Here is a 56608-nt window from a genome sequence, read left to right on the forward strand (position 1 = left end):
CGGATCGCGTTCCCGGGCGGCCCGGCTGATGAGCAGTTCGCGGGCGGCGTGCCCGAGCGGCGGTCGACCGGTGAGCAGGTCGACGGCGGCGAGCCGGACACCGGCGGTGGGATCCTGGCGGGCACGTTCGAGCAGCAGTTCCCCGGTGCGGTGGTCCGGGTACGCCTCGGCGAGCGCCCGGACCGCGGCGAGCCGCACCGTCGCGTCGTCGTCCGTGCGCGCCGCCTGGGCAGCCACCACCCAGCCGCTGTCGTCCACCCGGTAGCGGTCGGTCAGCGCCGTCACCGCCGCCGCTCGCACCGAGGCGTCCTCGTCCTGCTCGATCCGGTCCACCAGCCGGTCCCGGCACCTGCCGTCCGGGTCGTTGACCAGCACCAGTCGTTGCACCGCGACCGCGCGCACCCGCGCCGAGGCATCCGAACCGGCCAGTTTCAGCAACAGCTCGGTGCCGTCCGTGCCACCCTGGCCGGGGAGCAGTTCGCACACCAGGCAGCGCCGCACCTCGTCCTGGGAGTCACCGGCGATCCGCGACAGGGCCCGCCCACGAGCCGCCTCACTGTGTCCGGGAAGGGTGAGCAGGCACCGCAACGCGGCCTGCACGACACCGGGATCGGTGTCGGTGGCCAGCCGGCGGTGCAGCGTCTCGGTGACGTCGGGCAGGTTCGGGCAGCGGGTGGCGAGCACCGTCACCGCGGCCCGCCGCACGCCGGTGTCGCGGTCCTCCGTGGCGCGCGTCAGCAGCGCTCGGACGTCATCGGTCAACTCGGGCCGCCCGTTGAGGGACTGCATCGCCAGGGCGCGGACCGCCGCGTCGGGGGATTCGGCCAGGTCGCGCAGCACCTCGACCAGGTCGCCGCCGGTGCCGAAGTTGGCGACCAGGGCGCGCACCGCGGCCTGCCGCACCGCTGTCGATCCTTCCGCCCGCGCCTGGGCGAGCAGCAGTTCCTGGCAGTGTCGTCGGCTGCGGCCGGTGGTGTCCAACCGCCTGGCGGCCTCGGCCAGGCCGGCGACCAGCGCGATCCGCGCCTGCCGCTCGTGGCCCTGCCCGAGTTCCCGGACCAGCACCTCCTCCAGCTGCTCGTCGGCGGTGGACAGCGCGGCAGCCGCGCGGGTGGCGAAGGTCGAACCGGAGCGCCAACTGGTGCGCACCCCCCGGCGGCGGTACCAGTGCAGGAAGACGGCCCGGCCGGGCCACTGCGGTCCGAGTGCCCGGATCGAGGAGAGCAGCTCCTGCTCGGTGACCTCGACGAGGTTCGGGTCGTCGGCGGACATGCCGTGCTCGACCAGCAGCACCACCTGGCGCAGCACCGCCTCACCGGCACCGGCCAGCCCCGCCGGCTGCGGCGCGTCCGCCACACACTGTGCGGCCAGCACCAGGTTCCACGGTGGGCTGGGCAGGTTCAGCGGTGGCCAGGGCCGGTTGACCTCGGTGGCCAGCAGGGTGACCAGATCGTTGGCGACCTCGGCGGGTAGGGCGCTGGCGACCAGCCGCAGCACCTCCCGCCAGGACGGATCCGCCCAGTGCTCGCGGAACAGCGCACGCAGTTGGTCGATCCCCCAGCTGTCCGAGTCGGGATCAAACCTGTCCACGATCTCCTCGGCACAGAAGTACTCCAGAAACGTACGATGCACGAACCCGAACAGCCGCAGCCCGTACCGTTCCAGGATGAAGCTGCGCTGGCGTAGTTTGTCGATCATCGAGTACGCCATGGCGTGCGCGCGTTCGTTCTCGAAACCGTAGAACTCCACCAGGTGGTCACGGAAGATGCGCGACAGTTCATCTGCCTCGATGTAATTGCCGGCCGGCCCCGACTCCCGGCACTGCATCCAGAACGCCAGGTGACGCAGCAGTCGCAGCTTCGCCTGCGGATCCAGCGGCGGCACGTCGCCGTGGCTCTCCCGCAGTTGCTTGGTCACGTCCCATTCCGAGATCAGCACGTCCGTGACGTGCGCGTAGAGCCACCGACGGTTTCTGGGCAGCGGGCGGTCCCGGCCGACGATCGCCATGAGCATCAGCAGCAACGGGTTACCGGCGATCTCGTGCATCGCCCGCGACTGCCGCACCACGTCGAGGATCTGCCGCCGCTGCCGGTCCGCCTCGACCGACGGGGTCGGCATCACGTACTCGTACCAGTTGCCGAGGAACCGGGCGATCCGCTCGTCGTCGAGATCCTCCAGCGTGAAGTGGTCGAAACCGGCGTTGGCGAAGGTGTGTCGCAGATAGCCGGCCGCCCGCGAGGTGACCACCGTACGCACCCCGGGGTACTCGTTGGCGAAGGTGGCGATCTGGGCGGCCGTCTCCTCGCGTTGCGCCGAGTCGAAGACCTCGTCCAGGCCGTCGAAGAGGAACAGCGCCTGGCCGCCCTGCCGCAGGTACGCCTCCAGCACCTCCCGATCGAGCCCGGCCAGGCCCTGCTGGTGCCGGTGACCGACGTAGTCCAGCAGACCGTCGCACCGGCCGTCACCACTATGCGCCGCGTAGGACCGCAACTCGATCAGGACCGGCAGGTGACCGTCCAGCGCCGCCAGGCGCGGCTCCTCGCAGACCCCGGCCAACGCGAGGGCGAGGTACCGAGCGGCCGCCGACTTGCCGGAGCCGGGATCGCCGAGCAGCACGATGGCCCGCCGGGCCGGGTCGCAGACCACGTCGAACAGTGCCGACGCCTGCTTGGCGGCGTACTCCTCCCAGAGCCGTTCCACGTCCCTCGGGTCCACCACACCGGGCAGCGCGCCGCCGTCACCGTCCGGCCCTGATCCCGCCCAGCGCCACCAGGCCAGCGGCATCTCCGGGCGGGCGTCCTCGTGCACCCTCGGCTCTACGAACACGTTGGACAGACCGACGGTGAGGTAGCCGATGGTGGGTCGTGGCGCCACCGCGTCCAGCGGCACCGCCTGGTAGCGCAGCCGGAGCTGCTTGTGGTACTGGCTGCGGACCGCTTCCGGCAGGTGCGTGTCGGGGTCGCCGGGCTCACGCGCCGGTGACCGACCGCTGCGCATGTCGGCCAACGCCACGGTGACCTTCGCGGACAGGTCGTCCACGCTGGAGAAAAAGGCGCAGAGGTGGCGCTCCTTCAGCTCGTTGCGCAGGGCCACGACCTGTTGCCAGTCGTCGTCACGGTCGATCATGTCCACCGGCCAGGGCGTGTCCTCGGCGAGCAGGAAGATCAGACACGGCTTGCCGGCCGCGAGCGCGGCACGATACTCCAGCTCCGTGATGGACGATTCCTGGCCGGGCGGCCGGTAGCCGTAGCGCCAGGCGAAAAGACCCACATACAGATCACACCGGCGCACATCGGCCAAACAGCGTTCCAGCGGCGGGCGGACGTCGGCCCCGTACGCCTCCATGGCGACGTCTTCGATCTCCAGGCGACGTGCCACCGCGTGCACGGCCGCACGATATTCCAGCAGGTCCTTTTGGGTGGCTGAAATGTAGACCTTCATCGACGGCAAACTCCAGGGGTGGCTGGCGACCGCATTCCTAAAAATAACAGCCGTTGTCACATCCATACGCCCCGTGATCCCCGCACCCCGCGCGCATATCGGCTTTCCCACACCGGATGGGCCTATGATGACCGCGGGACGGATTCGGTCCGGTCACCGGCCGAAGGCCCATGCCTGCCGGTGTCCCCCGTGGTGCCGATGCGGAGGAACCATGCTCACGGTGGGCGAGGTGCACACCAGCCTGCTGCAGCACAGCACGGCGCTGGCACAGGACCAGAGCGCCGAGGTGCTCAGCCTGGTCGAGGGCGAAGCCGTGTTGACCTCGCGACGCCCGTCGCTGTACGCGGTGTCGCCCGACGTGCGTACCGGTGTCGACTGCTGGTTACCGAGCGCGAAGAACCGCCAACTGCGCGCGGTGGGCGCGGTGGTGACCCGGGCGGTCATCACCGGCGGCCGGATCGTGCAGGCATCCTCCATCATCCAGGTCGTCGCCGGGGAGCGCCGCCGGCCGTGGTCGCACTACCTGGCCAACCCGGGAGTGCTGGAGACGGTCGGCAAACTGGACGTCGACGATCTGACGAACGGTTTCCTGCACGGCAACGCCGCCGACGTGCTGAACCTGGACGCGATCACCGGCCGGGTGCTCGACAGTGTGCAGATGTCCGACCTGCTGGACCGCCGCCCTCCACTGCGGGCGGCCCGTACCCGGCTGCGGTGGACCGCACGGGTGCACGAGCAGCCGGGCGAGAACGCCACCGCCGACGTCGCGGTGGACTCCCCGACGCTGCGCACCGTACGCCTCACGGTCAGCCCGCAGGACGTGCCGGCGGCGGTCGCCGGCCTCTGCGAGGACCTAGCCCTGCACGACTGGCTGCTCACCATGCTGTCGGCGCTGGTCGAGGCCGCGGTGACCCGCGCCGGCTCCACCCAGGAGCACATCGAACGGCTGCGGCCGGTGTTGGAGCACCTGCTGCACCTGTGGCTTCCGGGGGCCCGGGTCGACCCGCGGCTGCGCCCGATCTGGGACCAGTTGGAGCAGGTGCCCGGGTTCAGCCGGCAGTGGCAGTCGTCGGTCAACTGGATCCGTGACCAGATCACCGTCGGCAACATGGCCATCCTGCGTGACCTGGCCGGTCGGGCGGCGGTCAGCCAGCCGTGCGGGCACACCACGATGGGCGAGCCGCTCTCCACCGCCGGCAGCCGCCGGGGCGGCCGTGGGGCACAGACGCCACACGGGTGACCGGCGACCGCCTCACTCCCCGATGAACACGTAGCTCAACCGGTCGACCAGTTCGTCGGGGAGTTCCAGGCCCTCACTGCTGGCCCGTTTGGCGACCTGGCGCGCAACCGCCGGTGGCACCGCCACCTGCCCGAGGATGGTCCGCACGGCCAACTCGACCGGAAGGTAGCGGGTGTCCATCAGCGTCACGGTGCGGTACCCGCAGAACGGCGTGGCGTCCGGGTTCAACTGGACGATCGCCGGCAGGCGGTCCCAGTCGGTCGGCAGCGGCTCGTCGGGCGGCAGCCGGTACGGCTGGGTGATCGTCTGCCCCCGGTGCCGCAGCACGCCCAGCCGGGTCATCTGCCACACCGAGGCGAGCAGCGCACAGGCCCACACCCGGCGACCCGGCTCATCGGACCACAGTTCGATGTCGACGAAGATGGAGTGCTGCGCGTCGCCCGACTGCAACGGCGGCGACCAGGGCACGGGCATTGTCATCGCGGGCGCGTCCGCGTGCCCCGGCGTACGCTTGCCGTTGGACAGCCAGCCCGACTCACTCAGCGGCGGGCGACTCCCCGTGGTGTGCCGGGGCGGCTCGACGACCAGGGTGTCCACCACCAGCCGGGCCAGTTCGACGTCGTCGTAGCGGGCGAAGCTCGACTCGCGGGCCACGTAGTCGAGCACCAGCCCGTGCTCCGCGGCGGCCTGCTGCACCTGCGGGATCACCTCACGCGGGGTGGCGAACCGGTGGAAGTAGTCGTCGACCAGGAAACACGTGCTGATCCTGGGCTGTCGGTGCGGGCGCAGCCCACGGCGTGCCAGCGCCGGGATCGCCTGCGCCCAGTCGGCGATCCGGGCGAACTTGCGCCGAAGGTCGCGGCACCCGTCGCCGAAGTCCTCGGCGTAGACGTGCCCCAACTCCACCGACAGATGCGAGTACGGCACGCTCTCCGTACGACGCACCGCGGCTGCCTCCTGGAACCTGACATCCACGCTCATCACACGGTCTCCCATGCGGTCTCGTCGAAGAGCCGCTCGGTCAGCTCCACGAAGGCATCCACGGTCCTGGCATTTGCGATCTTGGCCTGCACGTCGTTGTCCGAGATCAGCTGCTCGCGCCACTGCAGCAGCGGGTCCAACGGCACCGCACCGAGCAGCGTGGTCCGGCCGGTCCCCCGCCTACGGGCGAGTTCCGCCAGTTCCGCGTCACACCTACGCAGGAACGCCTGCTGCGCCAGATCGAGATGGCCCACCTCAGGGCCGCGTGAATCGATCACCGCGGTCCGTACGAACCGCAGTGACTCCCGTAGCCGGTCCGGCTCGTGGCCGTACTCCTTGCCCATGGCCAGGATCCCGCCGGACTCGAAGGCGAGGTCCGCCGCCGCCATCACGTGCTGCGGCGTCCAGCGGTGGAACACCAGCCACCGCACGGTCACCTTGCGCAGCGTCCGGTTGGCGGTGGCCGCCAACGCGATCTGGCTGGCGTACGACCGGCCGGCGCTCAGATCCACCAGGGTCAGGTCGAACTCCTCCTCCAGTCGGAGGAACAGCTCGGCGCAGCGGCGGCCGATGTCGTCGGTGAAGCCGAACTCGCTGCCGTTGCGCTGGCCGGGCAGCAGCACCAGCGAGCCCGAGCCGGTCGGCCGCTGGCGCAGGCTGACCCGTTCCGAGGTGCCCCACACGTCCAGCTGTTCCGGTGACGGGATCTCACCCCGCAGGTAGCGGTGGAGGCCGCCGCCGTTCGGGCCGGCGCCCTCGATGCCGTTGGTCGCCTGGGGGATCTGGAACGTGATCCCGGCCGTCGGCGAGCCGAAGTCGTAGTCCAGGTAGCAGGTGGAGCGGCCGGAGAGCGCACTGCGGTAGGCGATGTTCGCCGCGGTCACCGAGCGCCCGGTGCCACCCTTGTGCGACGTGACGAAGACCAGCATTCAGATCCCCTCGCTGGCCTTCTGTTGGCCGGTGGTGATGTCGTTGAGCTGGAGCAGCAGGGTGCTCGCCAGCGCCGCGGCCGTGCCCGGCTGGTTGTCCACCAGTGACTGGGCGCGGCGCAGCGTCGCCCGGATGCTGCGCATACTGCGCTGCATCGCCTCACCGGCGAAGGTGCCGCTCATCAACTCACGGTCGAACACGTACTCGGCCTCGTCGATGAGGTCCTGGGCGAACGCGGAGAGGTTCAGGGCGCGGGGGAACGGACGTTCCCAGAGCAGTTGACCGGCGTTGACCAGGGCCTGCACGACCCGCTCACTCAGGTACCAGGAGGGCGCCTCGGGCAGTGGCGCCAGCCCGGGGAACGCGCCTCCGGCGTGATCCCACAGCCCCTGGTGCCGGCCTTCCGGAATGCGCCGCCGCAGGAGGTGTTCCCACACCTCGTCCGCGAGCTCGAGCATCTCGCTGCGCCGCCGGGCATTGTTCAGCAGACCGGCGAGGGTGGTGGCCCGCTGGAGCAACACGGTGGAGAACTCGTTGACGTTCCACGTCATGATCGGCTTCGACGAGGCGTCGTTGAGGGTCACCTGTTTTCCCGGGGCGTGCACGACCAACGCGGCTTCGTTGGGCGTGGCGCGTCGGGTGATCCGGCCGCGCTGGGCCAACTCCACCAGCACGTTGCCGATCCGTCCGAACTCCTCGTCGCCGCCGCGCCCGCTGGCGACCAGACCCTTCACCGCCAGCGAGGTGGCCTGCAAGGTGTAGTAGTCGGTCCGGTCGCCGTCGGTGGTACGCCAGGGAATGTCCTCGATCGGCCACCGGCGTCGGTTGCCGAACGTCGCCACCGTCGCCCAGTAGCGCCGGGTCAGCTCCCAGCGCAGTTGCAGGATCCGGAACAGTCGTTGCTGTTCCTCGTTGAGCAGGCCGAGCAGACGGGTCCGTTCGGAGTTAAGGTCGTCGATGGCGTCCACCGCGATGACGGTGAAGTAGAGGTAGGGGGCGTTCTCCGCCGAGCCCTCGCGTTGCGGGCCGATCGGCTCGGTCGTCGCGACCTCCTCGGCGCCGGCGATGGTCCCCCACGACCAGCCGCACTCGAAAAGCATCTCGCTGTTGTCCAGGTCCTCGGTGACCTGACCGGATCCGACCACGACGTTACGCAGGCTCGCCATGGTGTCCCGCAGCTCGGAGCGCAGTGCGGCCACCACCTCCCGGCGCGGTAACTCGTCCTGGTTGACCATGTCGCACAGCCGGATGCCGAACTCGTCGGTGGCCGCGAAGACCGAGGTACTGAAGCTGCGGAGCAGACCGACCATGGCCGCGGTCAGCCGAAGACTGGCCATCTGTTCCAGCTTGTCCAGCTGGGCGCGCAGGTCGGCCCGCTTGGTGGAGGGGCGGTAGATCTTGACGAAACCGATGGTGGCCAGGGTCAGCGTGACCGACACCGCGAAGGAGTCGACCACGTCCATGTTGCGCTGTTCCTCGGTGAGGTCCGGACCGCCCGCGACCGGGCTGAGATAGGTGCCGCCACCGAAGGTCGGCGAGCCGTTCTCGTCGGTGTAGCGGACGAAGTAATCGGTCATGATCCTGACCAGCCGCCGGGGAATCTCTATCGCCCCGCCGATCGCGCCGAGGGCGTCGATGACCTCCTCGTCGATGCGGTCCGGATCGTCGAGTGCGAGCACCGGGATCTTGGTCGCCGGCAGCAGCAACGTCAGCAGTTGCTCGGCGTCGCTGATGGAATTGGACCCGCTGCGGCCACCCCACTCCCAATCGCCGTTGCGTATGCAGCTACGGACCGTGGCCCGCCAGATATCGAGAATCTCCTGGCGCGGCTGCATCCGCATGATCCACCACCGTCTGCTGTAGTCGTCGAAACGGAGCTGCTGATGTTGCCTGGCTCATGGCGATCCATGATGACCCGCACCCGTCATCGTATCCCTGTCGGAGCGTGACCTGAACGCCCGTGCGTACCGATCTTCCGGAGAAACCGGACGACCCAACCGTCCTGCTGAGAGCGCTGTGGGGATACGGCGGGGACAATGTGGGAGGTCAGCCGCGACTACGTCCGGTCACCAGCAACATGCCCAGGTATCCGTCCCGTAGCGCCGGCGTCGGCCGAACCTCGTGCATGTTCACGTCGTACGCTCCGGCGGCGATGCTCGCCACCACCTCCGCGCGCTGTAGTCGCACGGCCGGGAACCAGGACTGCCCCACGCGGTAGCCGTTCGAGCCGAGCATGAACGCCGCGGCGAACGGCGAACCGGGCTGTAGCGCGCCCAGGAACCGGCCGATGGCGTGCTCCGCCTCGGCCCGGTCGGCCGAGATCGAACAGGCCACGAAGAACATGGTGCCCGCGCCCCAGGCCCTCCTGGGCAGGTCGAAGACGCTCAGTTGCAGCACCCGACCCACCCTGGCCAGGTGACCACGGGGATCGGCCAGCGCGGCGTACGCGGCGTGTTCGGCACACACCTGCCAGTACGCGTCCCAGCACTCGTCATAGCCGCTGATCTGGTGCCGCAACCAGTGCACATTAGCCGTGGAATATTCGCAGAGTTCCACGCTGCGGGCGAATGGCAGAAGGGACAGCGCCGGGTAGAGGTTCGCCCCCGATCCCACATCGACACAGTGCACGTCGGCAATCGCAGCCTCCGCGAAAAAGTCTCTTATCCGACAGAGAATCTCGCGATCATCGTCCCGCAGGACGGAGTAGTTGTGCTGGAGGTAGGCACGCGGGTCGAAGCCGTCCCACTCCACCTCGGAATTGACAGTTCGCGGGGCCTCAACTCGTGACGGCGGGGTCGACGGCCCGCTACAACCTGCACCAGCCGCCGGAATCAATGCCATGGAGGTGCCTCCATTGGAGTTGGCAGATCACTTTGGTCGTTGCCCCGACGCGCTCAGCCCGTTGCCCATTATGCATCGGATGCGATACCGATTCGCAAGTGTCGAGGTCGAGGTAAGCGCGATCCCCGGACCGCGACGGCTGCCATCGAGTTGCCTGATCGGCATTGACCGCCGTCGCCATGCGGCGGCGGTCATCCCCGGCGGCGAGTACCGCGAGCCCGGGTGCGGACGGGCGGTCGGAACCGGTGAGGAGGGTCAGCCGCCGGTGCCCTCGGCCGAGCCGTCCGGCCCGAGCGCGCCCTCCACGTCGCCCACGTCGAGGTGCACGTGCTGGTGGCCGTGTCCGGCGTCGACGTTGATCTGGTCGAGCTGGGTCGCGGCGACCGACCACGTGCTGGCGGCGAGAGTCGCCTGCCGCGCCGCCAGCGTCATCAGTTCGGTACGCCCGGCGGGCGGACCGGCCAGCGCGAGAGCGACCGAGTCGACCGCGACGGCCGCCTGGTCGACGGCACCGCGCAGGCCGCCACGGGCCACGTTGGTGGCGGTCATACCCGACGGCGGGTCGGCGAACTGAGCGGCCAGTTGCCGCATGGTCTGCTGCCAGGCGTCGACCTGCGCCCGGTCGGGCACCCGCCCCGCCTCGGCGTCCTGCCGGAGGCCTCGGACGATCGGCGCGAGCTGCTCGCCCGTCCGGTGGGCCAACTCGGTCAGCTCGACGATCTGCTGGGCGTCCCGCTCGGCGTCGGCTTGACGCAGTTGCGCCACGCTCGCCTCGATCGGGTCGGGCCGACCGAGGGCGTACCCGACCACGCCGCCGAGCAGCGCCGCCACCAGGACCGCCGCCACGGCAGCCACCATCGGTGCCCTCGCCCGGTTCCGTTGGGCTGGCGGGGCGAGCAGATAGGAGGGCTTTCCGGTTCGGCGGGACATGGCACCCCTCGCATCGACGGCTGTTGCCAGGGAGCGTAGCCCTTACCATCAGCGACGTCGATGGTTTCAGAGCTTCGTACCGAACTTTCGTCGGAGGCAGCGAAAGCGGTCGTCACGCGTCGACCGGCGCGCCCTGCCCGGTCAACGCCCGCCCCAGTCCGTTGAGGACACACGGCTGGCCGTAGCGCTCGCCGATGCCGCGGAAGATGGCCAGGACCCCGCTGTTGTGCACGACCGCCGTGTCGGGACGGCCCAGCCGCTCCTGGACCACGCCCAGGTTCGTCAGGGTGTTGGCCTCGCCGACGCGAAAAGGGTCAGGCGAACCGGGACGGGTCACCGGCGCCCACCCGGACGATCTCCGGCCCACCGTCGGAGAAGTCGACCACGGTGGTCGGTTCGGTGCCGCAGTCGCCCGCGTCGACCACCGCGTCGACGGCGTGGTCGAGGCGCTCCTTGATCTCCCAGCCCTGGGTCATCGGCTCCTCGTCGTCGGGCAGCAGCAGGGTGCTCGACAGCAGCGGCTCGCCGAGCGCGTCGAGCAACGCGCGGGTGACCGGATGGGCGGGTATGCGTACCCCGACGGTCTTCTTGCGGGGGTGCCACAGCCGTCGGGGCACCTCCTTGGTGGCGGGCAGGATGAAGGTGTAGCGGCCCGGGGTGGCCGCCTTCACCGCCCGGAACACCGCGTTGTCCAGGTGCACGAACTGCCCGAGCTGGGCGAAGTCGCGGCACATCAGCGTGAAGTGGTGGCCGCTGTCGAGGTCGCGGATCGCCCGGATCCGGTCCATCCCGTCCTTGTCGCCCAACTGGCTGCCCAGGGCGAAGCAGGAATCCGTGGGGTACGCGATCAACCCGCCCGCACGGACGATGTCGACCACCTGGCCGATGATGCGCGGCTGCGGGTTGTCCGGGTGCACGTCGAAGTACCTCGCCATGGGCGAAGCTTAGAGTGCTGTCGCGTTGCCGACAGTGGCACACCCCGCGAGATGTCGACGCTCATCGTTGTCTCTATGGTCGTACGCGCATCCGGCGGCGGCTACGGGGACATGCTCCGACCCCCGACGACGCCGACCCCGGTACGGGCCACCGTGCTCGCCTTCGCCCTACTGTCACTGCTGTTCGCCCTCGCGACGGTGCACCGGCTGCTGAGCTCGACCGGTTCGCTGGGCGCCGTCGCCTTCTTCGCCGTGATGACCGCCGCGTGCACGCTGGTCGCGATCAGTCTGGCCGCCCGCCGCCGCTGGGCGCCCTATCCGGCGTACGCCCTGGCGGGTCTGCTGGCCGCCGCCTCGCTGGGCCTCTTCGGCGCGATCACGATCGTCGGTCTGGGCCTGCTGGCCGGGGTGGTCCTGGCCCTCAACAGCCGGGTCTCCCGGGACTGGTTCCGTGGGCACGGCCGGTTGCGCTGACCCGGATCAGCCTCGACATCCGGGTAGCGGGCCCGACCCGATGCGGGCCCGCGTGCCTCGTCAATCGCCGGTCGAGCCAGCCGTCTCGTCTGCCCCGTCGGCCCCGGCCGCCGCGGCCGTGACCGGCTCGGCCTTGACCGGCTCGGCCTTCGGGTTCACCCAGGAGAACTCGATCTCGATCGAGAACTCGTCGGCGCCCTCCTGCTCGATCTCCAGTTCGCAGCGCACCTCATCGGCGACGGTGATCGCCCCGGCGGCGCCGTAGAAGACCTGCCCGCTCTCCAGCTGGCTCGCCACCTGACGCAGCCACGCGGCCAGGTCCGTCCGGGACACCGTCCGCTCGTCCTCGTAGATATCCATGCGGCCATGCTGGCATCCCCCGCCCGGCCCGGTCCGCACGGGGCCTGCTCGACGCCGCCGGTCGATGTCGGCAGAATCTGGCGTGCGTACGCCCACGAGGGCGAGCGGAATCTGCCGCCGCGCACCCGCCCGCACGGCGAGGTGGTGGTGTGGGTGCGGCGAGGCGAGGAGGGTCAGCATCTGGTGGACACCGTCACCTCCGCCCTGACCACCGGCCGTGCGGACGGGCTCCGGATGGCCTGCGCGGCGGCCATCGTCGGGCAGCTGGACCGGGCGCACCGGTGCGCCCCGTGACCGCCGCCTCGTGATGCTGTACCTGACCGCCCTCAACCCGACCGACTCCGTGCGGGACGGCCTGCTGCCCGCCGCCGCTGCCCTCGGCCTGCCGGTGACCGTGCTGACCGACCGCCCCGACGACTGGCCCGAGACGGCGCCGGTGCGGGGCTGCGCGGTGCGGGATCCACACGCTGTCGCCGAGGCGGTGCGGGACGGGCCCGCACCGGCGGGTCTGTTGTCCAACAGCGACCACCTCCAGGCCGCGACCGCGCTCGCCGCCCGCCACCTCGGTCTGCCCGGTAAGGACCCCGAGGCGGCACGGCGCTGCAAGGACAAGGCCGCCACCCGCCGGGCCGTCGCCGACGCCGGTCTCGACGCGGTACGCGCTCGGCTGCTCGCCCCGGACCGGCCAGCGGCGTTCGACGTCTTCCCCGCCGTGGTCAAGCCCCGGGACGGGGTCGCCAGCGAGGACGCCTACCTGGTGGCCGACGAGGCGGACCTGGCCCGGCGGGTGACCGAGATCCGCGGTCGCCGACCGGACGCGTCACTGGTGGTGGAGGAGTACCTGCCCGGGGACGTCCGCACCCACGACACCCTCGGCGACGCCGAGACGATGACCGTGCTCGGCGGCTGGCGTACCACCCTCGGGCCGCCGCCCACCTTCACCGAGCTGTGTCTGGAGTGGGCACCGACACCACCGGCGACGGCCGACGCGCTCCGGGCCCAACTGGACGCGCTGGGCGTACGCTTCGGCGCCTGTCACACCGAGTTCGTCGTACACCGGGACCGGCCCCGCCTCATCGAGGTCAACGACCGGCTGATCGGTGACCGGATGGACCTCATCCTCGCCGAGCTGCTCGGGGTGCCGCTGTTCGAGTACGTCATCCGGCTGCACCTCGGTGAGCCGGTGGCCGACCTCCACCTGCCCGACCCGGCGACGATCGGACAGACCGCCCGGGTCGAGTACGTTTGCGCCGACCGGGGCGGCACGCTCGTCGCCGCTCCCGGGCCCGTCGACACCGTACGCGACGGGGTGCGGCTCGGCTGCCGTCCGTTGCGGACGGTCGGGACCACCGCCGAGCGGACCGGCACCAACCGCGACTACCTGGCCGTCCTGCACGCCATCGGACCGGACCCGGTCGCCGTCGGCCGCGCGCTGGTCGAGTTCCGCGCGGAACTCGACTGGGTGATCGCCGCGTGAGCGACCCGGTCGAGCAGGAGCTGTTCCGCCGGGTGGTGGACGCGTTGCTGCGCGAGGACCACCTGGGCCTCAGCAGCGGCGGCGGCCCCGACGGTCCCGGCTGGTGGCAGGCCCCGCACCGGGGCGGCCGGTTACGCCTCCCGGTGCGTCCGGACGGCTTCCAGCACGCCGTACGGCTCGCCCGCGCCGAGCTGTACGTGCATCCGCCCGCACCGGCGGCGGCCCGCCGGGTCGGCACGCTGGCGCAGCTGTTGGAGCTGCTCGCGCCGCACGGCGACGCCGACGCCGAGCAGGGCTGGCGCGCCTTCACCGACGAGTGCCGGCAGGATCTGCTCGCCCGGCGGCTGGCCACGACCACCCGGTCCGGCGTCTACGCGCGGGTCGCCGCCGCCCGGGTCGGCACGCCGACCGGCTTCGCCGGCGCGCTGCTCGACGACGTGCTGGCCGCCCACGTCGGCCACGCCGTCTACCCCACCGACCGGTGCCGGCACGGCCTGGACGACGCCGACCTGCTCCGGTACGCGCCGGAACACGCCACCAGGTTCGCCCTGCGCTGGCTGCCCGTACCGGCTCGGACGCTGCGGCTGACCGGGCGGCTGCCCGCCTGGTGGCCGCCGCCACGCCGGGCCGGGGAGGTGCTGCTGCCGGTGCATCCGCTCACCGCCGACCGGCTGGACCTGCCGGTGCTGGACCGACCGGGCAGCCTCGTGCGGCCCACCCTGTCGATGCGGACCGTCGCCCTGGACAGCGATCCGACGACCCACCTGAAGCTGCCGCTGGCCACCGCGAGCCTGGGGGCCCGCAACCGCCGCACCCTCGCGCCCGACTCGCTGTGCGACGGCGCGGCCGTGGCCGGGCTGCTCGGCGGTATCGCCGCGGAACAGCCCCGCTTCGCCGACCGGATCATCCACGCCGACGAGAGCACCTTCGGTCACTGCGACGACGAGCTGCGCTCCTTCCTGCTGCGCCGACTGCCCACCGGGCTGGACCGGGCCACCGTGGTGCCGGTGGCCGCGCTCGCCGCGCCGGATCCCACCACCGGCACGGTCGCCCAACGGATCGGCGGCACGAACCCGACCCCGCTGCTCGAGTCCTACCTGGACCTCCTGCTCGACTGGCACGTGTGCCTGTGGTTACGGTACGGAGTGGCGTTGGAAGCACACCCGCAGAACATCCACCTGGTACTGCCGGTCGACGGCCCGGTCCGGCTGCTGTACAAGGACAACGACGGTGCCCGGCTCGACCGTCGGCACGCGGACACGCTCCGGCTGCGCGACCAGCGGATGTGGATCCGCCACCCCGGGGAGCTGGCCGACATGTTCGTCACGATCACCCTTCACCTGGCGGCGGCGGCACCCCTGCTCGCCCTGGCGGAGCAGGGTGTCGCCGTGCCCTCACCCGCCGAGGCGCTCGCCTCCCGGCTACGCGACGCCCGCGACCGGTGGGGCGACACACCGGCCGCACGGGATCTCGTCGACCGCGTGCTGACCGCCGACCGGCTGCCGGTCAAGGCGATGCTCACCGCCGGCACGCTGCTGCCCAAGCACCGGCTCGGCTGCACCGACGTGAACAAGTACTACCGCCGCACCGGACCCAACTACCTGCGGAGCGCCGCGTGAGCCCGCGTACGGCCGAACCGGCCACCCGGCCCGCGGAACGGGTCGCCGACCTGGCCGCCGCGCACGCCCTGCTCTCCTGCTACCTGCGGGAGGTGGCCGCGCCCGACGGCGTCGCCGAGATCGCCGGCACGGTCCTGCGGATCCGGTTGCCGCACCTCGGGTTGACGCTGGCCTGCCGACTCGCCCGGGTCTCCCCGGTGCTGGCGCACCGCTACGCCGGACCGGTCCGCTGCCGACCGACAGAGGACAGCTCGCTTCGTCCGGGTCCCCCGCCCCCGTCGGGCAGCGACACACCTGTCGACGGTGCGCAGCTGGCCCGGCTGCTCGCCGCCGAGTTGACCGCCCGCACCGGGCAGGCCAACGACGAGTTCGTCGAGCAGGTGCTCGGCAGCCGGGACGCGCTGGCCACCCTGCTGCGGCGACGCCCGACCGACGACCCCACCCCGACCGGCGACCCGGTGGTGGACGGCTACGTCGACTCCGAACAGTCCCTGGTGCACGGGCACCCACACCACCCCAGTCCGAAGTGGCGCAGTGGCGATCCGGCGAGTTGGCATCGCTACGCCCCGGAGCTGCGCAGCTCCTTCCGGCTCTGCTGGCTCGCCGTGCCCGACGAGCTGGTGGCCGACGACGGCCCCTTCGACGCGTTGATCGCGCGGCTCGATCCGCCGGACGCGCCATCCGGGCACCAGCTGCTGCCGGTGCACCCGTGGCAGTTGTCGCTGATGCCGCCGACCGACCCGAGGCTGCGCCGGCTGGGTCCGGCCGGGGTGCCGATCCGGCCCACCGCCAGCGTCCGGACGCTCTACGCCCCGTCGGTGGACCTGTTCCTCAAGACCAGCCTGCACGTACGCATCACCAACTGCCTGCGCAAGAACGCCCGTTACGAGCTGACCGGCGCGGTGGCGCTGACCCGCTTCCTGTCCACCGTGCCGCTTCCCGCCCGGGTCGGGCTGCTCCGCGAGCCCGGCTACCGCACCGTCGATCTGCCGGGCGCGGACGAGGCGTACGGCACGATCCTGCGCACCGGCATCCGCGAACACCTGCGGCCGGGTGAACGGGTGGTGATGGCCGCCGCGCTTGCCGCCGCGCCGTTGACCGTGCCGGACCCGCTCGACTGGTGGCACGCCTACCTCGACCTGCTCGTCCCCACCGTCCTGCGGCTGTGGCTCGGTCACGGCGTGGTACACGAGGCGCACCCGCAGAACGTGCTGGTCGTCCTGGACCCCGACGGCCGTCCGGTGCGTCTGGTACTGCGTGACCTGGAGGGCCTGAAGCTGGATCCCGCCCGGTTGGCGGCCTGGCCCGACCGGGTTCCCCGGCAGGCCGCCTACACTCCCGCGCAGGCGGCCCAACGCGTCGTCTACTGCCTGTTCGTCAACCATCTCGCCGGTCTCGCCGGTGCGCTCGCCGACGGTCATCCCGGCATCGAGTCCCGGCTGTGGCGGGCGGTACGGCGAGCCGTCGAGGCGACGTACGCGGACCTGGGCGAGCCGGCCGAGCTGACCCCGCTGCTCGACGGCACCCCGCTCGCCGCCAAGGCGAACCTGCTGGTCCGCTGGCACCGGGCGGCCGACCAGCAGGCACCCTACGTCGCGGTGCCCAACCCGCTGGGGGGTACCCGGTGACCGGACCGACCTACGTCTACGACCTCGCCGCCCTGGCCACCCACGCCGCCGCCGTCCGGGCGGCCCTGCCGGAACGGGTCGAGCTGCTCTACGCGGTCAAGGCCAATCCCGACCCGGAGCTGCTGCGTACCCTCGCGCCCACCGTCGACGGGTTCGAGGCCGCCAGCCGAGGCGAACTGCGGCACCTGGCGTCCGTGCTGCCCGATCGTCGGGTGGCCGCCTTCGCCGGGCCGGGCAAGACCGACGCGGATCTGGCGGCGGCGTTGGCCGCCGACGTGGCCCGGATCCACGTCGAGTCCGCCGCCGAACTGCACCGGCTGGCCGCCCTGGCGCGGGCCGCCGGGCGTACCGTCGACGTGCTGTTACGGGTGAACCTGCCGGTCGCGACGCCGGGAGCGGTGCTGGTGATGGGCGGGCAGCCGAGCCCGTTCGGGATGGACCCGCAGGAGGCGGTCCGGCTCGCCGCCGATCCGCCGGAAGGCGTCCGGGTCCGGGGCGTGCACGCCCACCTGGCCAGCGGGCTCGACGCGGTGACCGCCGCCTCGGTGGCGCGCGAGGTGACCGACTGGGCGGTACGGCAGGTCGGGGCCGAGGAGGTCAACGTCGGCGGTGGCATGGCCGTCGACTACCGCCGTCCGGAGCACCGCTTCGACTGGGCGGGCTATGGTCGGCTGCTCCGCGAGGTGACCGACGCCCACCCGACGGTCCGGCTCCGGATCGAGCCCGGCCGCGCGGTGGCGGTGTACTGCGGGTCGTACCTCACCGAGGTGATCGACGTGAAGCGGTCCCAGGGGCGGTGGTTCGTCGTCGTCGCCGGTGGCACCCACCAGCTGCGCACCCCGGCGGCGAAGGGGCACTCGCAGCCGTACGTGGTGGTGCCTCAAGGTGGTGCCGGGCCGCGTACCGACGGCGGCCCGGTCACCGTCGTCGGTCAGCTCTGCACACCGAAGGACGTCCTCGCGTACACCAGCGACGGCCCGACCATCGCGGTCGGCGACGTGCTGGTGTTCGCGATGGCCGGCGCCTACGCGTGGAACATCAGCCACCGCGACTTCCTCATGCACGATCCACCCGAGTTCCGGGTCGGAGATCCACTCGCCGTCGCCCACGACTGGGGTCGCTAGCGCGCAGGGGTACTGATGCCGCTTGACCGGCGTCGCCGTGAAGAACGCCTCATCCGCTTTCCGCTGCCCTGATCTTGCTGCTAGCTTCTTGCCATAGTTTTGCAAGAGCTAGGGGAGTGCAAATGGGTGCGGCGACTTCCACCGCCCTGCCCACGGGCCGGCCGGATCTGCTCGGCGTGGCGGCACAGCGCCGCCGCACCGGCAGCTGGCTGGTCACCCTGACCGTCGCGCTGGTCCTCACCGTGGTGGTCGCCGTCGGCTCCGGCTCGATCGGCATCCCGCCCACCACGGTAGCCAAGATCATTGGGCACCATCTGGTCGGCCTGCCCGCCGAGGTGACCTGGACACCGCCGCAGGAGGCCATCGTCTGGCAGGTACGCCTGCCCCGGGTGCTGCTCGGCGTGCTCGTCGGCGCCGGGCTGGCCGCGTGCGGGGTGGCGTTGCAGGCCATGGTCCGCAACGTGCTGGCCGACCCGTACCTGCTGGGTATCAACTCCGGGGCCTCCAGCGGGGCCGCCGCCGCCATCCTGTTCGGCGCGGGCGCCGGCTTCGGCCAGTACGCCCTGTCCAGCAGCGCCTTCCTCGGCGCGCTCGGCGCGTCGCTGCTGGTGTTCCTGATCGCCCGCAGTGGTGGACGGGTGACCTCGATCCGGCTGCTGCTCTCCGGCGTCGCCGTCGGATACGCCCTCTACGCCACCACCAGCTTCCTGATCTTCGCCTCGGGGTCCGCCGAGGGGGCCCGTTCGGTGATGTTCTGGCTCCTCGGCTCCCTCGGGCTGGCCCGGTGGAACGTCCTGCTGCTGATCGCCGCGGTCGTGCTGTGCGGCATGATCGGCTACCTGACCGTCGTCGGGCGACGGCTCGACGTGCTGGCCATCGGTGACGAGACGGCACAGACCCTCGGTGTCTCACCCGACCGGTTCCGGCTCCGGCTGCTCGTGCTGGTCTCGCTCAGCGTCGGCGTGCTGGTCTCCGCCGCCGGCAGCATCGGCTTCGTCGGTCTCGTCGTACCGCACCTGGCCCGCCGGATCGTCGGCGCCCCACACGTCCGCGTGGTGCCGGTGGCCGCGTTGCTCGGCGCCATCCTGCTGGTCTGGGCCGACGTGCTCGCCCGGGTGCTGCTGGCCCCCCAGGAGATCCCGATCGGCATCATCACCGCCCTGCTCGGGGCCCCGTTCCTGCTGATCCTGATCCGTCGTCTGCACGCCACCGGCAGCTGAACGCCATGAGCCGAGGAGCATCGATGAAGGCAACCCGACTCGCCGTCACCGCGACCGTGTCCGCCCTGGCGCTGCTGGTCGCCGCCTGTGGTGGTGCCGCCGAGGAGCCGACCGCGACCGGCCCGGGATATCCGGTCACCGTCACCAACTGCGGCGCGGAGGTGACCTTCCGCTCCGCGCCGGAACGGGTCGTCCTGCTCAAGAGCGCGGCCGTGCCCTACCTGCACGCGCTCGGCGTGTTGGACCGGGTCACCGCCCGCGCCGGGCAGTACCCGAAGGAGTACTACGACGCCGAGACCCTCGCCGCGCTGGACCGGATCCCACTGCTGACCGACAAGATCGACACCAGTGGCCACCTCCAGATCTCCAAGGAGGTGGTGATCAGCCAGGAGCCCGACCTGGTGCTCGGCGAGGTGGACAGCCTCTCCCGCGACTCCCTCTCGGCGGTGGGCATCCCGCTGCTCGAAGAGCCCGCCATGTGCCCGAACAGCACCGGCACCCCCAGCTTCGACGACATCTACCGGCAGCTGGAGACCTACGGTCGGGTGTTCGGCCGCGAGGCCGAGGCGGCCACGGCCGTCGACGCGCTGCGGGACCGGATGACCACGATCCAGGCAGCGGCGGGTACGGCGTCCGGCCGTACCGCGGCGGTGCTCTACCCGACGGTCGGCGGCGGCACCACGTACGCGTACGGCTCCACCAGCATGGCCCACCCGCAGCTGGCGGCGGCCGGTTTCCGCAACGTCTTCGGCGACACCTCGGAACGCGTCTTCGAGGTCACCGTCGAGGAACTGCTCGGCCGTAACCCGGACGTGCTGATCCTGCTCCACAGCGACGGCGATCCCGCGGCGGTCGAGCAGGCCCTGACCGGTCTTCCGGGGGCCGAGAAGCTCAACGCGGTCCGCGACGGGGCGGTGATGACCCAGCTGTTCAACTTCACCGAGCCGCCGACCCCGTTGTCGATCGACGGCCTGGAGCGGATCGTGCAGCGGTTCGGGACCGACTCATGATCGAGGCGACCCAGGTTTCCTGGCGCTACGGCGCCAACCCGGTCATCGACGGGGTCAGTGTGACCGCGCGCCCCGGCCGCGTCCTCGGACTGATCGGCCCCAACGGCAGCGGCAAGACCACGCTGCTGCGGCTGCTCTACGGCGCGCTGCGCGGCGGCACCGGGCGGGTCGTCGTGGACGGCGACGACCTGGCCGCACTGCCGTCCCGCCAGGCGGCGCGCCGCCTGGCGGTGGTCGTGCAGGAGTCCGGCGGCGAGACCGCCCTCACCGTGGCGGAACTGGTGCTGCTGGGGCGGGGCCCACACCTGAACACCTTCCAGCGCACCGGTGCGGCCGACCATCTGATCGCCGCGCAGTGCCTGGCCCGCGTCGGTGCCGCCCACCTGGGGTCGCGCCCGTTCGCCGGTCTCTCCGGCGGCGAACGGCAGCGGGTGCTCATCGCCCGGGCGCTGGCGCAGCAGGCCACCCACCTGCTGCTCGACGAGCCCACCAACCACCTCGACATCCGCTATCAGCACGAGATCCTGCGCCTGGTACGCGACCTCGGCACCTGCGCCGTCGTCGTGCTGCACGACCTGAACCTCGCCGCCCGCTACTGCGACGACCTGGTGCTGCTCGGCCGGGGCGGGGTCGCCGCCGCCGGCACCACCGACGAGGTCCTGGACCCCGCCGTCCTCGAACCCGTCTACGGCATCGGCATCCAGCGTCTCGACCTCGACGGCGCCATACACCTGCTGTACCACCCGGTGCACCAGCCCGTCCCCGAAAGGAGCGCCGCATGAGCGAGCGCAATCGGAGAGCCGACACCCAGGATCGGATCAACTCGTACTGGACCGAGCGGGCACCCGGCTACGACGAGTACCAGCAGCGTCCCGACCGGCTGGCCGAGGACACGCGGGCCTGGGCGCAGGTCTGGGCGCAGGCGTTGCCTCCGGCACCGCTGGAGGTGCTCGACGTCGGCACCGGCACCGGGCAGGTCGCCATGGTGCTGGCCGGTCTCGGCCACCGGGTCACCGGCATCGACCTGGCCGAGGGCATGTTGGAACGGGCCCGCCAACACGCCGCCACCGTCGCCCACGGCCCGGTCATCCGCCCCGGCGACGCGGTGCACCCGGACTTCCCACCCGCCAGCTTCGACGCCGTGGTCAGCCGCTATCTCATGTGGACGCTGCGGGAGCCGGAGACCGCGGTGGCGAACTGGGTCCGCCTGCTGCGCCCCGGCGGCACGGTGGCCGTGGTCGACTCCACCTGGTTCCCCGACGGCCTGGACAACGCCTCGGAGAACTTCGCCGACCACTACGACAGTCAGGTCCGGGCGGCGTTGCCGCTGGCCACCGCGACCTCCATCGACCAGACCGTGGCCGTGCTCGAACGGGCGGGGCTGACCGGGGTCACCGCCACGCCGCTGACGTCGATCTTCGAACTGGACCGGCGTTTCGGTGTCGCCCCGAACCACGAGCACCGGATGCAGTACCTCATCTCCGGCCGGGCCTGAGCAGGCCGTCGGCCCGGCGGGGATCATCAGGATCGCCCGCCGGGCCGGGAGGCGGCCCGTCAGAAGTCGTCGTCGAAGGCGACCGTGCCGGAGACACCCACCTGGTAGGCCGACACCCGCCGTTCGAAGAAGTTGGACAACTCCTGCACGTCCTGCAACTCCATGAAGGCGAACGGGTTCGTCGACCCATACAGCGGCTCGATGCCCAACTGCGCCAACCGGCGGTCGGCGACGTGTTGGAGGTACGCGCGCATGTCCGCCAGCGGGAGCCCGGAGACGCCCTGTTCGAGCAGGTCGGCGGCGAACTGCACCTCGCACTCGACGGCTTCGGCGAGCATGTCGCGGACCTGCCGCTCCAGGTCGGCGTCGAACAGGTCCGGCTCCTCGGCGCGTACGGTGTCGACCACGTCGAAGGCGAAGGCCATGTGCATCGACTCGTCCCGGAACACCCAGTTGGTGCCCGAGGCCAGCCCATGCAGCAGGCCCCGGGAGCGCAGGAAGTACACGTAGGCGAAGGCGCCGTAGAAGAACAGCCCTTCGATGCAGGCGGCGAAGCAGATCAGGTTCAGCAGGAACGCCCGCCGGTCCTCCCGGGTCCTCAGCTCCCGTAGCTCGAAGATGGAGTCGATCCACCTGAAGCAGAACTCGGCCTTGCGGGCGATCGACGGGATGTTCTCCACCGCCGCGAACGCCGCGAACCGTTCCCGCTCGTCCGGCACGTAGGTGTCGAGGAGGTTCAGGTAGAACTGGACGTGCACCGCCTCCTCGAACAGTTGCCGCGACAGGTAGAGCCGCCCCTCCGGGGAGTTGACGTGCTGGTAGAGGTTGAGCACCAGGTTGTTGGCGACGATGGTGTCGCCGGTGGCGAAGAACGCGACGAGCCGGGACACCAGGTGCTGCTCCGCCGGGGAGAGCTTGGCCAGGTCGGCCAGGTCGGAGTGCAGGTCGACCTCCTCGACGGTCCAGGTGTTGCGGATCGCGTCTTTGAACCGGTCGAAGAACTGCGGGTAGCGCATCGGCCGCAGGGTCAGGTCCATACCGGGGTCGAGCAGCATCTGCCGCTTGTCGGTGCTGGTCTCGGAAACGGTGGTCACTGGCATGCCTCGCAGGTCTCGGGGTTCTCCAGGGAGCAGGCCAGTGCCTCGTCATCGCTGACCGCGACGGTCGGGGTGATCGCGACAGTGGCCTGCTGGATGCGGGTCGCGGGACGCGAGCGCAGGTAGTAGGTGGTCTTGAGCCCGGACTTCCAGGCGTACAGGTACATCGAGGAGAGCTTGCCGATGGTCGGCGCGCTCAGGAACAGGTTCAGCGACTGCGACTGGTCGACGAAGGGGGCACGGGCGGCGGCCAGGTCGATCAGCGCCCGCTGCGGCAGCTCCCACGCCGTCCGGAACAGCTCCCGCACGTCGGCCGGCAGCTCGGCGATGCCCTGCACCGACCCGTCGGCCCGTTTGACCTGCTCCCGGATCGCCGCCGTCCACAGTCCGCGTGCCTTCAGCTCCCGGACCAGGTAGGTGTTGACCTGAAGGAACTCCCCCGACATCGTCTCGCGTTTGAACAGGTTGGACACCTGCGGCTCGACGCACTCGTAGCAGCCGGCGATGGACGCGATCGTCGCGGTCGGCGCGATCGCGACCAGCAGCGAGTTGCGCAGGCCGTGGCGGGCGACGCGCTCCCGCAACACGGTCCACCGCCACGTCTGCGTCACCTGCGCACCCCACAGGTCCGGATGCAACTCACCCTTCGCGGCCCGGGTTTCGGCGTACGCGGGATGCGGGCCGAACCGTTCGGCGAGCCCGGCCGAGGTCTCCAGGGCGGTCAGCAGGATCTCCTCCTGCACCCGGGTCGACAGCTCCCGCGCCCGCACCGAGTCGAACGGCATACGCAGGGTGAAGAACGCGTCCTGCAAACCCATCAGGCCGAGCCCGACCGGACGCCAGCGCGGGTTCGACACCGCCGCCTGCTCGGTTGGGTAGTAGTTGATGTCGATCACCCGGTCCAGGAACACCACCGCTGTGCGTACCGTGGCGCGCAGCCGCTCCCAGTCGACGCCGTCGGCGGTGACGTGCGCGGCCAGGTTGACCGACCCCAGGTTGCACACGGCCGTCTCGGTGTCGCTGTTGACCTCGAGGATCTCGGTGCACAGGTTCGACAGGTGGATCGTGTTGCCCGGCGCGCCGGTCTGGTTGGACAGCCGGTTCGCCGCGTCCTTGAACGTCATCCACCCGTTGCCGGTCTGCGCGAGCGTACGCATCATCCGCCCGTACAGGTCGCGGGCCCGGACCGTCCGGACGGCCTTGCACTCCGCTGCCCGGTACGCCTCGTCGAACGCCGCACCGAACAGGTCCGGCAGCTCGGGTGCGTCAGAAGGGTCGATCAGCGACCAGTCCGCGTCCGCCTCCACCCGCCGCATGAACTCGTCCGGGATCCAGTTGGCCAGGTTCAGGTTGTGGGTACGCCGGGACTCCTCCCCCGTGTTGTCCCGCAGCTCCAGGAACTCCTCGACGTCCGGATGCCACGGTTCCAGGTACACGCAGGCCGCGCCCTTACGACGGCCGCCCTGGTTGACCGCCGCCACCCCCGCGTCGAGGGTCTTGAGGAACGGCACGATGCCGTTCGACAGGCCGTTCGTCCCCCGGATCAGCGCACCGCGACCCCGGACCCTCGACCAGGCGATGCCGATGCCGCCGGAGTACTTCGACAGCCTCGCCACCTGGTGGTACCGCTCGTAGATCGAGTCGAGTTCGTCGCGCGGCGAGTCGACCAGGAAACACGACGACATCTGGGTGTGCCGGGTTCCCGAGTTGAACAGGGTCGGCGAACTCGGCAGGTATGCCAGGCTGGACATCAGCCGGTAGAACCCGATCGCCTCGCCGGGCGTCTGCGACAGCCCACACGCGACCCGCAGCAGCCAGTACTGCGGCGTCTCCACCACCAGCCGGGTCTGCGGATGCCGCAGCAGGTACCGGTCCGCGACCGTGCGCAGCCCGAAGTACTCGAACCGCAGGTCACCATCCGGGTCGACGGCGTCGTCCAACTCGCGGGCGTGACCGGCCACGAACGTCGCCGTCGTCTCCCCGATCAGCCCCAGGTCGTACGCGTACCGGATGGACCGGCTGAAGCCGTCCACCCGTTGTCCACGGACCTCGGCGTCCACGTACGCGGCCAGCAGCCGGGCCGCCAGCTTCGAGTACTGCGGCTCCGTACCGATCAACTCGGCTGCCGTCTGGATGGACAGCTTGTCCACCTCGGCGGCGGTGGCACCGTCGTACAGCCCACTGATGGTCTTCGTGGCCACCCGCAGCGGGTCGACCTGGTCGAGATCGCCCACCCACCGCGTCACCGCCCGGACGATCGTGTCGACGTCCACCACCTCCGTGGCGCCGTCGCGTCTGCGGACCTGCCTGACCTGCCGGTGCCGCTGCGACACATCCGCGTCGGAGCCCGGCATCTCCCGCACGACCGTCACGTCTCTCTCCTCGCGCCGTCTGCTGAGGGCCTCGGACACGCGAGAGGACGCCACGGGATCCGCGCAGCAGGCACGGCCCGTTCCTGGCGTCGGCCGTCCCGCGCGGCCTACGGCCGCCGCCCACGGATGTGGACGGCGTGCTGGCAGGTCTTCGGACTCGTGGGCGTGCTCGCGCGCTCCTACTGGCCGTCGCTTCCCAGGCCGGAGCCCAGTGCTGTGTGACGGCTGTCGTTCCCACTCACCGCTGCGGGGCAGTCCCGGATTCGCACCGGGTTCCCTCTTGCCTCGGCCGCCCCGGATGGGCGCCGAACCAGCTACAGGTGACACCATATATGGGCCACCCACGAAAGCAAGACACCAGATGATGTGCCGGCGTGTCGGTCACGCCTCGGTCATGCCGGCCACCGGCCGTTGCGCCGGGCCTGGTCGAGCAGGCGTTGCCGGGCGGCCTCCTGCTCGACGGTCTCCCGCCACTGTCCGCTGTCAACCAGCGGCTCGGCCGCCGCCGCAGCCGCCACCAGAACCTGCGCCACCTGCTCACGCCACCACCTCCACCAGGTCGAGAAAGGGGGTGACGGCGCTGCACGGGGGAACACCACCGCCACCCTCGAACATCGTGCGATGGCGGTGTCCGCCCAGGTCAGAGGCGCGTGTCCGCTACGGGTTGACGGACACGCCCACGTCGCGGACAACTGCGTCGATCTGCTCGGCCAAGCGTCGTGACGCCGTCGACACCGCGATGGACCGGGCCCGCTCCAGCACCTGCAACGCCGAACCGCTGTCCCCGGCCCGGCCGTGGGCGATGGCAAGGTGCACGAGGTGCCGGCCATGCCAGTCGGCATTCTCGGCCGTCTCGTCCACCCCGGCCGTGCCGACGGTCAACAGCTCGATGGCCCGGTCGTTGGCCCGCGCTTCCCGTTCACCCAGGTACCGCCACACGATGCCCTGCTGTACCGCATAGAAGGCCGGGGTGTACCAGTACCCCCACGCGGGTAGCGGCGTCTCTGCCGCCTCGGTGGCCAGGTCGACGGCCTGCGTCAGCCCCTGTCGCACCTCGGTCGGCGACGCACCGGCCATGGCCAGCCCACGTGCCTCCTGACCGGCGGAGTACGCGCGCAACGCCGGGTTGGCGCGCGGGTCCTCCCGAGCGGCCCGGGACAGCCCGATCATCTCCGCCAGGTCACCGCGACCCTCCGCCCGGTGCCCCTGGAAGGACAGCACGGTCGCCGTAAGGTCAGCGTTGCCGGCCTCGGTGGACCATTGCAGACTGCGGCCCAGCCACACACGCGCCGTCCGGTCGTCGCCGTTGGCGATACCGAGCCAACCGGCGAACTGCGCCCACTGCGCGGCCATGTCGACCACCGCTGGCCGAACCTGGTGACCAACCTCGCGCAGCAGCGAAACGATCGTGTCGAGTTGGACACGCACGGGCGGAAGCACGGCGGCGGAACCGATGGAGTCCTCCAGCCGCCGGTATCCGGCGAGCACCTCACCCAAGGCGCGTACCCCCGTCAGGTCGACACGGCCCGGATGCACGGCGAGGAAGGCGACCCGCCGGCCACCGTCGGGAACGTCGACGACCATGGCGGCGAGCGCACCACCGGCAGCCAACGCGTCATCGAGGCGGGCGGCGATGTCGACGGCCGGCCGGGTCCGCCCTGTTTCCAGCTGATGGATAACACTCTTGCCATGGTTCACCGCAGCGGCCAGTTGGCGCAGCGACACGCCCCGCTCACGGCGCAGCCGGGCCAGCTCAGCCGGGAAACGCGGGTCTACGATGGTGTGTGCGCGTGGTGGCATAGCGTCGCTCCCGGGCAGCGGACCATGATCGGCCTACCAGCCTCCACACCGGCGGGCCGTCACACATTCCCCCATCATCCCCTGCAACCCGTGGATATCCGTTGTGGTCGTCGCGGTTGTTCACCCAACCCTGCCGGGCCGTACCACTCAGGACCGAGACCAAGGGGGACGTCTATGATTCCCGTCGGCCGTCCATGACGGGCTTACGAGACGCCCTTCAGGTAGCGGCTAACAACGCCTCCCAGCCCTCGTTCGGAGAGTGGGAGCTGGGAGACCCCGGGATACACGCAAATGGGGCAATGGGTGCCCTGCGCAATGCGAGAACCGGTGTACCGCCAGACGTCATCTATGCTCGCTCGTATTTCCTGCAACTGCCGAGCGGTGGAGAGGGAGAGCAATGTCGGACTGGGCGGACTGGCTGGAACGGGCGTCCTGGATTGCCGCGATAATAGGTCTGCTAGTCACTGTCATCGTGGCGGTGCAAGCGTCGAACATCTCCGCCCGAACGAAGGCGACGCTGGAAGTAGCGAGGCCCTTTGTCCGCGCGTTGGCGCTCTCCCTGGACAAGCCAGAAATCATGGCAGCATACGAATCCGAGTGTACGACCGCCAAAGATGTCCTGCGCAAGAAAACGCGCCGCAGGCTCGGTACGGCAGGAGTGATACTTGGCTTCGCAGCATCATCTGTCACCGCCGCCCTACTTCTTTCCCAGATTCCTCCGGCTCACAGTCGCACCGAGATCCGGTTCTCCATCGGCAATGCGGCACAGCAGGAATGCACGACCACGGGTCTCAATCTCGCAACGCGTACTACATGCACCAACCGCTGGTTCCTGGACTCGCCAGGCCAGACGATCCAGGCACAGGCCACCCTTTCCGGTCCGGCACGCCAGAGAGATCTGAGCATCGCCGTTAGTGGCTGTTCGGACCGCGCGCAGGTCCGGTGGGAGCTTCTCGCCGATGGCGAAGCTCTCGGCAACGGCACTGCCGGTTCCGGGCACCAGAAACAGGAACTACGCGTACCTCAGGGCAAGTCATCGCTCACCATTCAAGCCGAACGGATCGACGATAATTCGTGCTCCGCAGAACTCGTCGTCGATGCCGTCCAATGGCCCTAGTACGGCAGGAAACCCGTTTACGGCACCTCGGCGGTCACTTGGCGTTGTATTGATCAAAGGTGAGGGCATAGTCGATCAACACGGACAAGATGCCGCCTGAGCTGTGCATTCATCGGTCATCGATGGTCAACGTTCGTTGCTCTTGGTCCACCTCTGACGGCCTGAATACGGCCTGATCTTGGCGCTCCCTCCGGCGGCACGCCAGGGCGACTCCTTGACCCCCAGGCAACCAACACAGGGCTCTGGCCTGCCGTTTCATTGGCATTGAACTGCTGGAACTCTCTGTCAGTGTCCCTGCTGGTCCGCTGGCGTCCGTCCCCATCGTCACCCAGTTAGTCACCCTGCTTTCCACCGATGATTCGATGAAGGTGCCTGGTGAAACGCGCCGCCAGACATGCGGCGCCGGGTGAGCCTTCTCGCCATAGCAGATTGGCGCAGATAGGGATTGGGGGTGGGACCGGCGATGCTGGGCCAGGGGTTTGCTGGCAGCGGGCACCGGCGGTGGGTGGCCTGGAAGAGGACCTGTCACCGCCGGTGCCTGTAAGAGAGGCCGCGTGGTTAGGAGTTGCTGCGATTTGCCGGTCGGCGTCGGTTCCGGACGACCAGGGCCGTGCCGGTGAGCACGAGCAGGGTGCCAGCGGCGAGGGTGTCTGGCGCGTTGACCCCGGTCACCGGGAGTTGGGGTTTCTGGACTTTGACTGTCACCGGCTTGGACGTTGAGGGTGGGCAGGTGCCCTTGCCGTTGTAGCGGGCTCGGATGGTGTGGCTGCCTGGCCGCAGGCGGTCGAGGATGAGGGTCGCGGTGGCGGTGGGACCGCCGGACAGGGTTGCAGTGCCCAAGGTCTTTTTGCCGTCCAAAAAGGTCACGGTTCCCGTGGGCGTACCGGCAGTGCAGGTCACGGTAGCGGTGAAGGTGACGGGCTGATTGGGCTGCGGGTTCGACGGAGACACCCGCAGGGTACTGGTTGATTTGGCCGGGGCCGGTTCTGCCGCGATCGCGAGAGCGTGGTCGCCGCCGGCGGCGATGGCGGTGATCGTGGTGCCGGCGGGCAAGTCCAGCGGGAAGGGCACCAGGCTGGCGGTGGCGAGGCCGTTGTCGCCCCACCACAGGACGGTGCCGGTGGAGGTCAACGCCAGACTTTGGCCACCGCCTGCGGCGATGGCGGTGATCGTGGTGCCTGCCGGCAGGTTCACGGGGACGGGCACGTTGCTGTCGGTGGTGGTGCCGTTCCCTAACTCGCCGAGATGGTTCCTACCCCAGGCCAGCATGGTGCCGGTGGAGGTCAACGCCAAACTGTAGCCGTGGTTGGGAGGGAAGAAATCGTCGAAGGAGGCGGCGACTGCGGTGATCGTGGTGCCTGCCGGCAGGTTCACCGCGACAGGCACGTTGCTGTCGGTGTTGGTGCCATTCCCCAACTGCCCGAACTCGTTGTTGCCCCAGGCCAGTACGGTGCCGGTGGAGGTCACCGCCAGACTGTGGGAGTTGCCGGCGCCGATGGCGGTGATCGTGGCGCCGGCCGGCAAGCTCACCGGAACAGGCACGTTGCTGTTGGTGTTGGTGCCGTTCCCCAGCTCCCCGTCGGTGTTGACGCCCCAGGCCAGGACGGTGCCGGTCGAGGTCAACGCCAGACTGTGGGCGAAGCCGGCGGCGATGGCGGTGATCGTGGTGCCTGCCGGCAGATTCACCGGGACGGGCACGTTGCTGTCGGTGGTCGTGCCGTTCCCCAACTGCCCGAAGAGGTTGTCGCCCCAGGCCAGGACGGTGCCGGTGGAGGTCAACGCCAGACTGTAGTCAGAGTCTGCTGCGATGGCGGTGATCGTGGTGCCCGCCGGCAAACTGACGGCGACGGGCACATTGCTGTTGGTGTTGGTGCCGTTCCCCAACTGGCCATCCTCGTTGCCGCCCCAGGCCAGGACGGTGCCGGTGGAGGTCACTGCCAGACTGTGGACGTTGCCGGCGGCGATGGCGGTGATCGTGGTGCCTGCCGGCAAGCTGACGGGGACGGGCACGCTGCTGCCAGGGGTGTTGGTCCCGTTCCCGAACTGGCCGAGGAAGTTATTGCCCCAGGCCAAACCGCTACCAGCAGGGGCGGCGGCCGCCGACGATGCTGCACCCGCGCTCGCAGCGGGAGCCCGGGACACCCCGGTCAACACCATGCCCAGCGCGACGGCCAACACCAGCAACGCCGCGAACAGCCCGCGAGTACTCGCCGGCCCGACCCGGTCCGTTTTGACGCTCGGGTCCCGACAAATCCAGAATCTCTCCATTGCCCCACATCCTTAGCAAGACCCCCCGTAGTTCACTTAACCGTACATTCCTCACGACTCGCCCAAGACGGCTTTTAGGTGAACCACGGCGATCCGGCCGAACCTGATCACAGCCCCGTGGCCAGGAGGTCCGGATTAGGGCACACGTCTCACCCTCGCTGGGTCACCTCGACCGCACGACAGGGCACCCCCGCAACGGCCAGAACGCCAGGTCCAACGGTGCCGTCCCGTCTGCCGCCGACCCGCCCGCCTGGGGAGCGGGCCGCCGCCCGGCCCGCCACGTCAAGCGCACCTTGACGCACGTACGGACGCTGGCGGGCCGGGCGGTGGTCTGCTCGGCTCGCCCGGGTCGTCGGCTGACGGGATGGCCCGCGCAACCACCCACGGACCGCGACCCGCCGACGGAGCCCCGGCCATCCTGGAGTCGTTGCGCCCCCGCCGGAGGCGCAGTAACCGCGACCGGTTCGCCACCCGTGACCCGCCGCGCAGACCCGGTGTGCCCTTCCCTGCGCCGCGTCGCTCCGGCGCGGCGCGGCCGGCTGCCGGCGACGAACCTCCACCACTCCCACACCCGTCCCGTCTGCGGCGGCCTCCGGGCTTCCCGCTCTCCGCGCCAGCCGCCGGGCGTGTTGCGTGGCCGGAGTCGGAGCGCCAGCGGAGCGACGGACGCGCGCCCAGGCGGCGGCGCGTGCGGCCCGTCAAGGGCCGCCTTGAAGACGTACAGAAAGTTTGAACCACATTGCCGGCAGCCGGCCGGCCTCTTGCCGTTGCCCAGCGGACACGGGATGGTGCGGACCTCGCGCGCTCCGTACCCTGGCGGCATGGCCGACCTCGTCGACGCCGCTCGGGAAGTTGCGCGGCACCTGCTGGAGACTCCGCTTCCTCGTCGATGGAGTCACGTCCAGTCGGTGGCCGCTAAGGCGGACCGGGTCAGCGCTGCCGTACCGGTCGAGGATCGTGCGGTGCTCGTGGCGTCGGCGTGGCTGCACGATGTGGGCTACAGCCCGGACCTGGTCGACACCGGCTTTCACTCGCTCGACGGGGGCCGCTGGCTGCGGCGTGAGCGGTTCGACGAGCGGATTGCGGCTCTGGTGGCTCACCACTCGTGCGCCTGGCTGGAAGCCGAGGAGCGTGGGCTCGGTGAGGTCCTGGCCGCCGAGTTCACTCGGGAGGAAACCGCGGTAACTGACGCGCTCTGCTTCTCGGACATGACGACCGGGCCGGACGGGCAAGACTTCGAGGTGTTGGAGCGGCTGGCGGAGATTCGGTCGCGGTACGGACCGGAGCACCTGGTTACCCGGTTCATCGGCCGGGCGGAACCGGAGATGGTCGCCGCTGTGCAGCGGACTCAACAGCGGCTTGTCGGCAGCATCGCTCAGCCAATGTAGGGCTCGGCGCGATCCTCGTAGCCGTGGGTGATGCGGAGCAGGGTCGACGGGTGGATGTCGAGCGCGTCCAGCTCGTCGCGGGCCACCCATCTGACATCGCTTGACTCATCGCTAGGGGTCGGAGTGCCGCCGACGGGGACGGCCCGGAAGCAGAGCGAGAACTGCTGTCGTACCTCGCCGTCGGAGTAGGCAACGACGTGACCTGGGTCGGAGTAGACGCCCACCAGGCCGGTCACCTCGACGCTAATGCCGGTCTCTTCGCGGGTCTCCCGAATCGCTGTCTCGGCGACCGATTCGCCGATCTCCTGGCCGCCGCCGGGCAGTGACCACAGGCCGTTGTCGGTGCGCTGGATGAGCAGTACCCGGCCGCGCTCGTCGCGGACGAAGACGGAGACGGCCACAACGATGCTGTTGGCCTTCGGCGCGTTCGGGTCGTGGTAGTGCTCGGTCCTCGCCATGGCTCTAGGCTGCCACCTCACCGACTGGCAGAGGCTTCGAGGCGGACAGGACGCGGTCGAAGCTGTCGGCGTAGGTACCGAACAGGTCGCCACCGTTGAGCCGGCGCAGGTGCATCACCGGCGCGTGTGGGGCCGGGAAGCCGTAGACGTGCATGTTGACCAACATCTCGTCGTCGAACCGGTAGATCGAGTTGTACAGCGTCGTGTCGTGGTAGAGCACCGTCACTCCGGGCTCCCCGTCGAGCCGGTTGTAGTACTGCTGCACCTGACGAATCTTCGCGGCCATCACGCCGGGCGCACCCTCCTCGACGCTCTTCCGCTCAATCGCCTCGCTGTCCGGATTACCGAGCAGAATCGTGACCGCTACGCCGTCAACGGCCTTTTGACGCAGGATGTCGACGATCCTCCGGTCCTGCTCCACGAGGAAAAGGCCGGCGTAGGCCAGCACGTCAATCCGCTTCTCGGCCCGCTCAATCAGTCGCCGCCAGAGGTCGTACGGAACAGAGGAACGCCGGGAGTAGAGCTGGACCATCTCGCTCTGCCCGATTTTCGACGCCTTCTCCGGGTTCACCGCGTCGGGCCACAGGTACGGCACGTCCTCACGGACCATCGCCGCGATTGCGTGCCGGTGCCGGGGGTACGGCGTCCGGTCCTGCGTGATCCACCGTTCCACGGTCTTCGGGTCGACTCCGATCCGCTCGGCCACGACGACGGGCGTCAGGCCGTTGCGCAGGATGGCATCGCGTAGCCGGTCGTTTGGCATCCGACTCTCCTCAAGGGACGACTAGGGACAACTAGACGATAGCCAAGACGTCCCATGTCGTCCAGCCCATCGGATGGGCTGTCCCCCGCTTTCCGGGAGCCTTGTCCGCAGAGGCCAAGAGCAAGAGTCCACCGGGGACAAGCTCAATACCTGGCCCGAGACACAGGAGGTCTGTTGTGAAGCTGTACGTGGACACCCAGAGCAAGCAGGTTCAGGTGACGAAGGACCCCGAGCCGAAGAACGACCAGAACGGCAATCAGCGGTCGGAGAAGAACACCGGCCGGCTCATGTGGTCCACCCAGGTCTTCGTACTCGACGAGACCGGCGGCGAGATCATCACCATCACCACGGCGGGTGAGAAGCCGAGCGTGACGGTGGGACAGCTCGTCGCTGTCGAGCAGTTGGAGGCCATCCCGTGGGCGACCAACGGGCGTAACGGCGTCGCGTTCCGCGCCATCTCGCTGAAGCCGAAGGCTGGTAACTCGGCGGCTAAGTAGTTCTTCGCTCACCGCGCTGTGTGAGCCTCTGGTGTCTGATGCACGAAGCGGCCTGACGGTCCGCTGATCTGATCCACCTTCGGTCCGGGAGCGTTTCTGGCTCCTATTCTCCCGGCCCTGGCAACCCATGGTTGCCCTCTCGATATGGCGCGGGGTCGGTACTGGCTCCTACACCTGCCGGCCCCGACTGCCATTCCAACCCGTTCACCCACAATCGTTGGGAGTGGTTGTCGTGCTCGTTTCCGCCATCGTCTTCGCCGTTGTCGCGGCGACTCTCTACGCCGGCCACCAGGTGGCCGATCACGTCTTCGGCCAGTCCGACAAGCAAGCCGCCCACAAGGCCGCTCCCGGCTGGGACGGCTGGCGTCACCTGTTGGGCCACGTCGTGGCCTATCACCTCGTGATGGTGGTCATGCTGACCGTCGCCATCGTTGCGCTTGATCTGCCCGTCACCGTCGTCGGGCTCGTCGCCGGAGTCGGCTTCTCCGCCGTCTCACACGCATTCCTCGACCGGCGTTGGCCGGTGCGTTGGCTGCTCATCCACACCGGTAGCCGGGATTTCGCCGACCGGCAGGCCCCGATCTGCGGCATGTACCTGGCGGATCAGTCCCTGCACGCGGCTTGCCTGTGGGTATCCGCGCTGCTCATCGCCTGCTTGTAGGCGGAAGGGTCGCTGTGCGGCCTGAGTGATTTCGAGCCCGGGGCCGGTACTGGCTCCTACACCTGCCGACCCCGTGCTCTCCAACCCATCCAGCCCAATCACTTGGGAGGACGTGTCGTGTCCAAGTCTAGCCCTCGCCGTTCGTTCGGCCGGAAGTCAACCGGAACGGTGACAGTAATCGAGGCCAAGGTTCACCGGTCCTCGGCCCGCAACGCCCGAATGGCGTTCATCCTCACTGCGGTCATCCTCGGCGTACTCGGTGCCGTGGTGGCCGCTTCCTACGTACACCCCATCATCGCGCTGTTCATCGGCGCGGCCATCGGTGTCCCGTGCGGCGCGCTGGCCTGGCTCCTGGTCCGCATCTGGCCGGTCCTGCGGCTGCTGTGGTGGTGGACCCCCGAAATCGTCCTTGCCGTCACTCTGCTGACGGCGTGGGTGCAGCTCGCCACCCACACCCCGACCATCGTCACCCTGGCCGTCGTCGCGGTCGTCCTCGGCGTTCCGGCCGCCATCCCCACCGTTCGCCGCCAGGTCGTCGCCTGGGTGTGGTGCCTGATCGTGCGCCACCGGCTGCGGGTCTGCTTCGCGCAGTTCATCGTCGCCAATCAGTCCGGGTCTCTCCCGCTGATCTTGTGGGCCAAGCCGACCCCGGTCGGCGAACGGGTCTGGGTCTATCTGCGGCCCGGCCTGTCCCTGGCGGACCTGGAAGGCCGCCTCGACAAGATCGCCGTCACCTGCCACGCCTCGTCCGTCCTGGTCGAGCGCGCCTCCGACGGAAACGCCGCGTACCTGCGGTTCGACATCAAGCGCCGCGAGGTGCTCACCGCAACCGTCACGTCCCCGCTGGCCGACGTCATCACTCCCGACGCTCCGGCCACCGACCGACCGACGCCGGTGATCCCGACCGCCCTGGACCTGCCTGACGTCCAGGCACCCACGGTCACCCTGCCCATCCAGCCCAAGAAGCAGGCCGCCACGTCGGCCAACGGCAGCAAGTCGGCCCCCGCGCCGTCGTCGGACGCCGACGACGTCTCCGACTGGATCTGATCCCGCAACCCATCCCGGACGCGGGGAGCCCTACGGCTCCTTCGTGTGGCTTCCCGCGCCCATCAACGCCCAAGGAGGGCACCCATGGCTACGGCAACCGCCCCGACCGCCGGCATTCCGGTGGGGCCTGGCCTGTCGATGTTCGACCCGATCTTCGTTGGCATCGACGAGTTCGGCCAGCCCGTCTACATCACCCTGGCCTACCGCAACCTCCTCGCCGGCGGTGAACCCGGCGGAGGTAAGTCCGGACTGCTCAACACCATCGCGGCCCACGCCGCTCTCTCGGCGGACTCCCGCCTCGTCCTGCTCGACGGCAAGCTCGTCGAACTCGGCCAGTGGGAAGACTGCGCCGACGCCTTCATCGGCCCCGACATCACCGCCGCGCTCGGCGTCCTCCGACGCCTGCAGCAGGTGATGAACAACCGGTACGCCTGGCTGCGCGCCCACGGGCGTCGCAAGGTCACCGCGCTCGACGGACTCTCCGTCATCACCGTCCTGGTCGACGAGATCGCCTTCTACTCCGCCACCATCGGCAGCAAGCAGGAGCAGGAAGAGTTCGTCGCTCTCCTCCGGGACCTGGTCGCTCGGGGTCGGGCCGCCGGCATCCCCGTCGTCGCCGCCACCCAGCGGCCGTCGTTCGACATCATCCCCACCAGCCTGCGGGACCTGTTCGGCTACCGCGCCGCGTTCCGCTGCACCACTCCCAACAGCTCGAACATCGTCCTCGGCCACGGCTGGGCCGAACAGGGCTACACCGCCACCGACATCGCCCCCACCAACCAGGGCGCCGCCTACCTCATCGCCGAAGGCGGCACCCCACGCCGCATCAAGGTCGCCTACCTGACCGACGCCCAGATCGCCGGCATCGCCGACTACGCCGCTTGGACCCGTCGTCCCACCCGCTTATCCGCACCGACCGGATCTCGACTCGATTGGGGAACCGCCGCATGAAACTGCGAGAGCTCTTCCGCGTCCGTCGCACCCCGCCACCGGCCACCCGGTACGTCGACCGACACGTCGTCGGTACGCCCGAGGAACTCGTCACGCTCATGGCGCTCGCCACCGAACGCGGGCTCCTCGTCTTCGCCTCGGCGCCCGTTCCGCTGCCCGGCGACCCGACCCGATTCCGCCGCTACCTGCGGCTGCGCGCCAACTGATCGGCCGACGGAACCGGCTCAAGCCCTGGAAAGCAGACCGGTTCCGCCGACCTCTCACCAAGCCCTTCTGAAAGGACGTGGCTGCCATGAAGGCTACCCAGAACCCACCTACCGCCGGAACGGTCACCATCGCTGACCTGCTCCGGATGGCTGCCCTCTACCTACGCCGGCACGGCTGGCACCAGGGCACCTACTACCGCCCCACCACCGACACCCCGACCCCGCCGGCCTGTGTCGCCGGGGCCATCGGCATCGCCGCCGCCGGCCACCGCGTGCAGCACTTCTCCCAACTCACCCCGGACACCCTGGGTGACTACCTCGCCGCGCTCGACGCATTTGTCGACTACCTCGACACCACCGCGCCGGTCTTCCTCGTCGACGAAGACGGCTTCGTCATCGACGAACACACCTCCCCGTACTCGTGGAACGACGACCCGGCCCGTACCGCCGAGCAGGTCATCACGGCCCTTGAGACGGCCGCCGACGAGTGGGATGACCTCCACACCACCGGGGGTGAGAACCGGTGAGCACTGTCAAGAAGTCCTTGACGCCTCGCATCCCCGTACAGAAGCGACGGGAGGTCGTCGAGAACACCGAGTTCGCGGCCTTCGCCCGACGCATCATCCGCGCCCACGGCCGCCGCGTCGCCACCGGTGACGTCGAAGCCCTTCGCGACCTGGTCGCCCTTTCCACCGTCATCGACGAGGCAATCACCGACGCCGTCGTCGGGCTTCGCTCCTTCGGCTACTCCTGGGCCGAGATCGGGCAACGCCTCGGCATCTCCCGCCAAGCCGCCCAGCAACGCTGGGGAGACCAGTCGTGACCACCTACTACGACCCGACCGGCACTCGCTTCGGCTTTCCCACCTACCCGTACCGGATGGCACCCAGCGGGCTCGCCACCCTGCGGCAGCTTCGGGCTGCCGGTCTGCGTCCCGGCGGGCATGACCCCGTCGCCCAGATCTTCTGGCGGCGCGGTAAGCGCGTCGCTTACCTCTACCGCCTCGACCTGGCCAAGCCCAAGCGCACCGCCACGCCCGCCCAACGAGAGGCCATCGGCAAGGCGCTACGCGCCCGCCGGACCTGCGCCATCTGCGGCTTGGTCCAGCCCTACTACATCCCACACCGCTACGGCTGCTGCCTCGACTGTCACGGAGGTCACTGATGGGTGTCCTGATCACCTTCGCCGTCATCCTGCTCATCGGCGTCGCCATGGCTTACATGGGCGGTGTCCGATGAACCGTCAGCCCACCACCGGCACCCGAATTGAGGGTGTCGTCCTGGTCCTCATCCTGCTCACTGTCGCCGGGTTCGCCGGTGCTGCCTCGTTCACCCACGTCAAGGACTGGACCCTCGACAACTCCCCGGCGGGAACGGGCGCATGGTTCGGCTGGGCCAACGCCGTCATCTCCGAACTCGTCCCCATCGCCTGCCTGCTGACCATCCGGCGTCGTCGTCGGGTCGGTGCTCCCATCGGCTACCCGCTGTTCCTGCTCACCGCCGCCGCCGGCCTCTCCCTGGCCGCGCAACTGGCGGTCGCCAAGCCGGGCATCTCCGGCTGGCTGCTCTCGGCCGTACCGGCGCTGGCCTTCATGGCCCTGGTGAAACTCGTTCTCGCGCCCGTAAAGGGCGACAACCCGACCGCGCCGGCTGTCGAGCCGGTCGAACCGATCCGGGCTGAGGTGGCCGAGCAGGTCACCACCGAGCCGGCACCGCCGGCTGCCCTCACCATCGATTCACAACCCCGTCCGGCCATCCAACCCACCATGCCGGCCACCGAGCCGGAGCCGGTCGAGGTTCCAACCCACCTCCTGCCCATGGCCCGGTTCGCCGCCGCACAGCACGAGCAGAACACCGGGTCACCGATCACTGCCGCCGAGCTGGCCGACCGGCTCGACGTCACCCCGGCCGTCGCCGGGCAACTCCTCATCACCCTGACCGGTGATGCCCGATGACCATCTACGTCGTCGACATCGAACACACCATCCACACCTGCCCGGCACAGCCGGAACCACACCCGTACGACGTCCGACGCACCGTCGTCGACGTCATTCCCGGCGGACCCTGCCGGGCACCGGTCACCGTCCGCTGCGGTGGTCAGACCGTCCAGATTCCGTGCCGTCGGCACGAGCCGGCCAAGCGCCAATGCGGCGCCTGCCGGGTCATCGTCACCGAACGCACCATCACCACCCGCACCCCGAACGGGACTGCGGCTTGATGGCCTCGACGCTGGAACTCACACCCCGTGCTTCGGCCCGGGGTGTGGGCTCGAACGCCGACACCATCGTCTACGACTACACCGCCGCCGGGGCCGCCTTCGCCCGCGCCACCCGACCGGACTACTTCGGCTGGATCGAGCATGTCCGCGCCGCCGCTGGTTGTACCCGCCCGATTCGGCTCGCCGGCCAGCTCCTCACCGTTGATCCAGCCACCGGGCGCGTCGTCGAGCAGCGGCACACCGACGGTATGCCTGATGCGGTCATCTACACCGCCTGCGGCAACCGGCGGGCCACCGTCTGCCCGTCCTGCGCCCACACCTACCAACGCGACGCGTACCAGCTCCTACGCGCCGGCCTCGTCGGCGGCAAGGGCGTCCCCGACACCGTCACCCAGCACCCGGCGGTGTTTCCCACCTTCACCGCCCCGTCCTTCGGGCCGGTACACGTCCGGGCGGTCCGAAAGCACACCTGCCGGGACCGCAAGCGCTGCGACTGCCGCCCCGACCCGTGCCACGCCCGCCGCGCCGACGACCCCACCGCCGGCCACTGCCCGCACGGTCGCCCCGCCGTCTGCTGGGCACGACACGAACCCGGTGACGCCGCACTCGGTCAGCCGCTGTGCCTCGACTGCTACGACCATGACCACCAGGTCGTCTGGAATCTGTTCTCCGGCGAACTGTGGCACCGCACCAAGCAAGCCGCAGAGCGGCACCTGGCCAAGCTCGCCCGTCGCCGCGGCATCCCGCGCGTCCAGGTCGCCACCGCCTCCGGCAACCTTCGGACGGTCCCACCGGTTCGGCTGTCGCACGGCAAAGCGGCAGAGTTCCAGGCACGCGGCGCGGTCCACTTCCATGCCCTCGTCCGCCTGGACGGCGTCGACCCCACCGACCCGGCCGCCGTCGTCCCGCCACCGGCCGCGTTCACCGTCGACGACCTCGTCGACGCGCTCCGGCACGCCGCTGCACAGGTCGCGTTCACCACCCCCGCCCACCCCGACCGGCCCACCGGCTGGCAGATCGCCTGGGGCGAGCAGCTCGACATCCGCCCCATCGCCCTCACCGGCCAAGGTGAAGTCACTGACAGCATGGTCGCCGGCTACCTTGCCAAGTACGCCACCAAGAGCACCGAGGTAACCGGGCACCGCTCCACCCGCCTCACCGCCGACACCATCGCCGACCACGCCGACCCCGACGGCGACCACACCGCCCGCCTCATCGACGCCTGCTGGCGACTCGGCCGACCCACCGGCACCCCCGTGCCGCTGCCCCAGCGGCCCCGCGACCCCCGACCCCGACCCGGCTTCGTCCCGCGCTGGGAGTGCCCCGACTGCGGCACCCACACCCGATACGCCGCCTGCCCGGTCTGCGTTGCCCAACGTCAAGCCGCCCTTGACACCGAATCGACGAAACCGACCAACGCCAACCCGTACGCCCGACTGCGCCGGTGGGCGCACATGCTCGGCTTCGGCGGCCACTTCCTCACCAAGGCCCGGCGGTACTCCGTCACCTTCCAACTCCTGCGCGACACCCGCCGCGCCCACCGGCAGCACGAGGACCAGGAGCACGCGCACCCGGCCGCCGACGGCCAGCTCGTCAACGACGACACCACCCTGATCGTCGGCACCCTCACCTTCGCCGGTGTCGGCTGGCACACCACCGGTGACGCGCTCCTCGCCAACACCGCCGCCGCCATGGCCAGAGAGCGACAAGCCACCGGCCGCGAAGAACTCGCCCACGAACTCGGCTCCACCCCGGCCGGCACCGTGCCGGCTGCTGCCTGACCCCTCGACTCCTGGGAGACGACATGACCATCGCTCAGTCCCACAAGCTCTGGACCGTCGAAGACGTCTCGGCGTACCTCGGCGTTCCGGTACAGACCCTCTACACCTGGCGCAAGCGCCGCACCGGGCCACCTGCCGCCCGGGTCGGCCGACACCTGCGTTACGACCCGGACGCCGTCCGGGCCTGGTTCGCCGAGCAGTCCAAGGCGGCCTGACATGGCCCACATCGTTGACCGCTGGTACCGCAGCATCGTCGGCCCCGACGGCAAGACCCGGCAGGAACCCAAGCCGGAATGCGGGCAGGGAATGCGCTACCGGGTCCGCTACATCGCTCCCGACGGCAAGGAGAAGTCGCAGTCCTTCCCGGACCGGAAGAAGCGCGAGGCACAGGCGTTCCTCGCCAACGTCCAGGCCGACATCCTCAAGGGAACCTACGTCGATCCCGACGCCGGTCGTGTCACCTTCAAGCAGTACGCCGATGAATGGCTCGCCGCTGCCACCACCGACGTACTGACCCGCGACCGCATCGAATACGAACTCCGGCTGCACGTCTACCCGATCCTCGGCAACAAGGCGATGGCGTCGATCCAGCCGGCGACGATCAGGGCTTGGGCACGCGGGCTACAGGAGAAGGGGCTGTCCGCCGGCTACCGCCGGGTGCTGTTCAGCGACGTGTCGATGATCCTGAATGCGGCGGTGGACGACAAGAAAATCGTCAGCAACCCGTTCGCGGCCAAGAGCGTGCAGCGCCCCCGGCACGTCCCCAACAAGGTTCAACCGTGGTCGGTCGACCAGCTCACCGCGTTCCGCGCGAAGATGCCGGACCGCTACCGGGTCAGCGTCGACCTGGGCGCGGGCTGCGGCTTGCGGCAGGGAGAGATCTTCGGCGTGAGCCCCGCCGACCTCGACCCGACACGGCCCGTTCTCCACGTTGTCCGACAGGTGAAGCTCGTACGCGGCACGCTCATCTTCGCCCCGCCCAAGGGCGGCAAGACGCGAGAGGTTCCGCTTCCCGCCTCGGTGTCCCGCCGCCTGGCCGAGCACGCCAAGCAGTTCCCGCCGGTAGAGGTCACCGTGCCCTGGGCAACTCCGACCGGCGACCCGGTGACGGTCACGCTCTACCTGACCAGCGCGGACGGCCTGCCGCTCAGCCGGTCGAAGTTCAACCCTGGCGTCTGGAAGCCCGCAATCCGGGCCACCGGCATCCCGGACGACCGGCGCAACGGGATGCACGTCCTGCGGCACACCTATGCCTCGGTCCTCCTGGACGCCGGGGAGAGCATCAAGGCCCTGTCGACGTACCTGGGCCACGCCGACCCCGGATTCACCCTGCGGACCTACACACACCTGTTGCCCACCAGCGAGGACCGCACCCGCCGGGCCATTGACAAGGCGTTCGGTGAGGACCAGGCCGACGATGACGAACCGGAAGCCCGTGACGGCCTGGAGACGGCATGATCATGTTTCAACGCCTACCGCAGGTGCCGGAAGTGCAGGTCACGGCACCTGCGGTCATCACTTGGCGTTGAAGTAGCTGGCTTCGGGGTGGTGGACGACGATGGCGTCGGTGGCCTGCTCCGGCATCAGCTGGAACTCCTCCGACAGTTGCACGCCGATGCGCTCCGCACCGAGCAACTCCACGATCTTCGCCCGGTCCTCCAGGTCCGGGCAGGCCGGGTAGCCGAACGCGTACCGGCAGCCCCGGTAGTCGGTGCGCAGCAGACCGGCCAGGTCGGCCGGGTCGTCGTCGGCGACGGTACGCCCGTCGGGCAGCCGCAGCTCGGCGCGGATCCGCTTGTGCCAGTACTCGGCGAGGGCCTCGGTGAGCTGCACCGACAGGCCGTGCACCTCCAGATAGTCGCGGTACTCGTTGCGGGCGAACAGCTTCGCCGCGTACTCGCTGACCGGCTGGCCCACGGTGACCAGCTGCAACGCGACCACGTCCAGGTCCTCACCGCGCGGGCGGAAGAAGTCGGCCAGGCATAGCCGCCGCTCCTGCCGCTGCCGGGGGAAGGTGAACCGGGCCCGCTCGGCGTGCCCGTTCTCGTCCAGCACCACCAGGTCGTTGCCCTCGGAGTAGGCCGGGAAGTAGCCGTACACCACGGCCGCCTCCAACACCTGGTCGGCGATGAGCCGGTCCAGCCAGTAGCGCAGCCTCGGCCGCCCCTCGGTCTCCACCAGCTCCTCGTACGACGGGCCCTTGCCGCCGCGCGCACCCCGCAGACCCCACTGGCCCATGAAGGTGGCCCGCTCGTCCAGCAGGGCCGCGTAGTCGGCCAGCGGCACCCCCTTGACCACCCGGGTGCCGTAAAACGGCGCGGTCGGCACCGGCACGTCGGCCGCGACGTCGGAGCGTACCGAGGCGTCACTGAGCTCCGGCAGCGACTCGGCGACCACCGCGCGCTGCCGCTCCCGGCGGGCCCGCCGGGCCGCGAGCGCCGCCTCCCGCTCGGCGTCCACCACCGGGGCACCGCCGCGCTTGGCGGCCATCACCCGGTCCATCAGGGACAACCCCTCGAAGGCGTCACGGGCGTAGTGCACCTGGCCGGGGAACATCGACCGCAGGTCGTCCTCGACGTACGCCCGGGTCAGCGCCGCACCACCCAGCAGGACCGGCCAGCGCTCCGCGACCCCGCGCGACGCCATCTCGACCAGGTTCTCCTTCATGATGACGGTGCTCTTGACCAGCAGACCCGACATGCCGATGGCGTCGGCGCGGTGCTGCTCGGCGGCGTCGAGGATGGCGGAGATCGGCTGCTTGATGCCGATGTTCACCACCTCGTAGCCGTTGTTGGACAGGATGATGTCGACCAGGTTCTTGCCGATGTCGTGCACATCGCCCTTGACGGTGGCGAGCACGATGCGGCCCTTGCCGCCGTCGTCGGCCTTCTCCATGTGCGGTTCGAGGTACGCCACCGCGGTCTTCATCACCTCGGCCGACTGCAACACGAACGGCAGCTGCATCTGACCGGAGCCGAACAGCTCACCGACGACCTTCATCCCGTCCAGCAGGATGTCGTTGATGATGAGCAGCGGCGCGGTGCCGGCGGCCATCGCCGCGTCGAGGTCGGCCTCCAGGCCGTTGCGCTCACCGTCGATGATCCGCCGCTTGAGCCGCTCGTTCAGCGGCAGGGCCGCCAACTCCTCGGCTCGGCTGGCGCGCGCCGAGGCCGCGTCCACCCCTTCGTACAACTCGATGAACCGCTGCAACGGGTCGTACCCCTCGCGGCGGCGGTCGTAGACCAGGTCGAGCGCGACCTCGCGCTGCTCGTCGGGGATCTTCGACATCGGCAGGATCTTGCTGGCGTGCACGATCGCCGAGGTGAGCCCGGCCTGCACGCACTCGTGCAGGAAGACCGAGTTGAGCACCTGCCGGGCGGCGGGATTGAGCCCGAACGAGACGTTGGAGATGCCCAGGGTGAAGTTGATCCCGGGATAGCGCCGGGCGATCTCCCGGATCGCCTCGATGGTCTCCAGACCGTCGCGGCGGGTCTCCTCCTGACCGGTGGAGATCGGGAAGGTCAGCGTGTCGACCATGATGTCCGGCAGCCGCATGCCCCAGCGCCCGGTCAGGTCCTCGACGATCCGGGAGGCGATGCGGACCTTGTCCGCGGCGGTGCGGGCCTGCCCCTGCTCGTCGATGCACATCACCACGACCGCCGCGCCGTGCTCCACGATCACCGGCATCACCCGCCCGTAGCGGGACTCCGGGCCGTCGCCGTCCTCGAAGTTGACCGAGTTGACCACACAGCGGCCACCGAGCATCTCCAAACCGGCCTCGATCACCGCCGGCTCGGTCGAGTCCAGCATGATCGGCAGCGTGGAGGCGGTGGCGAACCGACCGGCCAGCTCACGCATGTCGGTGGTGCCGTCGCGCCCGACGTAGTCGACGCAGAGATCCAGCAGGTGCGAGCCGTCGCGGGCCTGACCACGGGCGATCTCGACGCAGGACTGCCAGTCGGCGGCGAGCATCGCCTCCCGGAACGCCTTGGAGCCGTTGGCGTTGGTCCGCTCCCCCACCATCAGCACGCTGGCGTCCTGGGCGAACGGCACGTGGTGGTAGATCGAGGAGACCCCCGGTTCGGTACGCGGCTCGCGGGCCACCGGCCGCACGTCGCGCAGCCGCTCGGCGAGCACCCGGATGTGCTCGGGCGTCGTGCCGCAGCAGCCGCCGACCAACGCGACGCCGTAGTCGGCCACGAAGCGCTCCAGCGCGTCGGCCATCTCCTCGGGGCCCAGCGGGAAGTACGCCCCGTCGGGGGTGAGCACCGGCAGCCCGGCGTTGGGCATCACCGACACCGGGATGCGGGAGTGCTGCGACAGGTAGCGCAGGTGCTCGCCCATCTCGGCCGGGCCGGTCGAACAGTTGAGGCCGATCAGATCCACCCCGAGCGGCTCGATGGCGGTCAGCGCCGCGCCGATCTCGCTGCCCAGCAGCATGGTGCCGGTGGTCTCGACGGCCACGTGACAGATGATCGGTACGGTGCGACCGGCCTCGGCCATCGCCCGCTTGGACCCGATCACCGCCGCCTTCACCTGGAGCAGGTCCTGGCAGGTTTCGATGATCAGCGCGTCCGCGCCACCGGCGATCAGTCCACCGGCGTTCTGCTGGTACGCGTCGCGCAGGCTGGCGTACGAGGCATGGCCGAGGGTCGGCAGCTTCGTGCCCGGACCGATCGAGCCGAGCACCCAGCGGGGCCGCTCCGGAGTCGAGTACGCGTCGGCGGCCTCCCGGGCCAGCCGCGCCCCCACCTCGGACAGCTCCCAGATCCGGTCGGCGATGTCGTACTCGGCGAGGTTCGGCAGGTTGGCGCCGAAGGTGTTCGTCTCCACGCAGTCGGCGCCCGCCGCCAGGTACGCCTCGTGCACCCCGCGTACGACGTCTGGCCGGGTGACGTTGAGGATCTCGTTGCACCCCTCGAGACCGTCGAAGTCGTCCAGGGTCAGGTCCGCGGCCTGCAACATGGTGCCCATCGCCCCGTCGGTGACGAGGATCCGGTCTGCCAGCGCGTCGAGCAACGAATTCCGCACGACCTCAGGTTAGTGCGGTCACGTGGAGCCGCACCCCGGCGTACCGTCCGATCCCACATTGTGTCATCGGGATCACGTTGCCCGGTTTGGTGGGCAATGGTCCACATCGTGGTCATCGGTCGGCCCCGACACGTGTGCCGAGCACCGGCCCATCCGGCGCGGCCGACGGGCCGGGTCCGGGCACGGCACGTAGGCTGACGGTCGTGAAGGACTACAGCGACACCACCACGCACCGTCGGCGGACGACCGGGCCCGTGCCCCGGCCCGCCGGTGACGAGCAGGAGGTGACGGCGTGACCGAGTTCGACGGGCTGCCGGTGCTGCGGTCCCCGGTCGCCATCTGCGCCTTCGAGGGCTGGAACGACGCGGCGGACGCCTCCACCGCGGCGGTCGAGCACCTGGAGCAGGTGTGGCAGGCCCGGCCCGTCACCGAGTTGGACCCGGAGGACTTCTACGACTTCCAGGTCAGCCGGCCGACCATCGCCATGTCCGACGGCGCCACCCGTCGGGTGGAGTGGCCCACCACCCGGTTCACGGTCGCCAGCCCCGCGGGCACCGAGCGGGACGTGGTGCTGATCCGGGGCATCGAGCCGAGCATGCGGTGGCGCACCTTCTGCGAGCAGGTGCTCGAAATCTGCCACAGCCTCGAGGTCGAACGGGTGGTGCTGCTCGGCGCGCTGCTGGCCGACGTGCCGTACACCCGGCCGCTGCCGATCAGCGGTAGCGCCTCCGACGCCGACGCCGCGCGCCGCTACCAGCTCACCCCGACCCGTTACGACGGGCCGACCGGGATCGTCGGCGTCCTGCACGACGCCTGCACCCGCGCCGAGGTCGACGCCGTGTCGTTCTGGGTCCACGTGCCGCACTACGCCAACAACCCGCCCTGCCCGAAGGCCACCCTCGCCCTGCTGCACCGGGTGGAGGAGGTGCTCGACCTGCCGGTTCCCATGGCCGATCTGGCCGAGGAGGCCGCCGAGTGGGAGCAGCGGGTACGCAGCGCCGCCGAGCAGGACGCCGAGCTGGGCGAGTACGTACGCGAGTTGGAGGAACGCGTCGGTGACGCGGGCATCACCCCGTTGACCGGGGACGAGATCGCCCAGGAGTTCGAGAAGTACCTACGCCGCCGAGGCGGGTCGGCCGGCCCCACCGCCGGTTCCTGGTAGCCCTCCCCCACCTTTAGCCGTCGAGGCCCCCGGACGCGAGTTGTCCGGGGGCCTCGACGTGTGTGGGTCGGGTGGCGGGGCTCACCCCGCGTAGGGCATCCTAGGAACCTAGCTGAAATGAGGAGGTCGGGGATGCAGATCAATCCGGGCGCGGCCGAGTTCCCGCACCGCCAGATCGCCGCGCAGCTGAAGAGCCAGATCCGTCGGGGCGACTGGGCACCGGGCGAACGGCTGCCGTCCATCCCGGCCATCGCCGAGATGTTCGGCGTCGCCAAGCAGACCGTGCAACGCGCCGTCGACCAGCTGCGGGTCGAAGGTGTCCTGATCACCAAACCCGGTTCCGGTACGTACGTACGCGGCACCCGGCGACGGCTCAACCGGCTCTCCCGAGGACGCTACGGCGGCTTCCGCGGCTACCACACCGACCTGGCGGCCCGCTATCGCCAACAGCTCGTCTCCGTCGGACGCTCCCCCGCGCCGCCCGAGGTGGCCGACGCGTTCGGGGTACCCGACGGCACCGAACTGCTCTGCCGCCGCCACCTCGTCCGCACCGAGGACTCACCGGTGGAGGTGGGCGCCTCCTGGTTCCTGCCCGCCGAGACCGCCGGCACCACACTGGAACGCGCCGAGGCGTTCGGCCGCCCGCTCTACCAGGAGGCCGAGGAGGCCATCGGTCGGCGGTACGCGACCGCCACCGACACGATCACCGCCCGCCAGCCCAGCCGCGAGGAGTCCGAGACCCTGCAGATCCGACCGGACACCCCGGTGCTGCATCTGCTGCACGTGGCGTACGACCCGCAGCGCAAACCGATCGAGGTGGCCCAGGCCACCTGGCCAGGTCCGGTCACCACCCTCACCGAGGAGTACCAGATCCCCGCCCCCACCCGATCCCCCGACCCCGACCCCGGCCTGATCCTCGGCTGACCCCGCCTGACGGCGAGGCAGCGAGGCAGCGAGGCAGCGAGGCAGCGAGGCAGCGAGGCAGCGAGGCAGCGAGGCAGCAGTATCGGGGATGTTGCTGCCTCGACCCAGCTCTGAGGCAGCAACTTCGGGGATGTTGCTGCCTCACTCGCCCGGCAGCGCGAGGGCGCGCGGGAGCGCGGCGCGCGGGAGCGCGGCGCGCGGGAGCGCGGCGCGCGGGAGCGCGGGTTAGAGGCGGATGCCGAGGAGGGCGTCTAGGGTTTCGGCGAACAGGCGTGGGGCGGCCGGGTCCTCGTCGGCTCCGGCGAGGGTCTGCTCGGCCCAGGCGTCGACGAGCCGCAGGGCGCCCGGCGTGTCCAGATCGTCGGCGAGTCGTTCGCGTACGCCGGCCAGGAACGCCGACCCGGACGGCCCGGCGGTGGCGGCGGCGGCCCGCCGCCAGCGGTCCAGCCGGTGCTCGGCGGCGGTGAGCAGGTCGTCGGTCCAGGTCCGGTCGGCGCGGTAGTGGCCGGAGAGCAACGCCAGCCGCACCGCCATCGGATCGACCCGGTCGGCCCGCAGTCGGGACACGAAGACCAGGTTGCCCCGGGACTTGGACATCTTCTCGCCGTCCAGCCCGATCATGCCGGCGTGCACGTAGTGGCTGGCGAAGGGCGCCACACCGGTCAGCCGCTCGGCGTGCGCGGCGGAGCACTCGTGGTGCGGGAAGAGCAGGTCGTTGCCGCCGCCCTGCACGTCGATGGTGGCGCCGAGCAGCCCGAGGGCGATCACCGCGCACTCGATGTGCCAACCCGGTCGCCCGGGGCCGAGGTCACCGCCGGGCCAGGACGGTTCGTCGTCGCGGGCGCCGCGCCACAGCAGCGGGTCCAGCGGGTCGCGCTTGCCGGCGCGGTCCGGGTCGCCGCCGCGCTCGGGGAAGATCTCCAGCATCTCCGCCCGGGAGAGGTTGGACTCGTAGCCGAAGTTCGGTGCGGCCGAGATGTCGAAGTAGACGTCGCCGGTGCCGTCGTCGAGGCGGTACGCGGCACCGTCCTTGAGCAGCACCAGCACTTTCTCGGCGATGTCCGGGATCGACTCCACCGCGCCGACGTAGTGGGCCGGCGGGATGATCCGCAGCGTCTCCATGTCCTCCCGGAACAGCGCCGTCTCCCGCATCGCCAGGACCTTCCAGTCCTCGCGGTCACGTTCGGCCCGTTCCAGCAGCGGGTCGTCGATGTCGGTGACGTTCTGCACGTACCGGACCTCGTGGCCGGCGTCGCGCCACATCCGCTGCACCAGGTCAAAGGTGATCATGGTGGCGGCGTGACCGAGGTGGGTGGCGTCGTACGGGGTGATGCCACAGACGTACATGGTGGCGGTGCCGTCCGGCTCGCTCGGTCGCACGCTCTGCCGTGCCGAGTCGAACAACCTCAGCGGCTCGCTCCTGCCCGGCAGCCGCGGCACCTCATGCCCCACCCATGACTCCATGTCCGCCAGCCTAACCAGCCGTTGGGCGACGTCACCCGGCCCCGCAAGTGATCAACGCGACAGCGTCAGATCGGCGGCCAGGGCACCGCCGGCCAGTCCGGTGACGGCTGCGGGAAGCGACAGCTGGCGCACAGTCGGTCGACCCGGGCGGCCAGCTCGGCGATCTCACCGAGGGTGAGGTGCTCGGTCAGCTCGTCACCGAGGCCGCCGGCGAGCTGACCGGACAGGCGGCCGAGCATGTCTACCGCGTCGTCCGGCAGCGGTCGGCCGGCCCAACCCCAGAGCACCGTCCGCAGCTTCTCCTCGACGTGGAAGCTCACCCCGTGGTCGACCCCGTAGATCCGGTCGTCGGGGCCACACAGGACATGGCCGCCCTTGCGGTCCGCGTTGTTGATCACCGCGTCGAGCACCGCGAGCCGGGCCAGCCGTGGGTCGTCGGCGTGGCCGAGGGCGTACGCGGTGCCGTCGTCGTCGCGGGCCGCCGCGATCGGGAACCAGCGGGGCGGCAGCGCGTCGGCCGGCACGAACCCGACCAGCGGCTCGGCGTCGGGCGGCTGGTCGATCCAGAGCTGGCAGGAGCCGGGACCGAACGGCCCGTCCCGCAGCACCGTCGGCGGCACCAGCTCCCACCCGGTGGCCTCGGAGACCAGGTAGGCGGCCACCTCCCGACCGGCCAGCGTGCCGTCCGGGAAGTCCCACAGCGGTCGCTCCCCGCGCACCGGCTTGTACACGCACCGCGCCGACATCCCGTCCAGCGTCAACACCCCACGCAGGGTGGTGTTCGACGCGTCGACGAGCCGCCCTTCGACGGTCAACTCACCGTCGCGCAGCAGGCGCAGCGCGGCACCCCCGTCGCGTCGGGGAGCCACACCGGACGAGGTCACCGGTGGTAGCCGTTGTTCCGGGGGCAGAGGTGGCCGGCGGGGTCGAGGGGCTGGCCGCACAGCGGGCAGGGCGGACGACCCGCGTTGACCACGCGCCGGGCCCGCTCGATGAACGCGCGGGTCGCCTCGGGGGTCAGCCGGACCCGGAGCCGGTCGAGATCCTCGTCGGGCTCGACGTCGTCGGGCTCGTCGTCCTCTTCCGCCTCGCCGAGCTCGATCTCGGTCTCCGCCTCGCCGACGGCGATCGCCTCGATCACCACGGTCGCGGTGTCCGCGTCGAAGGCCAGGCCCAGGGTGCCGACCCGGAACTCCTCGTCGACCGGGGTCTCCAACGGGTCGTTGTCACCGACCGGGACGGTGGCGTCCGGCAGCTCCACACCGAACCGACGCTGGGCCTCGGTGAGCAGTTCCTCCAGCTTCTCGGCGAGCAGGGAGACCTGGACCTTCTCCAGCGCGACGCTGACCAGCCGGCCACCGCCGCGCGCCTGGAGGAAGAACGTGCGCTCCCCCGGCGGCCCGACGGTCCCGGCGACGAACCGCTCCGGCGGTTCGAAGGCGTGCACCTGGTGGGTCATACCCTCGACCCTATCCGGCGGCCCCACACAGCGAGTACCCCACCGACCCGAATCGCGACGCCCGACGGCGCGGGCGTCCGGCGGCTCACCGGGACGCTCCCGCGCCGCCACCTACCGCGGCGTCCGAGTCCGTCGACCGGCCGGCTCGCCGTCGCCGTTTACCGGGCGGCGGCACCAGGCCGGCCAGGTCACCGCCGACGTCGTTGAGCCGGATCAGGAAGGGACGCAGGGGGGTGTAGCGGATCGCGGTCACCGACGCCGGGTCCACCACGATCCGCTGGAAGAGATCCAGGTGTACGCCGAGGGCGTCGGCGACGATGGCCTTGATCACGTCACCGTGGCTGCACGCCAGCCAGACCGCCTCGGGGCCGTGCTCGGCGGTCAGCCGGGCGTCCCAGGCGCGTACCGCCGCGACCGCGCGGGCCGCCATCTGCGCCATCGCCTCCCCGTCGGGGAAGACCGCCGCGCTGGGGTGCTGCTGCACCACCGGCCAGAGCGGCTCCTTGGCCAGCTTCTTCAGCGGCTGCCCCTCCCAGCTGCCGTACCCGCACTCGATCAGACCGTCGTCCACCACCGGCGTGACCTGGGGCAGGGCCAGCTCCAGGGTCTGCCGGCAGCGGATCAGCGGGCTGGTCACCACGGCCGCCAGCGGCACCGTGCGCAACCGCTCACCGACCGCGGTGGCCTGGGTGCGGCCGGTCTCGTCCAGTTCGACGGGCTGCCGACCGGCCAGACCACCGTCGGCGTTCGCGGTGGTCCGGCCGTGCCGTAGGAGCAGAAGTGTCGCCACCCGCACCACCCTAGTGCGGTGGTTCACCACCGTCGGCGGTGTCGCGGCGAGGCCCGCCGCGCCCAACTCCCGGCGGTACCGGCCGCACCCGTACGCTCAGGTGGCGCTGATGGTGCCGGTCAGCAGCAGGGCCAGTACGAGGGTGCCGACCGCGACCCGGTACAGCACGAAGACGTACAGGGTGTGGTGCGCGACGTAGCGCAGCAGCCAGGCGATGGCCGCGTAGCCGACCCCGAACGCGATGAGCGTGGCCACGACCATCTGCGCGACCGTCGGCACCGACGTGCCGGGTGCCGCCGGTTCGAAGACGTCGCCCAGGCTGAACACCCCGGACATCACCACCGCCGGAATGGCCAGCAGGAACGAGTAGCGGGCCGCCGTCTCCCGGGTGAGGTTCAGGAACAGGCCGAAGCTGAGGGTGGCCCCGGAGCGGGACACGCCGGGGATGAGCGCCAGCGACTGGGCGAAACCCATCACCACACCGTCGCGCATCCGGAAGTCCCGCAGGGTCCGGGTCTGCCGACCCCAGTACTCGGCGAACGCCAGCACGAAGGCGAACACGATCAGGGTGGTGGCCACCACCCACAGGTTGCGGGCGGTCTCCCGGATCTGGTCCTTGAACAGGAAACCGAGCGCGCCGATCGGGATCGAACCGACGATCACGTACCAGCCCATGCGGTAGTCCAGGCTGGAACGGACGGACTTGTCCCAGATGCCCACCACCCAGGTGCGGCCGATCCGCCAGATGTCCTTGGCGAAGTACAGCAGGACCGCAGCCTCGGTGCCCAGCTGGGTGACCGCGGTGAAGGACGCGCCGGCGTCCCGCTCGAAGAAGATCGCCGAGGTGATCCGCAGGTGCCCCGACGAGCTGACCGGGAGGAACTCGGTCAGGCCCTGGACGATGCCCAGGACGATGGCTTCGATCCAGGTCACTCCCCGACTCCCGAGAGGTCCAGCGCCTCGGCGACGGTCCGCAGGGTCTGCACGCCGGTGTCACGGTCGGCGGCGAAGAGGTTCACCGACAGGGTGGTGACCCCGGCCTCGGCGTACTCGCGCAGCCGGTCGGCGATGCGCTCCTTCGGGCCGAGCAGCGACGTCCGGTCGATGAACTCCATCGGCACGGCTGCCGCCGCGTCGCGCTGCCGCTTGGCCAGGTAGAGCTCCTGCACCTCGCGGGCCGCGTCGCCGTAGCCCATCCGGGTGGCCAACTGGTTGTAGAAGTTCTGCTTACGGCTGCCCATGCCACCGACGTACAGCGCCGCGTACCAGCGGACCAGCTCGGCGCAGGAGTCCAGGTCGTCGCCGACCACGACCGGCACCGACGGCACCACGTCGAAGCCGGCCAGCTCCTTGCCGACCTTGGCCCGGCCGGCGCGGACCGCGGCGAGCTGCTCCTCGGCGAACTCGGGGGCGTAGAAGACGGCCAGCCAGCCGTCGGCGATCTCACCGGCCAGTTCCAGGTTCTTCGGACCGACCGCCGCGAGGTAGATCGGGATGTGCTCGCGCGGCGGGTGGAAGCCCAGCCGCAGCGCCTTACCGGGACCGTCGGGCAGCGGGAGCTGGTAGAACTCGCCGTCGTAGGCGACCTCCTTGCGGGCCACCGCCAGCTTCACGATGTCCACGTACTCCCGGGTGCGGGCCAGCGGCTTGCCGAACCGCACACCGTGCCAGCCCTCGGAGACCTGCGGGCCGGAGACGCCCAGGCCGAGCCGGAACCGGCCGCCGGAGAGCGAGTCGATGGTCGCCGCGGTCATCGCGGTCATCGCGGGCGTCCGAGCCGGGATCTGCATCACCGCGCTGCCGATGTCGATCCGCTCGGTCTGCCCGGCCATCCAGGAGAGCATGCTCGGCGAGTCCGAGCCGTACGCCTCCGCCGCCCACACCACCGAGTAGCCGAGCCGGTCGGCCTCCTGGGCCATGGCCAGGTGATTCGCCGGGGTGCTCCAGGCTGTCTGGTATCCGAGGTTAAGCCCGAGTCGCACGAAGTCCTCCCCCATCCGCAGTCGCATCAGGTTACGCAATGTCGGTGGCAGGGACGATCACCGGCTCACCCGAGTCTCCGACCCGGACGAGCATGAACACGAACCGGCGGGCAGACTTGACGGGAGCGAGGATATCGGTCCGGCCCTGTTCGAAATAAGGTTCACCCATGCAGCAGCGACCGCTCGGCCGAAGCGGGCTGGCGGTTTCCCGGCTCGCGCTCGGCACCATGACGTGGGGCCGGGACACCGACGCCGACGACGCGGCCGCGCAACTGAAGAGTTACCTGGACGCCGGTGGCAACCTGATCGACACCGCCGACGTGTACGGCGACGGCGACGCCGAGTCGGTGATCGGCTCACTGCTGGGCACCCTGGTGCCCCGCGAGGAGCTGTTGATCGCGACGAAGGCCGGGCTCCGGCCGGGTGGCGGCCGCCGCCGGGACGGCTCCCGGGGGCACCTGTTGCGCACCCTGGACGCCTCACTGCGGCGCCTGGGCACCGATTACGTCGACCTGTTCCAGGTGCACGGCTACGACCCGCAGACCCCGCTGGAGGAGACTCTCGCGGCACTGGACCACGCGGTGGCCAGTGGTCGGGTGCGGTACGTCGGGGTGTCGAACTTCTCCGGCTGGCAGACCGCTCGGGCGGCGGCCTGGCAGGCGGCCTGGCCGGGCCGGGCGCCGGTGGTGGCCGCGCAGGTGGAGTACTCGTTGCTGGAGCGGGGGGTGGAGCGGGAGGTGCTGCCCGCCTGCGAGGCGCTCGGGCTGGGTGTGTTGCCCTGGTCGCCGTTGGGTCGGGGGGTGCTCACCGGCAAGTACCGCCACGGCCGCCCGGCGGACTCCCGGGCGGTATCGCCGCATTTCGAGCGGTTCGTCGCCACCTACCTGGAGCCGCGCTGCTCCAGCATCGTGGAGGCGGTGGCCACGGCGGCGGGCGGCCTCGGTGTCTCCCCGCTGGAGGTGGCGCTGGCCTGGATCCGGGACCGGCCGGGGGTGACCGCGCCGATTCTCGGCGCGCGCACCTCGGGGCAGCTGCTCGGGGCGCTCCAGGTGGAACGGATGACCCTGCCCGACGAGATCACCACGGCGCTGGACGACGTCTCCGCGCTGGAGGTCGGCTATCCGGAACGCGATGGTTGAGCGTCACCCGGCGAAGGGTGGCGCCGGGGCTCGCCGCTGGGCAGCATAGGCCCATGGACTACGAATACGCGCCGCTGCGGTTGCCGCCGAACGTCGACCGGTTGACCGCCGCGGCGCAGCTGGCGATCCAGGCCGAGTACTCCGGTTGGGAACTGGCCCGGGTGCGGCTGTTCCGGGACGGCACGCGGCAGGTGATGCTGCGCCGTCGACGGGTCAACCAGCCGCAGCCGGGCCTGTCGTACTGAGCCCCGCCGCCGCGCCGGTCGTGCCGGGACTCAGCCGCCGGGCCGGTCGGACCGGAACCACGGCCGGGCGCCGACCGGGAGCGGTCGAGCCGGCCCCGGTCGGCGTACCGTCACCCGGTCAGTGCACGTGGTCGTGCTCGTCGTCGAGTTCCAGGAACGGGTGCTCGTCGAGGCGACCGACCAGCCGGTCGTCGGGGCCCGGCTGGAACGGACCCACCGGGTCGTCGTCGGCGAAGGACTCCAGGTCGACCGGGGTGCCGACCTCGCTGACCATCACCACACCGTCGAGCGGCTCCAGTTCCGGCACGTCGAGCGCGCCGAGTGACCCGTCGCCGCTCTGCAGCAGTTCCAGCACCGCCTCGCCGACACCCTCCACCGGCGGCACCTCCTCGTCGCCGGGTACGCCCTCCCGGCGGGCCGCCTCGGCGACCCGGATCAGCGCGGAGACGCTTGGCACCCGGTAGTCACGACGCTGCCGTACGGAGATCACCTGCGGGTGCGGGTCGGTCGGCTCGGGCCCCTCGCCACCGCCGAACCGCTGGTCGGCCTCGTCCGGGTCGATGGAGTCGACGTCCCACGGGGTGACCTCGCCGAAGGCGTCCATGAGTTGCTCGTCGTAGGCGAACGACGCGTTGTTCAGCGCGACGTACGCCTGCCAGACGTCGTCGTCGTCGATCCGGCCCTGCGCGGCCCGGACGGCGGCGAGATGGTGACGGGCCGCTTCGATCACGCGCTCGAGGGCGGCGTCCAGCTCAGCGTGCTGGTCGGTCATGTGAGGCGTCCCCTTCACGAAGAATCCAGGATGTCGCGTCCACGGACGCGAAACAGTAGATCCGGCGTCCGACCGGACGCCGGTCAACAGGTACGCAGGAACCGGTCGAGAACCCGCACGCCGAACTGTAGTCCGTCCACCGGGACGCGCTCGTCGATGCCGTGGAACAGCGCCGAGAAGTTCAGGTCGGCCGGCAGCCGCAGTGGGGCGAACCCGAAGCAGCGGATGCCCAGCTGCGAGAACGCCTTCGCGTCGGTGCCACCGGAGAGCATGTAGGGCACCGGACGGGCTCCCGGGTCCTCGGCCCGTAGTGCGGCGGACATCGCCGCGACCAGTTCACCGTCGAAGGTGGTCTCCAGCGCCGGTTGCCGCTGGATGTACTCGATGGCGATGTCCGGGCCGATCAGCTCACGCAGCTGCTGCTCCAGCAGCTGCGACTGGCCGGGCAGGCTGCGGCAGTCGATGGTGGCGCTGGCCCGGCCGGGGATGACGTTGTCCTTGTAGCCGGCGGCGAGCCGGGTCGGATTGGCGGTGTTGCGGATGGTGGCGCCGATGATGTTGGCGATCGGGCCGAGCTTGGCGATGGCCGCCTCCGGGTCGTCCGGGTCCAGCTCGATGCCGAGCACCTCGGAGACCTCCTCCAGGAAGGCTCGTACGGTGTCGGTGACCACCACCGGGAAGCGGTGCCGGCCGATCCGGGCCACCGCCTCGGCCAGCGCGGTGACGGCGTTGTCGTCGTGCATCATCGAGCCGTGCCCCGGACGGCCCCGGGCGTGCAGCCGCAGCCAGTCGATGCCCTTCTGGGCGGTCTCGATGAGGTAGAGCCGCCGGTCCGCGTCCACCGTGTACGAGAACCCGCCGACCTCGCCGATGGCCTCGGTGCAGCCGTCGAAGAGGTCCGGGTGTCGGGTGGTCAGGAAGTGCGCGCCGTACTCGCTGCCCGCCTCCTCGTCCGCGGTGAACGCGAGCACGATGTCCCGTGGCGGGCGTACCCCGGTGCGCTGCCAGTCGCGCACCACCGCGAGGACCATGGCGTCGAAGTCCTTCATGTCGATGGCGCCGCGCCCCCATAGGTAGCCGTCGCGCAGCTCACCGGAGAACGGGTGCACCGACCACTCGTCGGCGTCGGCCGGCACGACGTCCAGGTGCCCGTGCACCAGCAACGCGCCCCGGTTGGGGTCGGTGCCGGGTATCCGGGCCACCACGTTGGCCCGGCCGGGCGCGGACTCGTGGACGACCGGGGTGATGCCGACGTCGGTGAGCTTCTCCGCGACGTACTCGGCCGCGCCGCGCTCGCCGGCGCTGGTGGCGT

General features: G+C 70.4%; 55 protein-coding genes and 1 riboswitch (2 of these 56 cut by a window edge). Of the genes, 30 read left to right on the forward strand and 25 right to left on the reverse strand.

What is annotated here, in order from left to right:
• Positions 1–3507: the 5' portion of a HEAT repeat domain-containing protein gene (locus tag FF096_RS10250; RefSeq protein ID WP_155216653.1), read on the reverse strand. 771 nt of this gene lie to the left of the window's left edge; the window shows 3507 of its 4278 coding nt (coding positions 1–3507); the start codon lies at positions 3505–3507; its stop codon lies off the left edge, out of view.
• A gap of 145 nt (positions 3508–3652) precedes the next feature.
• Between FF096_RS10250 and FF096_RS10255 the strand changes: the two genes are divergently transcribed.
• Positions 3653–4681, forward strand: coding sequence for an SCO2521 family protein (locus tag FF096_RS10255; protein ID WP_155216655.1), 1029 nt, complete (start codon positions 3653–3655; stop codon positions 4679–4681).
• A gap of 12 nt (positions 4682–4693) precedes the next feature.
• Here FF096_RS10255 and FF096_RS10260 read toward each other — a convergent pair whose 3' ends face one another.
• The 7 genes from FF096_RS10260 to FF096_RS10290 form a co-directional block, all read right to left on the reverse strand.
• Positions 4694–5662 carry an SCO2522 family protein gene (locus FF096_RS10260; RefSeq protein WP_196222504.1) on the reverse strand — a complete coding sequence of 323 codons (969 nt, stop codon included), beginning with the start codon at positions 5660–5662 and terminating at the stop codon, positions 4694–4696.
• A complete protein-coding gene (locus FF096_RS10265) occupies positions 5662–6591 on the reverse strand; it encodes an SCO2523 family variant P-loop protein (RefSeq protein WP_155216659.1) in 930 nt (309 codons plus the stop codon). The genes FF096_RS10260 and FF096_RS10265 overlap by 1 nt, the downstream gene beginning before the upstream one ends.
• The gene (locus FF096_RS10270; protein WP_155216661.1) at positions 6592–8433 is read right to left on the reverse strand and encodes an SCO2524 family protein; all 1842 of its coding nucleotides are present in this window, start codon (positions 8431–8433) and stop codon (positions 6592–6594) included.
• A gap of 205 nt (positions 8434–8638) precedes the next feature.
• On the reverse strand, positions 8639–9433 hold the full coding sequence (locus FF096_RS10275; RefSeq protein WP_155216663.1) for an SCO2525 family SAM-dependent methyltransferase: 795 nt from the start codon (positions 9431–9433) through the stop codon (positions 8639–8641).
• A gap of 255 nt (positions 9434–9688) precedes the next feature.
• Entirely contained in the window at positions 9689–10279 is a 591-nt protein-coding gene (locus tag FF096_RS10280; RefSeq protein ID WP_309223030.1) for a hypothetical protein, read from the reverse strand.
• Positions 10280–10475: 196 nt separating this feature from the next.
• Entirely contained in the window at positions 10476–10700 is a 225-nt protein-coding gene (locus FF096_RS10285) for a tetratricopeptide repeat protein (RefSeq protein WP_155216667.1), read from the reverse strand.
• On the reverse strand, positions 10678–11298 hold the full coding sequence (locus tag FF096_RS10290) for an L-threonylcarbamoyladenylate synthase (protein ID WP_155216669.1): 621 nt from the start codon (positions 11296–11298) through the stop codon (positions 10678–10680). The genes FF096_RS10285 and FF096_RS10290 overlap by 23 nt, the downstream gene beginning before the upstream one ends.
• 75 nt (positions 11299–11373) lie before the next feature.
• On the opposite strand from FF096_RS10290, the gene FF096_RS10295 reads away from it, so the two are divergent.
• The gene (locus FF096_RS10295; RefSeq protein ID WP_155216671.1) at positions 11374–11772 is read left to right on the forward strand and encodes a hypothetical protein; all 399 of its coding nucleotides are present in this window, start codon (positions 11374–11376) and stop codon (positions 11770–11772) included.
• A 60-nt stretch (positions 11773–11832) separates the two neighbouring features.
• Here the strand turns inward: FF096_RS10295 and FF096_RS10300 are convergent, their stop codons facing one another.
• Positions 11833–12132 (reverse strand): amphi-Trp domain-containing protein, encoded by a 300-nt coding sequence (locus FF096_RS10300; protein WP_155216673.1) that lies wholly within the window; start codon positions 12130–12132, stop codon positions 11833–11835.
• 6 nt (positions 12133–12138) lie between these two features.
• Here FF096_RS10300 and FF096_RS10305 point away from each other — a divergent pair, with 6 nt between their 5' ends.
• The 9 genes from FF096_RS10305 (at position 12139) to FF096_RS10345 (ending at position 21705) form a co-directional block, all read left to right on the forward strand.
• The gene (locus tag FF096_RS10305; protein ID WP_155216675.1) at positions 12139–12426 is read left to right on the forward strand and encodes a hypothetical protein; all 288 of its coding nucleotides are present in this window, start codon (positions 12139–12141) and stop codon (positions 12424–12426) included.
• A 13-nt stretch (positions 12427–12439) separates the two neighbouring features.
• A complete protein-coding gene (locus tag FF096_RS10310; protein WP_155216995.1) occupies positions 12440–13609 on the forward strand; it encodes an acetyl-CoA carboxylase biotin carboxylase subunit family protein in 1170 nt (389 codons plus the stop codon).
• Positions 13606–15228, forward strand: coding sequence for an IucA/IucC family protein (locus FF096_RS10315; RefSeq protein ID WP_309223031.1), 1623 nt, complete (start codon positions 13606–13608; stop codon positions 15226–15228). The genes FF096_RS10310 and FF096_RS10315 overlap by 4 nt, the downstream gene beginning before the upstream one ends.
• The gene (locus FF096_RS10320) at positions 15225–16856 is read left to right on the forward strand and encodes an IucA/IucC family protein (RefSeq protein WP_309223032.1); all 1632 of its coding nucleotides are present in this window, start codon (positions 15225–15227) and stop codon (positions 16854–16856) included. Before FF096_RS10315 ends, FF096_RS10320 begins: the two co-directional genes overlap by 4 nt.
• Positions 16853–17980, forward strand: coding sequence for an alanine racemase (locus tag FF096_RS10325; protein WP_309223033.1), 1128 nt, complete (start codon positions 16853–16855; stop codon positions 17978–17980). Before FF096_RS10320 ends, FF096_RS10325 begins: the two co-directional genes overlap by 4 nt.
• A 122-nt stretch (positions 17981–18102) precedes the next feature.
• Positions 18103–19200 (forward strand): iron ABC transporter permease, encoded by a 1098-nt coding sequence (locus FF096_RS10330; RefSeq protein WP_155216677.1) that lies wholly within the window; start codon positions 18103–18105, stop codon positions 19198–19200.
• 23 nt (positions 19201–19223) lie between these two features.
• Positions 19224–20210 carry an ABC transporter substrate-binding protein gene (locus tag FF096_RS10335; protein WP_155216679.1) on the forward strand — a complete coding sequence of 329 codons (987 nt, stop codon included), beginning with the start codon at positions 19224–19226 and terminating at the stop codon, positions 20208–20210.
• Positions 20207–20992, forward strand: a complete 786-nt coding sequence (locus tag FF096_RS10340; RefSeq protein ID WP_155216682.1) for an ABC transporter ATP-binding protein — start codon at positions 20207–20209, stop codon at positions 20990–20992. The genes FF096_RS10335 and FF096_RS10340 overlap by 4 nt, the downstream gene beginning before the upstream one ends.
• Positions 20989–21705 carry a class I SAM-dependent methyltransferase gene (locus tag FF096_RS10345; protein ID WP_155216684.1) on the forward strand — a complete coding sequence of 239 codons (717 nt, stop codon included), beginning with the start codon at positions 20989–20991 and terminating at the stop codon, positions 21703–21705. Before FF096_RS10340 ends, FF096_RS10345 begins: the two co-directional genes overlap by 4 nt.
• 59 nt (positions 21706–21764) lie before the next feature.
• Here FF096_RS10345 and FF096_RS10350 read toward each other — a convergent pair whose 3' ends face one another.
• From FF096_RS10350 to FF096_RS10365, 4 genes are all read right to left on the reverse strand, one after another.
• Complete coding sequence (locus FF096_RS10350) at positions 21765–22805, reverse strand: ribonucleotide-diphosphate reductase subunit beta (RefSeq protein WP_155216686.1); 1041 nt, start codon at positions 22803–22805, stop codon at positions 21765–21767.
• Positions 22796–25156 carry a ribonucleoside-diphosphate reductase subunit alpha gene (locus FF096_RS10355; protein WP_155217003.1) on the reverse strand — a complete coding sequence of 787 codons (2361 nt, stop codon included), beginning with the start codon at positions 25154–25156 and terminating at the stop codon, positions 22796–22798. Before FF096_RS10355 ends, FF096_RS10350 begins: the two co-directional genes overlap by 10 nt.
• 142 nt (positions 25157–25298) lie before the next feature.
• A riboswitch (cobalamin riboswitch) is annotated at positions 25299–25504 on the reverse strand.
• Positions 25505–25566: 62 nt separating this feature from the next.
• Positions 25567–25707 (reverse strand): hypothetical protein, encoded by a 141-nt coding sequence (locus FF096_RS10360; protein ID WP_155216688.1) that lies wholly within the window; start codon positions 25705–25707, stop codon positions 25567–25569.
• Positions 25708–25831: 124 nt separating this feature from the next.
• On the reverse strand, positions 25832–26974 hold the full coding sequence (locus tag FF096_RS10365; RefSeq protein WP_155216690.1) for a helix-turn-helix domain-containing protein: 1143 nt from the start codon (positions 26972–26974) through the stop codon (positions 25832–25834).
• 397 nt (positions 26975–27371) lie between these two features.
• On the opposite strand from FF096_RS10365, the gene FF096_RS10370 reads away from it, so the two are divergent.
• Positions 27372–28091, forward strand: coding sequence for a hypothetical protein (locus tag FF096_RS10370; protein ID WP_155216692.1), 720 nt, complete (start codon positions 27372–27374; stop codon positions 28089–28091).
• Between the two features lie 558 nt (positions 28092–28649).
• Here the strand turns inward: FF096_RS10370 and FF096_RS10375 are convergent.
• On the reverse strand, positions 28650–30359 hold the full coding sequence (locus tag FF096_RS10375) for an Ig-like domain repeat protein (RefSeq protein WP_155216694.1): 1710 nt from the start codon (positions 30357–30359) through the stop codon (positions 28650–28652).
• A gap of 821 nt (positions 30360–31180) precedes the next feature.
• On the opposite strand from FF096_RS10375, the gene FF096_RS10380 reads away from it, so the two are divergent.
• Positions 31181–31747, forward strand: a complete 567-nt coding sequence (locus tag FF096_RS10380; RefSeq protein WP_155216696.1) for an HD domain-containing protein — start codon at positions 31181–31183, stop codon at positions 31745–31747.
• Here FF096_RS10380 and FF096_RS10385 read toward each other — a convergent pair.
• Both FF096_RS10385 and FF096_RS10390 read right to left on the reverse strand, forming a co-directional pair.
• Positions 31735–32205 (reverse strand): NUDIX hydrolase, encoded by a 471-nt coding sequence (locus tag FF096_RS10385; RefSeq protein WP_155216698.1) that lies wholly within the window; start codon positions 32203–32205, stop codon positions 31735–31737. The two genes, FF096_RS10380 and FF096_RS10385, sit on opposite strands and share 13 nt — an antisense overlap.
• Before the next feature lie 4 nt (positions 32206–32209).
• The gene (locus tag FF096_RS10390) at positions 32210–32968 is read right to left on the reverse strand and encodes an XRE family transcriptional regulator (protein WP_155216700.1); all 759 of its coding nucleotides are present in this window, start codon (positions 32966–32968) and stop codon (positions 32210–32212) included.
• Between the two features lie 176 nt (positions 32969–33144).
• Between FF096_RS10390 and FF096_RS10395 the strand changes: the two genes are divergently transcribed.
• From FF096_RS10395 to FF096_RS10455, 13 genes are all read left to right on the forward strand, one after another.
• Positions 33145–33465 (forward strand): hypothetical protein, encoded by a 321-nt coding sequence (locus tag FF096_RS10395; RefSeq protein ID WP_309223034.1) that lies wholly within the window; start codon positions 33145–33147, stop codon positions 33463–33465.
• Between the two features lie 223 nt (positions 33466–33688).
• Positions 33689–34126, forward strand: a complete 438-nt coding sequence (locus tag FF096_RS10400) for a DUF3307 domain-containing protein (RefSeq protein WP_230462437.1) — start codon at positions 33689–33691, stop codon at positions 34124–34126.
• 168 nt (positions 34127–34294) lie between these two features.
• Entirely contained in the window at positions 34295–35173 is an 879-nt protein-coding gene (locus FF096_RS10405; protein ID WP_309223035.1) for a hypothetical protein, read from the forward strand.
• 84 nt (positions 35174–35257) lie between these two features.
• The gene (locus FF096_RS10410; RefSeq protein ID WP_155216704.1) at positions 35258–36124 is read left to right on the forward strand and encodes an FtsK/SpoIIIE domain-containing protein; all 867 of its coding nucleotides are present in this window, start codon (positions 35258–35260) and stop codon (positions 36122–36124) included.
• Positions 36121–36330, forward strand: a complete 210-nt coding sequence (locus tag FF096_RS10415; RefSeq protein WP_155216706.1) for a hypothetical protein — start codon at positions 36121–36123, stop codon at positions 36328–36330. Before FF096_RS10410 ends, FF096_RS10415 begins: the two co-directional genes overlap by 4 nt.
• A gap of 86 nt (positions 36331–36416) precedes the next feature.
• Positions 36417–36857, forward strand: coding sequence for a hypothetical protein (locus FF096_RS10420; RefSeq protein WP_155216708.1), 441 nt, complete (start codon positions 36417–36419; stop codon positions 36855–36857).
• Complete coding sequence (locus FF096_RS10425) at positions 36854–37153, forward strand: hypothetical protein (protein WP_309223036.1); 300 nt, start codon at positions 36854–36856, stop codon at positions 37151–37153. Before FF096_RS10420 ends, FF096_RS10425 begins: the two co-directional genes overlap by 4 nt.
• Complete coding sequence (locus tag FF096_RS10430; protein WP_309223037.1) at positions 37150–37494, forward strand: RRQRL motif-containing zinc-binding protein; 345 nt, start codon at positions 37150–37152, stop codon at positions 37492–37494. The genes FF096_RS10425 and FF096_RS10430 overlap by 4 nt, the downstream gene beginning before the upstream one ends.
• Before the next feature lie 70 nt (positions 37495–37564).
• Positions 37565–38284, forward strand: coding sequence for a hypothetical protein (locus FF096_RS10435; RefSeq protein WP_155216713.1), 720 nt, complete (start codon positions 37565–37567; stop codon positions 38282–38284).
• The gene (locus FF096_RS10440; RefSeq protein WP_155216715.1) at positions 38281–38547 is read left to right on the forward strand and encodes a hypothetical protein; all 267 of its coding nucleotides are present in this window, start codon (positions 38281–38283) and stop codon (positions 38545–38547) included. The genes FF096_RS10435 and FF096_RS10440 overlap by 4 nt, the downstream gene beginning before the upstream one ends.
• Entirely contained in the window at positions 38547–40328 is a 1782-nt protein-coding gene (locus FF096_RS10445) for a replication initiator (RefSeq protein ID WP_155216717.1), read from the forward strand. Before FF096_RS10440 ends, FF096_RS10445 begins: the two co-directional genes overlap by 1 nt.
• 23 nt (positions 40329–40351) lie before the next feature.
• Positions 40352–40543: a helix-turn-helix domain-containing protein gene (locus FF096_RS10450; protein WP_155216719.1), complete on the forward strand. Its 192-nt coding sequence runs from the start codon at positions 40352–40354 to the stop codon at positions 40541–40543.
• A gap of 1 nt (position 40544) precedes the next feature.
• Complete coding sequence (locus FF096_RS10455) at positions 40545–41786, forward strand: site-specific integrase (protein WP_155216721.1); 1242 nt, start codon at positions 40545–40547, stop codon at positions 41784–41786.
• Between the two features lie 57 nt (positions 41787–41843).
• Here FF096_RS10455 and metH read toward each other — a convergent pair whose 3' ends face one another.
• Positions 41844–45347 (reverse strand): methionine synthase, encoded by a 3504-nt coding sequence (gene metH / locus FF096_RS10460; RefSeq protein WP_155217011.1) that lies wholly within the window; start codon positions 45345–45347, stop codon positions 41844–41846.
• Positions 45348–45651: 304 nt separating this feature from the next.
• On the opposite strand from metH, the gene FF096_RS10465 reads away from it, so the two are divergent.
• Together FF096_RS10465 and FF096_RS10470 are read left to right on the forward strand one after the other, a co-directional pair.
• Positions 45652–46521, forward strand: coding sequence for a PAC2 family protein (locus FF096_RS10465; RefSeq protein WP_309223039.1), 870 nt, complete (start codon positions 45652–45654; stop codon positions 46519–46521).
• A gap of 132 nt (positions 46522–46653) precedes the next feature.
• Positions 46654–47445: a GntR family transcriptional regulator gene (locus tag FF096_RS10470; protein ID WP_155216723.1), complete on the forward strand. Its 792-nt coding sequence runs from the start codon at positions 46654–46656 to the stop codon at positions 47443–47445.
• Between the two features lie 225 nt (positions 47446–47670).
• On the opposite strand, the gene mshC is transcribed toward FF096_RS10470, so the two are convergent.
• The 6 genes from mshC to FF096_RS10500 form a co-directional block, all read right to left on the reverse strand.
• Entirely contained in the window at positions 47671–48909 is a 1239-nt protein-coding gene (mshC, locus tag FF096_RS10475) for a cysteine--1-D-myo-inosityl 2-amino-2-deoxy-alpha-D-glucopyranoside ligase (protein WP_155216725.1), read from the reverse strand.
• A gap of 65 nt (positions 48910–48974) precedes the next feature.
• Positions 48975–49793 carry an SCO1664 family protein gene (locus tag FF096_RS10480; RefSeq protein WP_309223040.1) on the reverse strand — a complete coding sequence of 273 codons (819 nt, stop codon included), beginning with the start codon at positions 49791–49793 and terminating at the stop codon, positions 48975–48977.
• Entirely contained in the window at positions 49790–50368 is a 579-nt protein-coding gene (locus tag FF096_RS10485) for a DUF3090 domain-containing protein (RefSeq protein ID WP_155216727.1), read from the reverse strand. The genes FF096_RS10480 and FF096_RS10485 overlap by 4 nt, the downstream gene beginning before the upstream one ends.
• An 85-nt stretch (positions 50369–50453) precedes the next feature.
• A complete protein-coding gene (locus tag FF096_RS10490) occupies positions 50454–51167 on the reverse strand; it encodes an MSMEG_4193 family putative phosphomutase (RefSeq protein ID WP_309223056.1) in 714 nt (237 codons plus the stop codon).
• An 87-nt stretch (positions 51168–51254) separates the two neighbouring features.
• Positions 51255–52091, reverse strand: a complete 837-nt coding sequence (locus tag FF096_RS10495; RefSeq protein ID WP_309223041.1) for an undecaprenyl-diphosphate phosphatase — start codon at positions 52089–52091, stop codon at positions 51255–51257.
• Positions 52088–53140 (reverse strand): LLM class F420-dependent oxidoreductase, encoded by a 1053-nt coding sequence (locus FF096_RS10500; protein ID WP_309223057.1) that lies wholly within the window; start codon positions 53138–53140, stop codon positions 52088–52090. Before FF096_RS10500 ends, FF096_RS10495 begins: the two co-directional genes overlap by 4 nt.
• Before the next feature lie 167 nt (positions 53141–53307).
• On the opposite strand from FF096_RS10500, the gene FF096_RS10505 reads away from it, so the two are divergent.
• Together FF096_RS10505 and FF096_RS10510 are read left to right on the forward strand one after the other, a co-directional pair.
• Complete coding sequence (locus FF096_RS10505) at positions 53308–54279, forward strand: aldo/keto reductase (protein ID WP_155216731.1); 972 nt, start codon at positions 53308–53310, stop codon at positions 54277–54279.
• Positions 54280–54332: 53 nt separating this feature from the next.
• Positions 54333–54524, forward strand: a complete 192-nt coding sequence (locus tag FF096_RS10510; protein ID WP_093402794.1) for a DUF5703 family protein — start codon at positions 54333–54335, stop codon at positions 54522–54524.
• Positions 54525–54642: 118 nt separating this feature from the next.
• Here the strand turns inward: FF096_RS10510 and FF096_RS10515 are convergent, their stop codons facing one another.
• Positions 54643–55296, reverse strand: coding sequence for a hypothetical protein (locus FF096_RS10515; RefSeq protein ID WP_155216733.1), 654 nt, complete (start codon positions 55294–55296; stop codon positions 54643–54645).
• 83 nt (positions 55297–55379) lie between these two features.
• Positions 55380–56608 carry the 3' portion of a M20/M25/M40 family metallo-hydrolase gene (locus FF096_RS10520; RefSeq protein WP_155216735.1) on the reverse strand. The gene runs 100 nt beyond the window's last position, so 1229 of the gene's 1329 nt are visible here — the last part of the coding sequence; its start codon lies off the right edge, out of view — the gene reads right to left on this strand; it ends in the stop codon at positions 55380–55382.

Origin of the sequence: Micromonospora sp. CP22 (genome assembly GCF_009712475.1) — a bacterium.
GTDB lineage: Bacteria > Actinomycetota > Actinomycetes > Mycobacteriales > Micromonosporaceae > Micromonospora.

Bases quoted from the DNA above. Each gene is read 5' to 3' on its own strand.
- FF096_RS10255 (WP_155216655.1), top strand. From the start codon at position 3,653: ATGCTCACGGTGGGCGAGGTGCACACCAGCCTGCTGCAGCACAGCACG.
- FF096_RS10260 (WP_196222504.1), bottom strand. From the start codon at position 5,662: ATGAGCGTGGATGTCAGGTTCCAGGAGGCAGCCGCGGTGCGTCGTACG.
- FF096_RS10265 (WP_155216659.1), bottom strand. From the start codon at position 6,591: ATGCTGGTCTTCGTCACGTCGCACAAGGGTGGCACCGGGCGCTCGGTG.
- FF096_RS10270 (WP_155216661.1), bottom strand. From the start codon at position 8,433: ATGCGGATGCAGCCGCGCCAGGAGATTCTCGATATCTGGCGGGCCACG.
- FF096_RS10275 (WP_155216663.1), bottom strand. From the start codon at position 9,433: ATGGCATTGATTCCGGCGGCTGGTGCAGGTTGTAGCGGGCCGTCGACC.
- FF096_RS10290 (WP_155216669.1), bottom strand. From the start codon at position 11,298: ATGGCGAGGTACTTCGACGTGCACCCGGACAACCCGCAGCCGCGCATC.
- FF096_RS10295 (WP_155216671.1), top strand. From the start codon at position 11,374: ATGGTCGTACGCGCATCCGGCGGCGGCTACGGGGACATGCTCCGACCC.
- FF096_RS10300 (WP_155216673.1), bottom strand. From the start codon at position 12,132: ATGGATATCTACGAGGACGAGCGGACGGTGTCCCGGACGGACCTGGCC.
- FF096_RS10305 (WP_155216675.1), top strand. From the start codon at position 12,139: ATGCTGGCATCCCCCGCCCGGCCCGGTCCGCACGGGGCCTGCTCGACG.
- FF096_RS10310 (WP_155216995.1), top strand. From the start codon at position 12,440: ATGCTGTACCTGACCGCCCTCAACCCGACCGACTCCGTGCGGGACGGC.
- FF096_RS10330 (WP_155216677.1), top strand. From the start codon at position 18,103: ATGGGTGCGGCGACTTCCACCGCCCTGCCCACGGGCCGGCCGGATCTG.
- FF096_RS10335 (WP_155216679.1), top strand. From the start codon at position 19,224: ATGAAGGCAACCCGACTCGCCGTCACCGCGACCGTGTCCGCCCTGGCG.
- FF096_RS10340 (WP_155216682.1), top strand. From the start codon at position 20,207: ATGATCGAGGCGACCCAGGTTTCCTGGCGCTACGGCGCCAACCCGGTC.
- FF096_RS10345 (WP_155216684.1), top strand. From the start codon at position 20,989: ATGAGCGAGCGCAATCGGAGAGCCGACACCCAGGATCGGATCAACTCG.
- FF096_RS10350 (WP_155216686.1), bottom strand. From the start codon at position 22,805: ATGCCAGTGACCACCGTTTCCGAGACCAGCACCGACAAGCGGCAGATG.
- FF096_RS10355 (WP_155217003.1), bottom strand. From the start codon at position 25,156: ATGCCGGGCTCCGACGCGGATGTGTCGCAGCGGCACCGGCAGGTCAGG.
- FF096_RS10365 (WP_155216690.1), bottom strand. From the start codon at position 26,974: ATGCCACCACGCGCACACACCATCGTAGACCCGCGTTTCCCGGCTGAG.
- FF096_RS10370 (WP_155216692.1), top strand. From the start codon at position 27,372: ATGTCGGACTGGGCGGACTGGCTGGAACGGGCGTCCTGGATTGCCGCG.
- FF096_RS10375 (WP_155216694.1), bottom strand. From the start codon at position 30,359: ATGGAGAGATTCTGGATTTGTCGGGACCCGAGCGTCAAAACGGACCGG.
- FF096_RS10380 (WP_155216696.1), top strand. From the start codon at position 31,181: ATGGCCGACCTCGTCGACGCCGCTCGGGAAGTTGCGCGGCACCTGCTG.
- FF096_RS10385 (WP_155216698.1), bottom strand. From the start codon at position 32,205: ATGGCGAGGACCGAGCACTACCACGACCCGAACGCGCCGAAGGCCAAC.
- FF096_RS10390 (WP_155216700.1), bottom strand. From the start codon at position 32,968: ATGCCAAACGACCGGCTACGCGATGCCATCCTGCGCAACGGCCTGACG.
- FF096_RS10410 (WP_155216704.1), top strand. From the start codon at position 35,258: ATGGCTACGGCAACCGCCCCGACCGCCGGCATTCCGGTGGGGCCTGGC.
- FF096_RS10415 (WP_155216706.1), top strand. From the start codon at position 36,121: ATGAAACTGCGAGAGCTCTTCCGCGTCCGTCGCACCCCGCCACCGGCC.
- FF096_RS10420 (WP_155216708.1), top strand. From the start codon at position 36,417: ATGAAGGCTACCCAGAACCCACCTACCGCCGGAACGGTCACCATCGCT.
- FF096_RS10435 (WP_155216713.1), top strand. From the start codon at position 37,565: ATGAACCGTCAGCCCACCACCGGCACCCGAATTGAGGGTGTCGTCCTG.
- FF096_RS10440 (WP_155216715.1), top strand. From the start codon at position 38,281: ATGACCATCTACGTCGTCGACATCGAACACACCATCCACACCTGCCCG.
- FF096_RS10445 (WP_155216717.1), top strand. From the start codon at position 38,547: ATGGCCTCGACGCTGGAACTCACACCCCGTGCTTCGGCCCGGGGTGTG.
- FF096_RS10450 (WP_155216719.1), top strand. From the start codon at position 40,352: ATGACCATCGCTCAGTCCCACAAGCTCTGGACCGTCGAAGACGTCTCG.
- FF096_RS10455 (WP_155216721.1), top strand. From the start codon at position 40,545: ATGGCCCACATCGTTGACCGCTGGTACCGCAGCATCGTCGGCCCCGAC.
- FF096_RS10470 (WP_155216723.1), top strand. From the start codon at position 46,654: ATGCAGATCAATCCGGGCGCGGCCGAGTTCCCGCACCGCCAGATCGCC.
- mshC (WP_155216725.1), bottom strand. From the start codon at position 48,909: ATGGAGTCATGGGTGGGGCATGAGGTGCCGCGGCTGCCGGGCAGGAGC.
- FF096_RS10485 (WP_155216727.1), bottom strand. From the start codon at position 50,368: ATGACCCACCAGGTGCACGCCTTCGAACCGCCGGAGCGGTTCGTCGCC.
- FF096_RS10505 (WP_155216731.1), top strand. From the start codon at position 53,308: ATGCAGCAGCGACCGCTCGGCCGAAGCGGGCTGGCGGTTTCCCGGCTC.
- FF096_RS10510 (WP_093402794.1), top strand. From the start codon at position 54,333: ATGGACTACGAATACGCGCCGCTGCGGTTGCCGCCGAACGTCGACCGG.
- FF096_RS10515 (WP_155216733.1), bottom strand. From the start codon at position 55,296: ATGACCGACCAGCACGCTGAGCTGGACGCCGCCCTCGAGCGCGTGATC.